53 protein-coding genes, 4 tRNA genes and 1 other RNA gene (2 of these 58 cut by a window edge) are annotated in these 56,657 nt (G+C 69.0%); 44 read left to right on the top strand and 14 right to left on the bottom strand.

The genetic code is table 11. The annotated features are described in order from the left end of the window. The 7 genes from ACFPQ9_RS08875 to ACFPQ9_RS08845 all read left to right on the top strand — a co-directional run. Positions 1-854, top strand: the 3' portion of a protein-coding gene (locus ACFPQ9_RS08875) for an ABC transporter substrate-binding protein (RefSeq protein ID WP_380849371.1). The gene continues 466 nt to the left of window position 1, outside the view; only the last 854 of its 1,320 coding nucleotides appear in the window; its start codon lies off the left edge, out of view; the stop codon is at positions 852-854. Positions 855-859: 5 nt separating this feature from the next. Then, positions 860-1,837 carry a carbohydrate ABC transporter permease gene (locus ACFPQ9_RS08870; RefSeq protein WP_380849368.1) on the top strand — a complete coding sequence of 326 codons (978 nt, stop codon included), beginning with the start codon at positions 860-862 and terminating at the stop codon, positions 1,835-1,837. Continuing rightward, complete coding sequence (locus tag ACFPQ9_RS08865) at positions 1,834-2,718, top strand: carbohydrate ABC transporter permease (RefSeq protein ID WP_380849365.1); 885 nt, start codon at positions 1,834-1,836, stop codon at positions 2,716-2,718. The genes ACFPQ9_RS08870 and ACFPQ9_RS08865 overlap by 4 nt, the downstream gene beginning before the upstream one ends. 26 nt (positions 2,719-2,744) lie before the next feature. Further along, positions 2,745-4,061 carry a glycoside hydrolase family 36 protein gene (locus ACFPQ9_RS08860; protein ID WP_380849362.1) on the top strand — a complete coding sequence of 439 codons (1,317 nt, stop codon included), beginning with the start codon at positions 2,745-2,747 and terminating at the stop codon, positions 4,059-4,061. After that, entirely contained in the window at positions 4,058-6,058 is a 2,001-nt protein-coding gene (locus tag ACFPQ9_RS08855; RefSeq protein ID WP_380849359.1) for a beta-galactosidase, read from the top strand. The genes ACFPQ9_RS08860 and ACFPQ9_RS08855 overlap by 4 nt, the downstream gene beginning before the upstream one ends. Before the next feature lie 70 nt (positions 6,059-6,128). Beyond that, a complete protein-coding gene (locus ACFPQ9_RS08850) occupies positions 6,129-7,424 on the top strand; it encodes a TerD family protein (RefSeq protein ID WP_380849356.1) in 1,296 nt (431 codons plus the stop codon). A gap of 306 nt (positions 7,425-7,730) precedes the next feature. Further along, entirely contained in the window at positions 7,731-9,077 is a 1,347-nt protein-coding gene (locus ACFPQ9_RS08845) for a phosphatase PAP2 family protein (RefSeq protein WP_380849353.1), read from the top strand. A gap of 415 nt (positions 9,078-9,492) precedes the next feature. On the opposite strand, the gene ACFPQ9_RS08840 is transcribed toward ACFPQ9_RS08845, so the two are convergent. After that, on the bottom strand, positions 9,493-9,714 hold the full coding sequence (locus ACFPQ9_RS08840) for a hypothetical protein (RefSeq protein WP_380849350.1): 222 nt from the start codon (positions 9,712-9,714) through the stop codon (positions 9,493-9,495). 192 nt (positions 9,715-9,906) lie between these two features. Between ACFPQ9_RS08840 and ACFPQ9_RS08835 the strand changes: the two genes are divergently transcribed. The 11 genes from ACFPQ9_RS08835 (at position 9,907) to ACFPQ9_RS08785 (ending at position 23,102) form a co-directional block, all read left to right on the top strand. Further along, a complete protein-coding gene (locus ACFPQ9_RS08835; protein ID WP_380849347.1) occupies positions 9,907-10,863 on the top strand; it encodes a GlxA family transcriptional regulator in 957 nt (318 codons plus the stop codon). A 110-nt stretch (positions 10,864-10,973) separates the two neighbouring features. After that, positions 10,974-11,972 carry a type I glyceraldehyde-3-phosphate dehydrogenase gene (gap, locus tag ACFPQ9_RS08830; RefSeq protein ID WP_380849344.1) on the top strand — a complete coding sequence of 333 codons (999 nt, stop codon included), beginning with the start codon at positions 10,974-10,976 and terminating at the stop codon, positions 11,970-11,972. Positions 11,973-12,378: 406 nt separating this feature from the next. Beyond that, on the top strand, positions 12,379-13,860 hold the full coding sequence (locus ACFPQ9_RS08825; protein ID WP_380849341.1) for a xanthine dehydrogenase small subunit: 1,482 nt from the start codon (positions 12,379-12,381) through the stop codon (positions 13,858-13,860). Next, a complete protein-coding gene (gene xdhB / locus ACFPQ9_RS08820) occupies positions 13,857-16,298 on the top strand; it encodes a xanthine dehydrogenase molybdopterin binding subunit (RefSeq protein WP_380849338.1) in 2,442 nt (813 codons plus the stop codon). The genes ACFPQ9_RS08825 and xdhB overlap by 4 nt, the downstream gene beginning before the upstream one ends. Position 16,299: 1 nt before the next feature. After that, positions 16,300-17,109, top strand: a complete 810-nt coding sequence (gene xdhC / locus ACFPQ9_RS08815; RefSeq protein WP_380849335.1) for a xanthine dehydrogenase accessory protein XdhC — start codon at positions 16,300-16,302, stop codon at positions 17,107-17,109. Positions 17,110-17,321: 212 nt separating this feature from the next. Continuing rightward, complete coding sequence (locus ACFPQ9_RS08810; RefSeq protein ID WP_380850045.1) at positions 17,322-17,774, top strand: nucleoside deaminase; 453 nt, start codon at positions 17,322-17,324, stop codon at positions 17,772-17,774. 263 nt (positions 17,775-18,037) lie between these two features. After that, a complete protein-coding gene (locus tag ACFPQ9_RS08805; protein ID WP_380849332.1) occupies positions 18,038-18,997 on the top strand; it encodes a cucumopine synthase-related protein in 960 nt (319 codons plus the stop codon). A gap of 2 nt (positions 18,998-18,999) precedes the next feature. Continuing rightward, positions 19,000-20,046, top strand: coding sequence for an NAD(P)/FAD-dependent oxidoreductase (locus tag ACFPQ9_RS08800; RefSeq protein ID WP_380849329.1), 1,047 nt, complete (start codon positions 19,000-19,002; stop codon positions 20,044-20,046). A 76-nt stretch (positions 20,047-20,122) separates the two neighbouring features. Beyond that, positions 20,123-21,886: a carbamoyltransferase family protein gene (locus ACFPQ9_RS08795; protein WP_380849326.1), complete on the top strand. Its 1,764-nt coding sequence runs from the start codon at positions 20,123-20,125 to the stop codon at positions 21,884-21,886. Next, positions 21,883-22,479, top strand: coding sequence for an SRPBCC family protein (locus ACFPQ9_RS08790; RefSeq protein ID WP_380849323.1), 597 nt, complete (start codon positions 21,883-21,885; stop codon positions 22,477-22,479). The genes ACFPQ9_RS08795 and ACFPQ9_RS08790 overlap by 4 nt, the downstream gene beginning before the upstream one ends. A 5-nt stretch (positions 22,480-22,484) precedes the next feature. Next, positions 22,485-23,102 (top strand): histidine phosphatase family protein, encoded by a 618-nt coding sequence (locus ACFPQ9_RS08785; protein ID WP_380849320.1) that lies wholly within the window; start codon positions 22,485-22,487, stop codon positions 23,100-23,102. A 78-nt stretch (positions 23,103-23,180) separates the two neighbouring features. On the opposite strand, the gene ACFPQ9_RS08780 is transcribed toward ACFPQ9_RS08785, so the two are convergent. Together ACFPQ9_RS08780 and ACFPQ9_RS08775 are read right to left on the bottom strand one after the other, a co-directional pair. Next, positions 23,181-23,603: a PIN domain nuclease gene (locus tag ACFPQ9_RS08780; protein WP_380849317.1), complete on the bottom strand. Its 423-nt coding sequence runs from the start codon at positions 23,601-23,603 to the stop codon at positions 23,181-23,183. Beyond that, positions 23,600-23,815, bottom strand: a complete 216-nt coding sequence (locus tag ACFPQ9_RS08775) for a type II toxin-antitoxin system VapB family antitoxin (protein ID WP_380849314.1) — start codon at positions 23,813-23,815, stop codon at positions 23,600-23,602. The genes ACFPQ9_RS08780 and ACFPQ9_RS08775 overlap by 4 nt, the downstream gene beginning before the upstream one ends. An 868-nt stretch (positions 23,816-24,683) precedes the next feature. Here ACFPQ9_RS08775 and ACFPQ9_RS08770 point away from each other — a divergent pair. The 3 genes from ACFPQ9_RS08770 to ACFPQ9_RS08760 all read left to right on the top strand — a co-directional run bounded on the left by ACFPQ9_RS08770 (position 24,684) and on the right by ACFPQ9_RS08760 (position 28,001). Continuing rightward, positions 24,684-25,352, top strand: coding sequence for a DUF4365 domain-containing protein (locus tag ACFPQ9_RS08770; protein ID WP_380849311.1), 669 nt, complete (start codon positions 24,684-24,686; stop codon positions 25,350-25,352). Continuing rightward, positions 25,345-26,598 carry a hypothetical protein gene (locus ACFPQ9_RS08765; RefSeq protein WP_380849308.1) on the top strand — a complete coding sequence of 418 codons (1,254 nt, stop codon included), beginning with the start codon at positions 25,345-25,347 and terminating at the stop codon, positions 26,596-26,598. Before ACFPQ9_RS08770 ends, ACFPQ9_RS08765 begins: the two co-directional genes overlap by 8 nt. 188 nt (positions 26,599-26,786) lie before the next feature. Continuing rightward, the gene (locus ACFPQ9_RS08760; RefSeq protein WP_380849305.1) at positions 26,787-28,001 is read left to right on the top strand and encodes an HNH endonuclease; all 1,215 of its coding nucleotides are present in this window, start codon (positions 26,787-26,789) and stop codon (positions 27,999-28,001) included. A gap of 777 nt (positions 28,002-28,778) precedes the next feature. Here ACFPQ9_RS08760 and ACFPQ9_RS08755 read toward each other — a convergent pair. Both ACFPQ9_RS08755 and ACFPQ9_RS08750 read right to left on the bottom strand, forming a co-directional pair. After that, positions 28,779-29,351 carry a GNAT family N-acetyltransferase gene (locus ACFPQ9_RS08755; RefSeq protein ID WP_380849302.1) on the bottom strand — a complete coding sequence of 191 codons (573 nt, stop codon included), beginning with the start codon at positions 29,349-29,351 and terminating at the stop codon, positions 28,779-28,781. Then, positions 29,348-30,115, bottom strand: a complete 768-nt coding sequence (locus ACFPQ9_RS08750; protein ID WP_380849299.1) for a GntR family transcriptional regulator — start codon at positions 30,113-30,115, stop codon at positions 29,348-29,350. Before ACFPQ9_RS08750 ends, ACFPQ9_RS08755 begins: the two co-directional genes overlap by 4 nt. A gap of 471 nt (positions 30,116-30,586) precedes the next feature. On the opposite strand from ACFPQ9_RS08750, the gene ACFPQ9_RS08745 reads away from it, so the two are divergent. From ACFPQ9_RS08745 to ACFPQ9_RS08680, 14 genes are all read left to right on the top strand, one after another. Continuing rightward, positions 30,587-30,853: a DUF6284 family protein gene (locus tag ACFPQ9_RS08745; RefSeq protein WP_380849296.1), complete on the top strand. Its 267-nt coding sequence runs from the start codon at positions 30,587-30,589 to the stop codon at positions 30,851-30,853. Further along, a complete protein-coding gene (locus tag ACFPQ9_RS08740; protein WP_380849293.1) occupies positions 30,850-31,044 on the top strand; it encodes a hypothetical protein in 195 nt (64 codons plus the stop codon). The genes ACFPQ9_RS08745 and ACFPQ9_RS08740 overlap by 4 nt, the downstream gene beginning before the upstream one ends. Beyond that, positions 31,041-32,144: a conjugal transfer protein gene (locus tag ACFPQ9_RS08735; RefSeq protein WP_380849290.1), complete on the top strand. Its 1,104-nt coding sequence runs from the start codon at positions 31,041-31,043 to the stop codon at positions 32,142-32,144. Before ACFPQ9_RS08740 ends, ACFPQ9_RS08735 begins: the two co-directional genes overlap by 4 nt. Further along, positions 32,144-32,521 carry an RRQRL motif-containing zinc-binding protein gene (locus ACFPQ9_RS08730; RefSeq protein WP_380849287.1) on the top strand — a complete coding sequence of 126 codons (378 nt, stop codon included), beginning with the start codon at positions 32,144-32,146 and terminating at the stop codon, positions 32,519-32,521. Before ACFPQ9_RS08735 ends, ACFPQ9_RS08730 begins: the two co-directional genes overlap by 1 nt. A gap of 27 nt (positions 32,522-32,548) precedes the next feature. After that, positions 32,549-32,866, top strand: a complete 318-nt coding sequence (locus ACFPQ9_RS08725) for a hypothetical protein (protein WP_380849284.1) — start codon at positions 32,549-32,551, stop codon at positions 32,864-32,866. A 105-nt stretch (positions 32,867-32,971) separates the two neighbouring features. Beyond that, positions 32,972-35,089: an ATP-binding protein gene (locus ACFPQ9_RS08720; RefSeq protein WP_380849281.1), complete on the top strand. Its 2,118-nt coding sequence runs from the start codon at positions 32,972-32,974 to the stop codon at positions 35,087-35,089. A gap of 203 nt (positions 35,090-35,292) precedes the next feature. Beyond that, the gene (locus tag ACFPQ9_RS08715; RefSeq protein WP_380849278.1) at positions 35,293-35,757 is read left to right on the top strand and encodes a hypothetical protein; all 465 of its coding nucleotides are present in this window, start codon (positions 35,293-35,295) and stop codon (positions 35,755-35,757) included. A 16-nt stretch (positions 35,758-35,773) separates the two neighbouring features. Next, the gene (locus tag ACFPQ9_RS08710) at positions 35,774-36,034 is read left to right on the top strand and encodes a hypothetical protein (protein ID WP_380849275.1); all 261 of its coding nucleotides are present in this window, start codon (positions 35,774-35,776) and stop codon (positions 36,032-36,034) included. 16 nt (positions 36,035-36,050) lie between these two features. Continuing rightward, positions 36,051-36,401, top strand: coding sequence for a hypothetical protein (locus tag ACFPQ9_RS08705; RefSeq protein WP_380849272.1), 351 nt, complete (start codon positions 36,051-36,053; stop codon positions 36,399-36,401). Positions 36,402-36,484: 83 nt separating this feature from the next. Further along, complete coding sequence (locus tag ACFPQ9_RS08700; protein WP_380849269.1) at positions 36,485-37,393, top strand: bifunctional DNA primase/polymerase; 909 nt, start codon at positions 36,485-36,487, stop codon at positions 37,391-37,393. Further along, positions 37,390-37,818: a hypothetical protein gene (locus tag ACFPQ9_RS08695; protein WP_380849266.1), complete on the top strand. Its 429-nt coding sequence runs from the start codon at positions 37,390-37,392 to the stop codon at positions 37,816-37,818. The genes ACFPQ9_RS08700 and ACFPQ9_RS08695 overlap by 4 nt, the downstream gene beginning before the upstream one ends. Continuing rightward, a complete protein-coding gene (locus tag ACFPQ9_RS08690; RefSeq protein ID WP_380849263.1) occupies positions 37,815-38,963 on the top strand; it encodes a DUF3631 domain-containing protein in 1,149 nt (382 codons plus the stop codon). The genes ACFPQ9_RS08695 and ACFPQ9_RS08690 overlap by 4 nt, the downstream gene beginning before the upstream one ends. A gap of 179 nt (positions 38,964-39,142) precedes the next feature. Continuing rightward, positions 39,143-39,376 (top strand): helix-turn-helix domain-containing protein, encoded by a 234-nt coding sequence (locus tag ACFPQ9_RS08685; RefSeq protein WP_380849260.1) that lies wholly within the window; start codon positions 39,143-39,145, stop codon positions 39,374-39,376. 80 nt (positions 39,377-39,456) lie between these two features. Continuing rightward, positions 39,457-40,740 carry a tyrosine-type recombinase/integrase gene (locus ACFPQ9_RS08680; protein WP_380849257.1) on the top strand — a complete coding sequence of 428 codons (1,284 nt, stop codon included), beginning with the start codon at positions 39,457-39,459 and terminating at the stop codon, positions 40,738-40,740. 62 nt (positions 40,741-40,802) lie between these two features. On the opposite strand, the gene ACFPQ9_RS08675 is transcribed toward ACFPQ9_RS08680, so the two are convergent. Beyond that, a tRNA-Ser gene (locus ACFPQ9_RS08675) sits at positions 40,803-40,890 on the bottom strand. A 73-nt stretch (positions 40,891-40,963) separates the two neighbouring features. On the opposite strand from ACFPQ9_RS08675, the gene ffs reads away from it, so the two are divergent. From ffs to ACFPQ9_RS08645, 6 genes are all read left to right on the top strand, one after another. Next, an RNA gene (ffs, locus tag ACFPQ9_RS08670) (signal recognition particle sRNA small type) lies at positions 40,964-41,060 on the top strand. A 159-nt stretch (positions 41,061-41,219) separates the two neighbouring features. Beyond that, positions 41,220-43,574 carry a DNA polymerase III subunit gamma and tau gene (locus tag ACFPQ9_RS08665; RefSeq protein ID WP_380849254.1) on the top strand — a complete coding sequence of 785 codons (2,355 nt, stop codon included), beginning with the start codon at positions 41,220-41,222 and terminating at the stop codon, positions 43,572-43,574. Positions 43,575-43,844: 270 nt separating this feature from the next. Beyond that, the gene (gene purD, locus ACFPQ9_RS08660) at positions 43,845-45,095 is read left to right on the top strand and encodes a phosphoribosylamine--glycine ligase (protein WP_380849251.1); all 1,251 of its coding nucleotides are present in this window, start codon (positions 43,845-43,847) and stop codon (positions 45,093-45,095) included. 422 nt (positions 45,096-45,517) lie between these two features. Next, positions 45,518-47,659, top strand: coding sequence for a hypothetical protein (locus ACFPQ9_RS08655; protein WP_380849248.1), 2,142 nt, complete (start codon positions 45,518-45,520; stop codon positions 47,657-47,659). Positions 47,660-48,033: 374 nt separating this feature from the next. Next, positions 48,034-49,524 carry a N,N-dimethylformamidase beta subunit family domain-containing protein gene (locus ACFPQ9_RS08650; RefSeq protein WP_380849245.1) on the top strand — a complete coding sequence of 497 codons (1,491 nt, stop codon included), beginning with the start codon at positions 48,034-48,036 and terminating at the stop codon, positions 49,522-49,524. Positions 49,525-49,663: 139 nt separating this feature from the next. Further along, entirely contained in the window at positions 49,664-50,563 is a 900-nt protein-coding gene (locus tag ACFPQ9_RS08645) for a phosphoribosylaminoimidazolesuccinocarboxamide synthase (protein ID WP_380849242.1), read from the top strand. Between the two features lie 42 nt (positions 50,564-50,605). On the opposite strand, the gene ACFPQ9_RS08640 is transcribed toward ACFPQ9_RS08645, so the two are convergent. From ACFPQ9_RS08640 to ACFPQ9_RS08605, 8 genes are all read right to left on the bottom strand, one after another. Then, a tRNA-Gly gene (locus ACFPQ9_RS08640) sits at positions 50,606-50,681 on the bottom strand. Between the two features lie 22 nt (positions 50,682-50,703). Further along, positions 50,704-51,318, bottom strand: a complete 615-nt coding sequence (locus tag ACFPQ9_RS08635) for a response regulator (protein WP_380849239.1) — start codon at positions 51,316-51,318, stop codon at positions 50,704-50,706. Further along, positions 51,315-52,541 carry a sensor histidine kinase gene (locus ACFPQ9_RS08630; protein ID WP_380849236.1) on the bottom strand — a complete coding sequence of 409 codons (1,227 nt, stop codon included), beginning with the start codon at positions 52,539-52,541 and terminating at the stop codon, positions 51,315-51,317. Before ACFPQ9_RS08630 ends, ACFPQ9_RS08635 begins: the two co-directional genes overlap by 4 nt. 18 nt (positions 52,542-52,559) lie before the next feature. Continuing rightward, entirely contained in the window at positions 52,560-53,336 is a 777-nt protein-coding gene (locus ACFPQ9_RS08625) for an ABC transporter permease (protein ID WP_380849233.1), read from the bottom strand. After that, positions 53,333-54,292, bottom strand: a complete 960-nt coding sequence (locus tag ACFPQ9_RS08620) for an ABC transporter ATP-binding protein (protein ID WP_380849230.1) — start codon at positions 54,290-54,292, stop codon at positions 53,333-53,335. The genes ACFPQ9_RS08625 and ACFPQ9_RS08620 overlap by 4 nt, the downstream gene beginning before the upstream one ends. Before the next feature lie 128 nt (positions 54,293-54,420). Continuing rightward, positions 54,421-54,493, bottom strand: a tRNA-Gly gene (locus tag ACFPQ9_RS08615). Between the two features lie 80 nt (positions 54,494-54,573). Further along, positions 54,574-54,645: transfer RNA gene (locus ACFPQ9_RS08610), tRNA-Gly, on the bottom strand. Positions 54,646-54,802: 157 nt separating this feature from the next. Then, entirely contained in the window at positions 54,803-55,120 is a 318-nt protein-coding gene (locus ACFPQ9_RS08605; RefSeq protein WP_030947653.1) for a histone-like nucleoid-structuring protein Lsr2, read from the bottom strand. A 309-nt stretch (positions 55,121-55,429) separates the two neighbouring features. Between ACFPQ9_RS08605 and purS the strand changes: the two genes are divergently transcribed. The 3 genes in view from purS to purL are tightly spaced (each overlapping or abutting the next) and all read left to right on the top strand, a layout consistent with a single transcriptional unit that may run on beyond the window. Further along, entirely contained in the window at positions 55,430-55,693 is a 264-nt protein-coding gene (gene purS / locus ACFPQ9_RS08600; RefSeq protein ID WP_015659417.1) for a phosphoribosylformylglycinamidine synthase subunit PurS, read from the top strand. Next, positions 55,690-56,370: a phosphoribosylformylglycinamidine synthase subunit PurQ gene (gene purQ, locus ACFPQ9_RS08595; protein ID WP_380849226.1), complete on the top strand. Its 681-nt coding sequence runs from the start codon at positions 55,690-55,692 to the stop codon at positions 56,368-56,370. The genes purS and purQ overlap by 4 nt, the downstream gene beginning before the upstream one ends. Then, positions 56,367-56,657: the 5' portion of a phosphoribosylformylglycinamidine synthase subunit PurL gene (purL, locus tag ACFPQ9_RS08590; protein ID WP_380849223.1), read on the top strand. Its footprint extends 1,968 nt past the window's final position; 291 of the gene's 2,259 nt are visible here — the first part of the coding sequence; its start codon is at positions 56,367-56,369; its stop codon lies off the right edge, out of view. Before purQ ends, purL begins: the two co-directional genes overlap by 4 nt.

The raw sequence follows: 56,657 nt of genomic DNA, 5'->3' as shown, positions 1-56,657 counted from the left end.
ACTTCGTGCCGCTGTACACCTACCCCTGGGCGATCTTCTACCGGAAGAGCGTCTTCCAAGAGCACGGGTACGAAGTGCCCACCACCTGGGACGACTTCGTCGCCCTGTGCAAGCGGATGCAGAAGGACAAGCTCGTCCCCATCGCCTTCGGCGACAAGGACGCCTGGCCCGCGCTCGGCACCTTCGACCAGATCAACTTCCGCCAGAACGGCTACGACTTCCATGTCGAGCTGATGGCGGGCAAGGCCTCCTGGACCGACGCCAAGGTGCGCAAGGTCTTCGACCTGTGGACCGAGATCCTCCCGTACCACCAGGAGGGCGCCATGGGCCGCACCTGGCAGGACGCGGCCCAGACGCTGGCCTCCAAGAAGGCGGGCATGTATCTGCTCGGCACCTTCGTCGCCCAGCAGTTCACCGACAAGGCCGCCCTGGACGACCTCGACTTCTTCGCCTTCCCGGAGATCGACCCGCAGTTCGGGCAGGACACCGTCGAGGCGCCGACCGACGGCTTCATGATGAGCAAGAGCCCGAAGAACAAGGCCGAGGCCGTCAAGCTGCTGGAGTACCTGGGCACTCCGGAGGCCGAGACCGTCTATCTCAAGTCCGACCCGAGCTCGGTCCACGCCTCCACCAAGGCCGACACGTCCTCGTACACCGCCCTGCAGAAGAAGGCGTACGACATGATCGCCGGCGCCAAGTCACTGACCCAGTTCATGGACCGTGACAGCCGGCCCGACTTCACCTCCACGGTGATGCAGCCCGCGCTGCAGAAGTTCGTCCGTGACCCCAAGGGCGTCGACAGCCTGCTGTCCTCGATCGAGCGGCAGAAGAAGACGATCTTCGCGTCCGGCTGATCGACATGACCACACAGACCACCAAGGAGAGCCCGGAGGCGGCCGCCGTGCCGCCTCCGGGTGCTGCCCCCGCGAAGAAGGTGTCCCAGGGGCACCGCCGTCTGCTGACCCGCCGCGACCGGCTCACGCTCGGTCTGATGGCGGGTCTGCCGACCGTTCTGCACATCGCCCTCGTGTGGGTGACGGCCCTCGCCTCCGTGGCGCTGGCCTTCACCACCTGGGACGGCATCGGCTTCGACTCCATCAAGTGGGTCGGCCTGGAGAACTTCAAGGAGCTGTTCAGCAACAACCCGCAGTTCTGGCCCGCCGTCCAGCACAACGTCATCTGGTTCGTCGTGCTCATCGTGATCCCGACGCCGCTCGGTCTGTTCCTGGCCGTGCAACTGGACAAGCGGATCCGCTTCAGCAGGGTGTACCAGACCGCGTTCTTCCTGCCGGTCGTGCTGTCGATGGCCGTGATCGGGTTTGTGTGGCAGCTGATCTACAACCCGGACACGGGCCTGATCAACAGCCTCATCGGGGCCAACGAGCCGGGCAAGTACATCGACTGGATCGGGGACCCGGACCTCAACCTCTGGGCGATCCTCGTCGCCGCGTCCTGGCGGCACACCGGCTACATGATGATCCTGTACCTGGCCGGTCTGAAGGGCGTCGACCCCTCGCTGCGGGAGGCCTCCGCGCTCGACGGGGCCAATGAGTGGCAGACGTTCAAGAACGTCATCTTCCCAACGCTGCGCCCCACCAACACCGTCGTCCTGGTCGTCACCGTCATCGAGGCCCTGCGCGCCTTCGACCTGGTCTTCGTCTTCAACAAGGGCGCCCAGGGCACCGAACTGCTCTCGATCCTGGTCACCAACAACATCATCGGCGAGTCCAGCCGTATCGGGTACGGCTCCGCGATCGCCGTCGTCCTGCTGCTGATCTCCCTCGTCGTGATCATCCCCTACCTCGTGGCCACCTTCCGGAAGGAGCGGCGCGCATGAGCTCAACCGCCATGACCAAGGCCCGTACGCCCGTCCGCCCCGCCCGGATCCTGCTGCACCTCTTCCTCGCCGGCGCGGCCCTCGCCTGGATCGCCCCGCCGGCCTGGGCGATCTACGCCGCGCTGCGGCCGTACGGCGAGACCAGCGAGAAGGGGTACGTGTCCTGGCCGGACACGCTGAGCCTCGACAACTTCACGAACGCGTATCAGCAGTCGGACATGAGCCACTACTTCGTCAACACGATGATCATCGCCGTGCCGGCGGTGCTGTTGACGCTGTTCCTGTCCTCGATGGTCGCGTTCTACGTCAGCCGCTTCGACTTCCGCCTCAACCTGGCGCTGCTGCTGGTCTTCACGGCCGGCAACCTGCTTCCGCAGCAGGTCATCATCACCCCGCTGTACCGGCTGTACCTGCTCATCGACCTGCCCGGCATCACCATGAGCGGCAAGCTGTACGACTCCGCGCTCGGGCTCGTCCTCATCCACGTCGCGTTCCAGTCGGGCTTCTGCGCCTTCGTGCTCAGCAACTACATGCGCACCCTGCCGCACGAGCTGACCGAGGCCGCGCTCGTCGACGGCGCCTCCGTCTGGCGGCAGTACTGGCAGATCGTGCTGCCGCTGTGCCGCCCGGCGATGGCGGCTCTGGCCACCCTGCTCTCCATCTGGATCTACAACGACTTCTTCTGGGCCCTCGTCCTGATCTCGACCGGCGAGAACATGCCGATCACCTCGGCGCTGAACAACCTCTCCGGCGCGTACTTCACCGACCCCAACCTGGTCGCGGCCGGCGCCCTGCTCACCGCGATCCCCACGCTGATCGTGTACTTCGTGCTCCAGCGGCAGTTCGTCAGCGGCCTGACGCTGGGCGCCAACAAGGGCTGACCGCCCTCGGCTTGAAAGAGACCTCCGTGCACAACCCCTTCACCCCGGTCGCCTCGGTGCCCGTGGACCCCCGCAAGGCCCGCGTCCATGAGGAGGGCTGGCAGTCCTGGAGCCCGAGCGGTGCCTACGCCCTCGGCGACAGCCCGTACCGACCGGCCAACGACAACTGGGCGACGGTCTGTTACCGCCCCGGCGTCACCGTCCCCGACGGTGTCTTCCAGGGCGAGGGCCTGCTGGCGCTCGACCCCGGCGACGGCTCACCGGTCCGTCTGTGGGCGGCGACGGATCCCCTCGGCGGGGTCCCGTCCGTCCGGCTGGCCATGACGGACGACGCCGTCGCCGAGGTCACCGCCGACGGCCCGGTGAAGGAGTGGACGGGGCCCGGCATCCAGTCGGTCCTCGGCACCTGGGCCGACAGTCTCCAGATCCCCACGCCCCGCCCGGCCCCCACCGTGTGGTGCTCCTGGTACGAGTACTTCACCGCCGTCACCGAGGACGACATCCACGAGAACCTCCGCGCGATGGACACCCTCGACCTGCCCGTCGACGTCGTCCAGATCGACGACGGCTATCAGAAGGCCCTCGGCGACTGGCTCACCCTCTCCGGCCGCTTCCGCTCCCGCGCCGGCATCGCCGACGCCATCCGTGCCCGCGGCCGCCGCGCCGGCATCTGGACGGCCCCCTTCCTGGTCGACCCGGCGAGCGACCTGGCCGCCGAGCACCCCGAGTGGCTGCTGCGCACAGCCGACGGCGACTTCACGCACGCCGGCCGCAACTGGGGCCACGACCTGCGCGTCCTGGACACCACTCACCCCGGGGCGGCGGCATATCTGACGGAGGTCTTCCGGACGCTGCGCGCCGAGGGCTACGACTACTTCAAGGTCGACTTCCTGTACGCGGGCGCCCTGGAGGGCGTACGGCACGAGCCGGTGGACGCGTTGACGGCGTACCGCTCGGGCATCGAGCTGATCCGTGAGGCGATCGGTGCGGACGCCTACCTGCTGGGCTGCGGAGCGCCCCTCCTCGCGTCGGTCGGTCTGTTCGACGCGATGCGGGTCAGTCCGGACACGGCCCCGCACCGCCGCCCCGAGGCCGACGACTTCAGCCAGCCCGGCCAGGACCCGGCCGAGTTCACCGGCGCCGGGCGCCAGTGGCAGCACGGCCGCCTCTGGATCAACGACCCCGACTGCCTGATGGCCCGCCCGGCCGTCGAGACCCGGGAGCGGTGGGCCGCGCACGTCGAGGCGACCGGCGGCCTCATGGCCTCCAGCGACCGTCTGCTGTCCCTGGACGAGTGGGGCGTGGCCACCACCCGCCGTCTCCTCGGGGGAGCCGCCCGGTGAAGCGCGAACTGTCCGTCCCCGGTATCGCCTACGGCGGCGACTACAACCCCGAGCAGTGGCCCGAGGAAGTCTGGGCCGAGGACATGCGCCTGATGCGCGAGGCCGGGGTGACCATGGTCAGCGTCGGCATCTTCTCCTGGGCGCTGCTGGAGCCGAGCGAGGGCGCCTACGACTTCTCCCTTCTGGACCGTGTCCTGGACCTGCTGCACACCCACGGCATCGCGGCCGACCTCGCGACCCCGACGGCGGCGCCCCCGGCGTGGTTCTTCCGCGCCCACCCCGAGGCACTGCCCGTCGACAAGGACGGCAGAGGACTGTCGTACGGCAGTCGTCAGACCTTCTGCCCGTCGAGCCCGGCGTACCGGAAGGCGGCGCTGCGGATGGCGCGGGCGCTCGCCGGGCGGTACGCGGAGCACCCGGCGCTGGCGATGTGGCACGTCCACAACGAGTACGGCTGCCACAACGCCGAGTGCTACTGCGACGAGAGCGCGGCGGCGTTCCGGCGCTGGCTGCGGGCGCGGTACGCGGACGACCTGGACGCCCTCAACGACGCCTGGGGCACCCGCTTCTGGAGCCAGTGGTACTACGACTGGGACGAGATCCTCCCGCCCCGCCCCACCGGCGCCGTCCCGAACCCCACCCACCAGCTGGACTGGCGCCGCTTCTGCAGCGACGAACTGCTCTCGCTGTACGAGGCGGAGCGCGAGGTGCTGCGGGAGGCGGCCCCGGCCGTCCCCGCCACCACCAACTTCATGGTGATGTACACCTTCGACGCCCTGGACTACTGGCGCTGGGCCCCGAAGCTGGACCTCGTCTCCAACGACCACTATCTCCAGTCCGCCGACCCCGAGTCCGAGATCGACATCGCGCTCAGCGGCGACCTGGTGCGTTCGCTCGCGGGCGGCCCGTGGCTGCTGATGGAGCACTCGACGGGCGCGGTGAACTGGCAGCCGGTGAACCGGGCGAAGGGGCCGGGGGAGCTGCGTCGCAACGCCCTGGCCCATGTCGCCCGGGGCGCCGACGGCATCGCCTACTTCCAGTGGCGGGCGGCGAAGGCGGGCGCCGAGCAGTGGCACTCGGCGATGCTGCCGCACGCGGGCACCGACAGCCGGATCTGGCGGGACGTGGTCCGGCTCGGCGCGGATCTGAAGGCGCTCGCGGAGGTGCGCGGCAGCGTCGGCACGGCCGAGGTGGCCATCGTGTGGGACTGGAACTCCCGCTGGGCGATGGAGCTCCCGTCCCAGCCGAGCGCGGAACTCCACTACCAGGACCTGATCCGCGCCTGGTACGAGCCGCTGTGGCGGTCCGGCGTGGCGGTGGACTTCGTCCGGCCGGACGCGGACCTGTCGCCGTACCGCCTGGTCCTGGCCCCGAGCCTGTACCTCGTGGACGAGGCGGGCGCGATGAATCTGACCCGGTTCGCCGAGGGCGGCGGCACGCTGGCCGTCGGCTTCCACAGCGGTGCGGTGGATGAGAACTGCCATGTCCGGCTGGGCGGTTACCCGGGTGCGTTCCGGGAGGCGCTCGGGGTGCGGACGGATGAGCTGTTTCCGTTGCTGCCGGGGGAGTCGGTGGGCCTGAGCGGGGGCGGCACGGGGTCGCTGTGGTCGGAGCGGGTGCGGCCGGCGGGCGCCGAGGCGGTGTCGTCGTACACGAGCGGGCCGTTGAGCGGAGTGCCTGCCGTGACGCGCAACAGCGTCGGCTCCGGGGTGAGTTGGTACGTGGCCACGCTTCCCGATCCGACGACTCTGGCCGGGCTCCTGGACCGTATCCGCACCGAGGCGGGCGTACGGCCCGTGCGCGAGACCGCTGCCGGTGTGGAGGCGGTGCTGCGGCGCGGTGAGGACGCCGACTATCTGTTCGTCATCAACCACACCGGCCGGCCCACCGAGGTCGCGGTGGCGCCGGACGCCATGGAGCTGCTGACCGGCAAGCCGGTGCCGGGCTCGGTGAGCGTTCCGGCGGGTGAGGTGGCGGTGGTGCGGGAGCCTCGCTGAGGGAACGGCTTTCGGATATGGCAGGGTGGCGAGAAAGGGGCGGGTGGGGACTGGTCGAGGGGTGGGCGGCATGCCGGAACTGAGCAAGGGCGGGAACATCGCGTTGGGCTCCGGGCCCGTCGTGGCCGAACTGCACGCGGTGGGCGCCGCGGTCGACCTCAGCGCGCTGCTGGTGGCGGCGGACGGCAGGGTCAGGTCCGACGACGACCTGGTCTTCTACAACCAGCCGTCCGCCGAGTCCGACGCGGTACGCCACCGCGCGGCCGATGCCGGGGGCGCCGAGCGCATCGAGGTGGACCCGGCCGCGCTGCCCGCGGACGTGGACCGGGTGGTCCTGGTCGGCAGCTGCGACCCCGACGACGCGAGCCGCACGTTCCGCGAGGTGAAGGACGTCCTCATCCGCGCCTCCCAACCGGGCGCCGACCCCGTCCACTTCCGCCCGCCGGCCCTCACCGACGGCGAGCGCGCCGTCCTGCTGGTGGAGCTCTACCGCAGGGGCGAGGGCTGGAAGCTGCGGGCCATCGGCCAGGGATACGCGAACGGGCTGGCCGGGCTGGCGACGGACTTCGGCATCGACGTGGCGGAGGAGCTCGTCGAGGAACCCGAGGAGCGCCGGGAGGCACCCGAAGCAGCGGCACCGGCGGCGGCCGCCGCGCCCCCGATGAGCCTGCGCAAGCCCCCGCTCGGCACCATCAGCCTCGACAAGGGCAGCCAGGTCGCGATGAGCCTGGACAAGGCGGACCGCGAGCTGGTGGTCACGGCGACCCTGGAGTGGGACGGCGGCAGCGACCAGCGCCGCCGACGGGGTGCCGACCTCGACCTCTACGCCCTGTTCGTGCCGGCGTCGAAGGCGGTCCGCGGCGAGCAGGCACCCGGCACCCTCCGAGCCCGGAAGAAGGGCTCGGCCCCCGCGCCGGACACGGGCACGGCGAAGAAGGGCGAGGGTGCGGACGTCGTCTACTACAAGCGCCTCGGCTCCAGGAAGAACCGGCCCTTCATCCACCTCGACGGCGACTCCCGGATCCCCGGCCGCGAGACACTCCGGATCGTGCGGCCCGACCAGCAGGGTTACGTCCTGCTCTGCGCCTACTCCGCGCTCAGCAACGGCTTCGGCTCCTTCCGCAGCTTCGGCGCGAAGGTCGTGGTCACCGACGACCGCGGCTCGACGGTCACGGTCCCGCTGTTCGAGAACACCAAGACGCGCTACTGGGTGGCCATCGCCCTCGTCGACTTCACCTCGCCGGACGGCGCGTCGATCCACCACATCGAGGCCTACAGCGCCCGGATGACCGAACGCCGCCCGGTCCTGCACACCGACGGCACGATCGAGATGAACGCGGGGCCGGTGGAGTTCAAGAGGCGCTGAGGGCCGAGGCCCCGAAATTCGGTTGGAGCCGTACGGGAGCCGGTTCCGGAATCGTGCGGTGTCTGCAGGTGCGTGTCGGGGCGGCCTCACAGCAGCGCCTGGGGGTCGGTCCCGGGGATGGCCGCGGCGGATCATCGCGGCCAGGGTGGCATGAACCGGCCTTTCACATGAATGGGGAATTTTCCTTGCCGTAACCGGGGAAACCCACTTGCGCAACTCGGATAGCATGATCGAACTGATTGACGAATCAATATCCTCATCTATCTGACAAATCGGCTAAAACACTTGATATCTATAGCGTCGCGGGTGTTCTCGCGAATAAGACGCAGGACTACGTTCACCGCGTGGCTCCGGCCGCGGGCGGTGCTGTGGGGCGCGGCGGTCGTGATCGGCCTCGGATTCCTCATCGCGCTGGAGATCGCCGCGCGACGCTACGGCGTACCGGGGCCGATCACCAATCAAATACGAGAGGTGATATTCCCGCCTAAATCAGGCTTCCTGCTGTATGCCGGAATGGCGTTGATGATGGTGGTCCTCACCTGGCGTCAACGATTCATCGCGGCCGGCACCGCGATCGGCATCGACCTCGTCGTCCTGCTGGTCCGCTGGGCGGCCGGCTACGGCATCAAGCCCCCCGAGGGCCACCCCTTCGGAAACGGCGCGCTGCTGGTCGTCCTGGGCTGCGCCGTCCTCGCCATCACCCACCGCACCGGCCGGGACCGCGTCCTGCTGCTGAAGGGCGTGGGACTCGCCCTGCTGCTCGTGGCCGGCCGCAAGACCGGCGACACCTGGCTGCTCATCACGTCGAAGACCCGCCCCACGGTGCTCGACCAGTACGTGGCGATCGCCGACCACGCCCTGGGCAACCCGTCCTGGCTGGTCGGCCGGATCGTCAGGGCCACCGGACCCGTCGGCGCCCATGTCCTGGACTGGGTCTACGTCCAGCTGGCGGTGGCCGCGGTGGTCGCCGCGCTCTACCAGCTGCGCCACGTGGCCACAGAGCGCCGCTTCCCGCGCCACCACCTGGTGCGCACCTTCCTGACGATCGGCCTCCTCGGCCCGGCCATCTACATGATCTTCCCGGTCGTCGGACCGGTCTTCGCCTACGGCGCCGACGGCGGCCCGTGGGCGGCGGTCAACCTGTGGCCGGAGACGGCACCGCCGCTGATCACCCCGCAGGCCATGCCGTTCGACGGGATCACCCCGCGCAACTGCATGCCCAGCCTGCACACGGCCTGGGCGACCGCGATCTTCGTCCACACCCGCACGGGCCCACGGTTCCTGCGCTTCGCCGGCACCTTCTGGCTGCTCGCCACCCTCGGCGCCACCCTGGGCTTCGGCTACCACTACGGCGTCGACCTGGTCGCCGGCGTGGTCTTCACCCTCACCATCGAGGCGGCTCTGCGCGCCCAGGCCCGCGGCTGGGACCGCCAGGCCACCCGACTCGTCGTCCACGGCACCGTGGTCTTCGCCGCACTCCTGACGTCCTACCGCTACCTGCCGACGCAGATGGCCGAACACGCCTGGCTCGCCGGCCCGCTCCTCATCCTGGCCATGACCTCGGTGATCGCCGCCTACATCCGCACCACGAACCAGTGGGACCCGAAGCCGGTCCTCGCTCCGCAGCCGAAGCCCCAACCCGAACTGGTCTGACACCACCCGGACACCCGCCGGAAGAACGCCAGAGGGCCGGACCGCTCACGTGGTCCGGCCCTCTGGCCGCGGCCGGCGCCGAAGCCACCGTCGCTCGGGGAGCTAGGGCCTGTCTGACAATTCCCGCCTGCCCCGCGGGCGGACGACGGGAATTGTCAGACGGGCCCTAGGCCGCCTTGGGCCCCGCCGCCCGCGGGTCCGAGGCGGGCTCCTCCACGTCCTCGGGCGGGAACGTCTCGTCCACCCCGAAGTCCGGGGCCTGGAAGGGGTTTGTCGTGGGAGGCGGCGATGCCGCGGCGGAACGGGCGGCTTGCCCTTCCGGAGCGGAGAACAGCGACGTCGGGTCGATGAGAGGTCTCTCTTTCGTTACAGGTCCCGCAAGGGGCCTGGGGTGCCGTGAGCGGGCACAACGGTCCTACAACTTGGTCATCTTGGAGTACGGGCTCAGCATCCGCCGCTGCGCCGAGCCGAAATCCACGAGGGCCGCGATTCCGTCCTCGATGCCGATCACTCGGCCGAGGCCGTACACGTCATGTGTGACCTGATCGCCCACCGCGAAGTGCTTGGGAGCCGGTGTGACCGGGGCCTTGAAGGGGCTGGTGGGCAGGTGACGCTTCGGTGCCGCAGGCTTTGTCATGGCTCAGTATGAGCCCACGTTTCACCCGCTCGCTGTGGCTGTCGGCACAGATCCTGAGATAACAACCGGGTCACGCCACTGACCTGGGGTTTTGTGACCTGCCTCGCAAGGTTGCCGGCAAACTTTACGGACGCGCTTCCGAAAGCCCCCGGCATGCGCCGCCCCCACGCTCTCCCTCGTACGCTGTTTCCCGTGCCGCCCTCCCGACTGCATCGCGTCGCCGTACTGGTGCTCGAGGGTGCGAAGCCGCTCGATGTCGGCATTCCCGCGCAGGTGTTCACGACCCGCGCGAGCATGCCGTACGAGGTGCGGGTGTGCGGCGCCGCACCCGGTCTCGTGACCGGCGGCGACGGTCTGTCGTACGACGTCGCCCACGGTCTCGACGCGCTCGCGTGGGCCGACATCGTCTTCATCCCCGGCTACCGCTTCCCGGATCGCGACGACCCGCCGCAGGCCGTCGTCGACGCGCTGCTGGCCGCCCACGCCCGCGGCACGCGGCTCGCCGCCATCTCGACGGGCGCGTTCGCGCTCGCCGCCACAGGTCTGCTCGACGGCAGACGCGCCACGACGCACTGGCACTACGCGCGGGCGCTCGCGGCGAAGCATCCACGGGTGAAGGTCGACGAGAACGTTCTGTTCGTCGACGAGGGCAGCGTGCTGACCTCGGCCGGAGCCGCCTCCGGCATCGACCTGTGCCTGCACATTCTGCGCGGCGACCTCGGGGTGGCCGTGTCGAACCACGCGGCCCGGCGCCTGGTCGCGGCCCCCTACCGCAGCGGCGGCCAGGCGCAGTACGTGCCGCGCAGCGTGCCCGAGCCGCTCGGCGAGCGGTTCACCGCCACCCGGGAGTGGGCGCTGCACCGGCTCGACGAGCCCCTCACCCTCGATGTGCTGGCGCGGCGGGCGGGGGTCTCGCCGCGCACGTTCTCCCGGCGCTTCGTGGAGGAGACCGGCTACACGCCGATGCAGTGGGTCATGCGCGCCCGCATCGACGCGGCCCGTGAGCTGCTGGAGCGCTCGCAACGCAGCGTCGAGCAGATCGCCGCCGACGTCGGTCTGGGCACCGGCGCGAATCTGCGGCTGCATTTCCAGCGCATTCTCGCGACGACGCCGAGCGAGTACCGGCGCACCTTCGCCCGGGGCGAATAGCCGCCGCCGGTGGCGGGATCCTTTTGAACCGTGGCGATCACGCCGCTGTCACGGGCGGATACCGCACGCGACGCTGGTGGCGAAGGCAAGGGACGAAAGGGAAACCACTCATGACCCGCATCGCGATCAACGGATTCGGCCGCATCGGACGCAATGTGCTGCGCGCACTGCTCGAACGCGACAGCGACCTCGAAATCGTCGCCGTGAACGACCTCACGGAGCCCGCCACCCTGGCCCGGCTGCTCGCCTACGACACGACGGCCGGCCGGCTCGGCCGTCCGGTGACCGCCGACGGTGACGCCCTCGTCGTCGACGGCCGCCGCATCACGGTCCTCGCCGAGCGCGAACCGGCGCGACTGCCCTGGGCCGAACTCGGCGTGGACATCGTCCTGGAGGCGACCGGCCGCTTCACCTCGGCGAAGGACGCGCGCGCCCACCTCGACGCCGGCGCGAAGAAGGTCCTCGTCAGCGCGCCGTCGGACGGCGCCGATGTCACGCTCGCGTACGGCGTCAACACCGACACCTACGACCCGCACACGCACACGATCGTCTCGAACGCCTCGTGCACGACCAACGCGCTCGCGCCGCTCGCCGCGGTGCTCGACGACCTGGCCGGCATCGAGCACGGCTTCATGACCACGGTGCACGCCTACACGCAGGAGCAGAACCTGCAGGACGGCCCCCACCGCGACGCCCGCCGCGCCCGCGCCGCCGGCGTCAACATCGTGCCGACCACGACGGGCGCCGCCAAGGCGATCGGCCTCGTGCTGCCGAACCTCGACGGCAAGCTGTCGGGCGACTCGATCCGCGTCCCCGTACCGGTGGGCTCGATCGTCGAACTCAACACGACCGTCGCCCGCGACGTGACGCGCGAGGACGTGCTGGCGGCGTACCGCGCCGCGGCGGAGGGACCGCTCGCCGGCGTCCTGGAGTACTCGGACGACCCCCTGGTGTCCTCCGACATCACGGGCAACCCGGCCTCCTCGATCTTCGACTCGGCCCTCACCCGCGTCGACGGCCGTCACATCAAGGTGGTCGCCTGGTACGACAACGAGTGGGGCTTCTCGAACCGAGTGATCGACACGCTGGAACTCCTCGCCAACGGCTGATCCACCCGCTGTGTTCCGGGTTGTGGAGACGGACGGGCCGGCTCTCGAGACGACGAGGCCGACCCCTTGACCTCGGTGGCACCGGCCACTATTTTGCGGTAGACGTCGACCCAAAATCACCGAAAGGAGGCGACCGGCAGATGAACACCAGCTCTGATCTCGGTCGCCTCGCCCAGCGCACGGTCTGGGTTCCGGGTCGCATCGCGCACGGCTGCTGAGCACGCCGTTCTGAAGTGCCCTTCCGCGGCACTTTCGGGGTTTCCCGTCACCACGTCTTTCCGGCACGTCGCTGCTGCGTGCCGTTTTGCGCCCGCTTCTCTGCTATGGCGCGCCTGAACACAGAAAGCTGCCTGAAATTGGCGAACATGATGAATCGACTGATCACGCACGGAAACGAAGGCCTGTCATGACAGAGGCGCGGATCACGGTCAACGGGAAAGAAACACCGATTTCGCCGGCTGCGCCCCACACGACAGTGCTGGATCTTCTGCGCGAGCGTGGCCTCACCGGTACCAAGGAGGGCTGCGCCGAGGGTGAATGCGGCGCCTGTTCGGTCCTGGTGGCCCGTCCCGGGGTGAACAAGCCCACCGACTGGGTGGCGGTCAACGCCTGCCTGGTCCCGGCCGCGGCACTCGACGGTCAGGAGATCATCACCTCCGAGGGCCTCGCCACCGTCGGCGCACCCGGCACGCCGCCCACCCTGCACCCGGTGCAGGAGGAGATGGCGGTCCGCGGCGGCTCCCAGTGCGGTTACTGCACACCGGGCTTCGTCTGCAGCATGGCCTCCGAGTACTACCGGCCCGACCGCTGCGCGCACTCGGACACGGAAGCGGACGCGGCCGCGGCCGGCGGCACCGGCCACGAGCACGGTCCGAACGGTTTCGACCTGCACGCGCTGAGCGGAAACCTGTGCCGATGTACCGGCTACCGCCCGATCCGCGATGCCGCGTTCGCCGTCGGTGAGCCCACGGACGAGGACCCGCTGGCACGGCGTCGCGAGCAGGCCCCGCCCGCACCCGTCGCCACCGAATACACCCGGGACGACAGCACGTTCCTGCGCAGGGAGACGCTCGCCGAGACGCTGCGGCTGCTGCGCGAGCGGCCCGACGCGATGGTGGTCGCCGGCTCCACCGACTACGGCGTCGAGGTGAACATCCGCTCCCGCCGCGAGGGTTGCGTGGTCGCCATCGACCGGCTGCCCGAACTGAGGGAGCTGCGCGTCGAGTCCGACCACATCGAGATCGGGGCGGCGCTGACGCTCACCGAGATCGAACGCCGCCTCGACGGCCAAGTCCCGCTGCTGGCCGAACTGTTCCCGCAGTTCGCCTCCCGGCTCATCCGCAACAGCGGGACCCTCGGCGGCAACCTGGGCACCGGCTCCCCCATCGGTGACAGCCCGCCGGTGCTGCTCGCCCTGGAGGCGTCGCTGGTGCTCGCCGACGCCGACGGTGAGCGCGTGGTCCCGCTGGCGGAGTACTTCACCGGCTACCGGCAGAGCGTGCGCCGTCCCGGCGAGCTGATCCGCGCGGTGCGCATCCCGCTGCCGCTGTCGCCGGTCACCGCCTTCCACAAGATCGCCAAGCGGCGCTTCGACGACATCTCCAGCGTGGCGGTCGCCTTCGCGCTGGACATCGAGGACGGGATCGTCCGCAAGGCGCGGATCGGCCTGGGCGGCGTGGCCGCCACCCCGATCCGCGCCCTCGCCACCGAGACCGCCCTGGAAGGCAGGCCCTGGTCGGCGGAGACCGTGGAGGCCGCGGCCCGGGTGTTGCGGGGTGAGGGCACGCCGATGGACGACCATCGCGCCAGCTCCCTCTACCGTTCCGCGATGCTCGGCCAGAGCCTCAAGAAGCTGCACGCACAGACCACCGAGGCGGTGTCGTCATGAGTCACCTGTCCGAGCGCCCCGAGAAGCCGGTCGTCGGCGTCTCCCTGCCGCACGAGAGTGCCTTCCAGCACGTCACCGGCACCGCGCTCTACACCGACGACCTGGTCCAGCGCACCAAGGACGTGCTGCACGCCTACCCGGTCCAGGTCATGAAGGCCCACGGCCGGATCACCGCGATCCGCACCGAGCCCGCGCTCGCCGTGCCGGGCGTGGTCCGCGTGCTGACCGGTGCCGACGTGCCCGGCGTCAACGACGCCGGCATGAAGCACGACGAGCCGCTCTTCCCCGACGAGGTCATGTTCCACGGCCACGCCGTCGCCTGGGTGCTCGGCGAGACCCTGGAGGCGGCCCGGCTCGGCGCGGCGGCCGTCGAGGTGGAACTCGACGAACTGCCCTCCCTGATCACGCTGCAGGACGCGATCGCGGCCGAGAGCTTCCACGGTGCCCGGCCGCTCATGACGCACGGCGACATCGACGCCGGCTTCGCCGACTCCGCGCACGTGATCACCGGCGAGTTCCAGTTCTCCGGCCAGGAGCACTTCTACCTGGAGACCCACGCGGCCCTCGCCCAGGTCGACGAGAACGGGCAGATCTTCATCCAGAGCAGCACCCAGCACCCCTCGGAGACCCAGGAGATCGTCTCCCATGTGCTCGGTGTGCCCGCCCACGAGGTGACCGTGCAGTGCCTGCGGATGGGCGGCGGCTTCGGCGGCAAGGAGATGCAGCCGCACGGGTTCGCGGCCATCGCCGCACTCGGCGCCAAGCTCACCGGCCGGCCGGTCCGGTTCCGGTTCAACCGGACCCAGGACCTGACCATGTCCGGCAAGCGGCACGGGTTCAACGCCACCTGGAAGATCGGCTTCGACGCCGAGGGCCGTATCCAGGCCCTGGACGCCACGCTGACAGCGGACGGCGGCTGGAGCCTGGACCTGTCCGAGCCGGTCCTCGCCCGCGCGCTGTGCCACATCGACAACACCTACTGGATCCCCAACGCGCGTGTCGCCGGACGCATCGCCAAGACCAACACGGTCTCCAACACCGCCTTCCGCGGCTTCGGCGGACCGCAGGGCATGCTGGTGATCGAGGACATCCTGGGCCGCTGCGCGCCGCAGCTGGGCCTGGACCCCATGGAGCTGCGGGAGCGCAACTTCTACCAGCCGGGCCAGGGCCAGACGACGCCGTACGGGCAGCCGGTCACCCAGGCCGAACGGATCTCCACCGTCTGGCAGCAGGTGCAGGACGACGCCGGCATCGCCGACCGGGGGCGCGAGATCGCAGCCTTCAACGCCGCGCACCCGCACACCAAGCGAGGCCTCGCGATCACCGGCATCAAGTTCGGCATCTCGTTCAACCTCACCGCCTTCAACCAGGGTGGCGCGCTGGTGCTGATCTACAAGGACGGCTCCGTCCTGATCAACCACGGCGGCACCGAGATGGGCCAGGGCCTGCACACCAAGATGATGCAGGTGGCCGCGACCACGCTGGGCATCCCGCTGCACAAGGTCCGCCTCGCCCCGACCCGTACCGACAAGGTGCCCAACACCTCGGCCACCGCCGCCAGTTCCGGCGCGGACCTCAACGGCGGTGCCATCAAGAACGCCTGCGAACAGCTGCGTGAGCGCCTGCTGCTGGTCGCCGCCACCCAGCTGGGGGCGAACGCCTCCGACGTACGCATCGTCGAGGGCGTCGCACGTGCCCTGGGCAGCGACAAGGAGCTGGCCTGGGACGACCTGGTGCACACCGCGTACTTCCAGCGGGTGCAGCTGTCGGCGGCCGGCTACTACCGGACCGAGGGGCTGCACTGGGACGCGAAGTCGTTCCGCGGCTCGCCGTTCAAGTACTTCGCCTACGGCGCCGCGGCGACCGAGGTCGAGGTCGACGGCTTCACCGGCGCGTACCGGATCCGGCGCGTGGACATCGTGCACGACGTCGGCGAGAGCCTCTCCCCGATGATCGACATCGGACAGGTCGAGGGCGGTTTCGTGCAGGGCGCGGGCTGGCTGACGCTGGAGGACCTGCGCTGGGACACCAGCGACGGCCCGCACCGCGGCCGGCTCCTGACCCAGGCGGCGAGCACCTACAAGCTGCCGAGCTTCTCGGAGATGCCCGAGGAGTTCAACGTCAGGCTGCTGGAGAACGCCACCGAGGAGGGCGCGGTCTACGGCTCCAAGGCGGTGGGTGAGCCTCCGCTGATGCTGGCGTTCTCGGTGCGCGAGGCGCTGCGGCAGGCCGCCGCCGCGTTCGGGCCGAGCGGGGTCAGCGTCGATCTGGCCTCGCCCGCGACGCCGGAGGCGGTGTACTGGGCGATCGAGGAGGCTCGCCGGGGCGATGCCTCGCGGCTCGGTCATGTCGTGAACGGGGTTGGCGCGGGTGGGCACGTCAACGGCCATGTGGACGGCGAGATCCGCACCGACGCAGAAGCGCTGAGCGGTGCCTGACATGACGTGGATCGCTGCGGTCGCACGGTTGCGAGCACGCCGGGAGCCCGGCGTGCTGGTGACCGTCGCGACCGTGCGCGGCCATGCCCCGCGTGACGCCGGAGCGAAGCTGGTCGTGGGGCGGAGTGAGACATGGGGCTCGATCGGCGGCGGCAATGTCGAGGCCGTCGCCATCGACCGGGCCCGGGAGATGATCGCAGCGTCCGAGCCGGAGCCCGAGCTGATGGATTTCGCGCTGAACGACAAGGTGACCAACCAGCACGGTGTGCAGTGCTGCGGCGGCACGGTCCAGGCGCTGCTCGAACCGCTGCCGGTGGTACGGGCGGTGGCGATCTTCGGCGTCGGCCACGTAGGTCTCGAACTGGCGCGCATCCTGGCGCGCCAGGACCTCGACCTCCATCTGATCGACACCCGCGCCGACATCCTCACCGAGGAGCGGCTCGAGGTGTTGTCGGACGCGGTGGCGCAGGTGCACACGCATCACACGCCGCTGCTGCCCGAGGAGGTGCTGGAGGAGCTGCCGCCCGGCACCCACATCCTGATCATGACCCACGATCACGCCGAGGACGCCGCCCTGTGCGACGCCGCCCTGCGCACCGCCCATCTCGGCTCGATCGGGCTGATCGGGTCGGCGGCCAAGTGGGTGCGGTTCCGTAAGCGCCTCGCCACCGAGGGTGGTCATGACGAAGCCGTCATCGACCGGATCAAGACCCCGATCGGGCTGGCCGACATCACCGGCAAGGAGCCCGCGACCATTGCGGTGAGCGTCGCCGCCGATCTGCTGCGCACCTTCGAAACCGCGGAGAACTGACTCCCGCCCTTCATGCGAATCTACGAGAGGGGCCCGGCGACCAGCCAACTCCTTCATGGTTTCGGTGACTGACCCTCGACGGGGCCCGGCGGGTGTACTTGCGCTATTCCGCACGAAACAGCAACGGGGAGTTCCCGCCGGCTGCACAAAGAGGAGTGACCGTGACCGCGTACACCCAAGAAGCGAGCATCCAGGAGATCGAGCGCGCCTGGATGGACGAGGCCATCGGCCTCGCCACCACGAGCGTGCAGAACGGCGGCGGGCCGTTCGGCGCGCTGATCGCCAAGGGCGGCGAGATCGTCGCGATCGGGAACAACAAGGTCACCTCGAACCTGGACCCGACGGCGCACGGCGAGGTGAGCGCGATCCGTGCCGCCTGTCAGAAGCTGGGCACCTTCTCGCTGGAGGGCTGCGTCCTGGTCACCTCCTGTGAGCCGTGCCCGATGTGTCTGTCCTCCGCGCTGTGGGCGCGGGTCGACCGGATCATCTTCGCCGCCGACCGGGACGACGCCGCGGTGGCCGGTTTCGACGACCGCAAGTTCTACGACCTGTTCGAGAAGAGGCCCGCGGAGCTGTGGCCGATGGTGATCGAGCGAGTGGAGATGCCGAACCGTACGGCGCCGTTCGACGCGTGGCTGGCCAAGTCCGACCGCGTCGACTACTGAGAGTCGACTACTGAGAGCGGGTTCGAACGAGGCCTCCGGGCCGCCGCGTTGAGAGGTCCGAGCCCTCAACGCGGCGACCTGGGGGCCTCGTCGGCGTTCCGCCATTGTGCACTCGGCCAAACCGGCCTGAGCTGCGGTTCCGTAGAAACGCACAAACCACGGCCCCTGGGCCGATCAAGGTTTCATGCTTTCAACGCCTGTCTGCGGCAGGCCAGTTGACGATGGACTTCTGGGACAAGCCGAACCAACGAACGGGGAAAGCCTTGTCCGAGAAGCTGCCTGGCCGCCAGATCGAGATTTCCTGGCCCGACCTTGGCATCACGGTCACCGCCGACCTTGACGACCGCAACCCGGCACTCGCCGACGCCCTGTGGGATTCCCTGCCCTACCGGAGCCTCCAGGGACACGCCCTCATCGCGGGAGAGCACCTCTACCACGTGGCGCCGATACCCACGCTGCTGCACACCCCCCACACCACCCGTATCCCCGACCGGCGCGAGGCCCCCGACGGCACCGTGTTCTGCTCCGGCCTGCAGCATCTGGGCATCAAGTACGGCACTCTGACCGAGCCGATGCCCGCCACTCCCGTCGGCCGGGTTCGTGAGGCGGACATGCCCGCCCTGCTGGAGGCCGGGGCCGCGATCTGGGACGCCGTCTACTCCACGAAGAAGCAGATCCTCGCCGAGGTCCGCCGCGCGGGCGAGCCGGGCGGCCATCGCATTCCGATGCTCCACGCCACCAACACGGCCGCCAGCCACCTGATCGCCGACATCGTCGCCGAGACCGAGAAGATCTGGCTCGCGCCCCCGGCCGAGCTGGACGACCTCCACCAGGGCATCATCCCCTCCCAGGCAGGCAACTTCGGCACCGTCCTGCCCACCCTGCTGTTCGTCAACGGCGAGACGCGGCCCCTGGGTTACGCCGCGTACGGCGGACTCGTCCGCGCCGCGGTCCAGGACATGCCCATGGCCTCCCTCGTCCAGATGACCCGCCTCCTGGTCGGAGTCCCCGCCGAGTTCCTGGGCTACTGCGGTCTGGAGAAGCTGTGGGCGTTCACCGAGCGCTTCCTCGCCGTCCTCGACCGTCTCGACCGAGCGGACTTCTACGCGGTCACCAGCCAGATGGCCCTCTACATCAACTGCCTCGGCGGCTGGAACCTCCAGCTGTACCCGTGGGAGACCGGAGACCATCTGCGGCAGCAGGACGCCAAGGCGGGCGTGTAGCCGTGAGCGCTTTGCCTGCCCACGCCGACGCCGTCGTCATCGGCGGGGGAGTGATCGGAACCTCCGCCGCCCACCACCTCGCCGAAGCCGGCGTGAACACCGTGCTGCTGGACCGCGGAGCCCTCGGCGGCGGGGCGTCCGCGCACACGGCGGGCATGGTCCGCACCTACTTCCCGGGCGACCCCCGCACCGGGCAGCGGGCCGTGCGCAGCCTGAAGGCCTATCACGACTTCGCCCGCGACATCGGGGCCCCGCTCGGCCTGCAGCGGCTCGGGTTCATGGTGCTGTTCACCGAAGAACAGCAGATCGCCGAATTCGAGGCCGATCACAGGGCCCAGCAGGCCGCCGGCGTGGACGTCGGTCTGATCAGTGCCCGTGCAGCGGCCGAGCTCAACCCGCTGATCAGCGAGAGTGCCGTGCTGGCCGCCGCCTGGTCCCCCGAGGCGTACCACGTGGACGGCCTCGACATCGTCCGCGGCTATGCCGCCGCCGCCCGCAACCACGGCGCCCGTCTGTTCACCCACACACCCGTCACCGGCATCGACGACGACAACACCGTCCACACCCCGCAGGGCAGCATCAAGGCGGCCAGCATCGTGTGTACGGCCGGGCCCTGGTCCGGCGAGGTGGCGTCCCTGGCATCGGTCGACCTGCCGATGAGACCCCACGCGATCGAGATGCTGTTCACCGACGTCCCGCCCGCCCCGCACGGCGAGATGCCCATGACGATGCACGCCACGTCCGGCCTGCGGATCCGCTCATGGAAGGACCGCATCCTCCTCGCCATGGGCGCACCCAAGGCCGGCGAATCGCGCGAAGCCTGGCTCGGCCGTATCACCGGCCATCTCGGCACCCTGTTCCCCGCCCTGGACGGCATCCGCCTGCACCGGGCGTGGACCGGCGACTTCGACGCCAGTCCCCGCAACACCGCCTTCATCGGCGCACACCCCACCCGCCGCTTCCTGTACGCGGCCGGATTCACCGGCGCGGGCCTGTGCCAGGCACCCGCGGCCGGGGAGCAGCTCCGCGACCTGCTGCTCGCCAAGTAGCCCCCATCGCGGGCCACCACCTTCCAGCACAGGAAAGACTGCCGTGATTGTTCTCGGAGTTAACGGTTTCAGCCGGGTGTCGGAGTTCTTCTCCGAACGCCTCGGTGCGACCGGCATCAACAAGCACTACCTCCTGGGCCACGACGCCGCCGCCGCACTCCTGATCGACGGCCGCCTGGTCGCCGCGGTGGAGGAGGAACGCCTCAACCGGGAGAAGAAGACCACCGACTTCCCCACGCACGCGATCGACTGGTGCCTCGCGGAAGCCGGGATCACCTACGACGACGTGGACCTGTTCGCCTTCCCCTGGAACTGGACTCCCCAGGTCCTGGACGAGATCCGGGACGGGATCCGCGCCTCGCCGCTGCCGCCGGCCGCGAAGACCGACCTCATGGGCGACATGGCCGACCTGTTCGCCCAGGTCGTCAGCCACGAGGCGATGCTCGCCGACTTCGCGGCCCGCACCGGCCACCGCCCCGACCCGGCCAGGGTCCGCTTCGTCCCGCACCACCTGGCCCACGCCACGACCGGCTACTACCTCGCCGGCCTCAAGGACGCCGCGTTCCTGGTCAGCGACGGCCGCGCCGAACGCTTCTCGACGCTGACGGGCGAGATCCGCGACGGCCGTATCACCGTCTTCGACGACACGGTCACCGGCGCCCAGCACTCCATGGGCACCCTCTTCTCCGCCATCACCCGCTTCCTCGGCTTCGTCCCCAACAACGACGAGTACAAGGTGATGGGCCTGGCGGGATACGCCGCCCCGCCGAAGCCGAACCCGTTCGTCACCGACCTCCTGACGCTGCACGACGACAGCCGCTACAGCTTCACCGAGCCCCTTCGGACCAACGACCTCCACAGCCACGACGCCCTGTTCGAGGAGTACTTCGGACCCTTCGAGGACACCCTGGCGTACACGTCCCGCGTGGCCGCCGCGGCGCAGGAGATGCTGAACGTCGCCACCGCACACCAGGTCCGCCACCTGGAGAAGACGTCGGATCTGGACCGGCTGTTGTTCGAAGGCGGCGTAGCCCTGAACTGCCTGAACAACACCCCGCTGTTCGAAGGCTCCCGCTTCGAGGACATGCAGGTCAGCTTCGGCGCCTCCGACACCGGCATCACCATCGGAGCCGCGGCCCACGCCTGGCTCCACCACCCCGACACCGCCCCCGCGGACATCCGCACCGCCGCCTCCACACCCGTCACGCCCTATCTGGGCCCGTCCTACGACGAGCCCGCGATCGAAGCGGCTCTCGCGGGCTTCACCGACCGCGTCGTCGTCTCACGCCTGGACGACGACGAGGTCGTCGAGCAGGTCGCGAAGCTGCTGACGGAGAAGGTCGTCATCGGCTGGTTCGAAGGCCGCGTCGAGCACGGGCCGCGCGCGCTGGGGCATCGCAGCATCCTCGCCAACCCCGGTTTCACCGACATCAAGGACATCATCAACACCCGGGTCAAGCACCGCGAACCCTTCCGCCCGTTCGCCCCCCTGGTCCTCGAAGAGCAGGCACCGGAGATCTTCGAGATGGGACGCAAGACGAACTCCCCCTACATGACGTTCGTCTTCCCCGTACGCGACGCGTACAAGGACCGCATCCCCGGCGCCGTACACGTGGACGGCACCTCCCGTATCCAGACCCTGACGGACGAGGGAACCCCACGGCTCACGGCGCTGCTGCGGAGATTCATCGAACTCACCGGCACCCCGTGCCTGATCAACACCTCGTTCAACGTCGCGGGCGAACCCATCGTCTGCACCCCCACCGACGCCCTGAACTGCTTCATGGGCACCGAGATCGACTACCTGATCCTCGGCAACCACCTCATCGCCAAACGATGACCGTCCACCCCACCGAGAAGGAGCACCCCGTGCCGACGATCCAGCGCAAGCACACCATGTACCACTCCACCGTCCTCGACGCCGACCCGGACACCGTGTGGGCGACCGTCCGCGACGCCATGCAGATCCTGGACATCGTGTCCCCGGGCGACCTGGACATCCACCGGGACGTCAGCTGGGTGGAGGGCGGCTCGGCCGACACGGTCCCGGCCCGCTACGACTTCAGGCTCACGCTCAACGGCCGCCTGGTCCAGCAGGAGATCGCCGCCCGCGACGAGATCAACAGGACCCAGTCCTACCGGGCCGTGGCCCCCACCAGCGGAGTCGCCAAGTACGAGGCCACCATCCGCGTCTTCCCCATCACCAACGACCCGGCTCGCAGCTTCTTCGACTGGTCGCGAGTCCTGGAGATCGCCGAGGACGCCGACCTGAACGTGGTCGAGCGCATCATCGAGGTGATGGAGAAGCAGACAGACGCAGTAAGGGACCACTTCACGAAAACTTCGAAGACCGCGGAGACGTCGAAGACGGCGGAGACCTCGAGGACGGCGGAGACCTTGAAGACGGCCGAGATCTTGAAGACCGCGAAGTGAGTGACGTGACGACGCTCGTGCTGCTGCGGCACGGCGAAACCCTGCTCACCCCGGAGCGGCGGCTCTCCGGCAGCGGAGGATCCAACCCGGGACTCTCACCGGCCGGACGCCGCCAAGCCGAAGCGACAGCCAAGGCTCTCGCCCACCGCGGCGACATCACGGCGGTCGTCACCTCACCGATGCGGCGCTGCGAGGAGACCGCTAGTCGCGTGGCCGCGCGCCTCGGCCTGAGCGTCCGGTTCGACCGGGACCTGCGGGAAGCGGACTTCGGCGCCTGGGAGGGCCTGACCTTCGCCGAAGTCCGCGAACGCTACCCGGACGACCTGAGCGCATGGTTCGCCTCACCCGAGAGCCCACCCTCGGGCGCGGGCGAGACCATGCACGAGGTCACCCGCCGGGTCGCCGCGGTACGAGACGGCCTGGTGTCCCAGTACGCCGGCACGACGGTCCTGGTCGTCTCCCACGTCGGCCCCCTCAGAACCCTGATCCGCCTCGCCCTCCAAGCCCCACCCCACACCTTGTTCCGTATGGAAGTCGCAGCGGCGTCCCTGTCGACACTGACATTCGACGAGACCGGCACCGCCACGGTGAGAGCACTCAACGACACCCACCACTTGAACTGAATCTGGGGGTACTGGGATGTGCGGGAGAGTTCTGACCTGCGGTGCAGCGGACTCGGGTGGAACTGCAGCCCGCCCGGCCTACTTGCCGTGTCTCGGGCCGTACCACTGAAGCGCCTGCCCGGTCACTGCGGCGATGCACTCGAAGTCGTGATCGCGATGGAGCAGGGTGAGCCCCTGCAGCTCAGCGGTCGCGGCCACGATTAGGTCGACAGGTCCGGCACTTCGGTGTTTACCCTGCTTGGTGAGGGCTTCCTGGACCTGCCATGCGCGGTCGTAGGCGCGGTCGTCGACGGGAACCCAGCCGAAGATCAGTCGCATGTCCTCGATGCCGCTCGTCCGGTCGGCAGCTGACCGTGCGCTGGAGAAGAACTCGAGCTCGGTGATCGGGCAGGTCGCGATGAGTCCAGCAGTGGCGGCCTGGTCCCAGCCGTACTGCTCCGCGTCCCCGTGCATGAACCGCGCGAGCGCGCTGGTGTCGATCAGGAACTGGGCCGCGTTCACCGGCGGTACTTCTCCTTGTTCTCGAACAGTTCCAGGTCGAAAGCGCCGTCGGCTGCGGCGGTCCGCAGCCGGGTGAGAGCCAGGGCGCGACGCCGGCTTTCCAACACCTCGCGAAGAGCAGTGTTGACGGTCTCCTTCTTGGTGTTCGTCCCAAGGGCTTTCGCCACGGCGGCGACCAGGTCGTCGTCCAGGTCGATAACCGTCCGACTCATGTGCGCCTCCTGATATCAAAAGTGGAGTCAAGTATATCTCGCGAGATGCCTTCGGCGGGGGCATCGGTAGGGAAGGTCGAGTTCCAGGTCCCCGAGGGCGCGTACGGCTCGGTTGCCCGAGGCGGTGGGCCTGACTGCGATGGCCGCAGCGGTGCCGATGGTGTGGGCGCCCTGGTGGATGTCTCTGTGCAACCGTGCCGGGCGCGATGAGCCGACAGCAGAAAGATCTGCCATCTCGCAGAACCCGACTGGTCTCCTTCACTCCGACTGCGCGCCGCTGCGGTGCAAGTTGTGGGTCCGTCGTCCACGCCATGGTCCAGGAACGCCAGAGGGCCGGACCACTTTCATGGTCCGGCCCTCTGAGCTGGCGGAGGATACGAGATTCGAACTCGTGAGGGGTTGCCCCCAACACGCTTTCCAACTGTCCGCGCGGCTGTCCACAGGCGTTCGCAAGGGTTCGCGGGGCAGGTCAGAGGAAGTGCGCGTACGGCGGTGAACAGCGGCGGCCGTAGGCGTACTGGACAAAGACCAGGACAACGATGCAACCGAGGCCCGCTATGCGAGCGAGGTGAGGCCAGTGTGGCGTTGACCTGCGGACCGCTGCTTGGACGCAGAGGGCATCAGCCACCCGTCGGCGACCGACGTTCCCCGTGGCTCCCCGCTGGATCTGGTACGGGGAACTCCTGATCTGTGGCGCTGTGCGGATTGGGTACCAGCGATCACGCATGCCCTAACTGCTGGTGATCAGTACATCAGCAGCGTTGCCGGCAGAGGTCATCGGCTGGCGGCCTTGTCGCCTACGGTCCGCTGTTTCGCCCGAGCCGGTCTAGCGGCGCCGCTGTCAGTGACTAGCGCTAGCGTTCGAGTCATGAGTATCGAGCTTCATCTACCACGAGGCCCCACGGTTGGCCTAACCTTGTCTCCTGATCGTTGGGGGACTGGGGAGACGTTGCCTGTGGTGGGGGCAGTCGAAGCCGCGGGCGGCAAGCGCCCTAGAGCGAGCCACATCGAGGCCGTCGACAAACGGCACGTCACGAAGATGATGGAGCAACTCCAGCAGGGGTATGTCACAAGTGTGGCAGCAACTGCGGGCTGCACCTTAGAGGTGGTCCAAGGCGACATCTGGGGCTACGACGTTCGATTTGTGCGTCCACCGCGAAGCCACCTCGACGAAGAGTCCATGCTGCTCGCGCAGCTTAAGTGCACGACGCAGATCACTCCTGATCCTGCGAAAGACTACTTCAGCTACCAGTTCACGAAACGTCAGTACTTCGATCACCTAGTGAAGCCGCGTAGTTACCCTAAAGCGATCCTCGTCGTTATGACTACGCCAACACGGCAGGCGGACTGGACGGACGTCTCTCATGAGGGACTAGTCACCAAGAGGTGTTGCTACTGGGCACACTTGGAAGGTATCCAGGCTGACCCTTCCGTCAAGAAGCCGAGCGTCCGGATTCCAACCAAGAACCGCCTAGATGCAGTAGCTCTGACGAAAATTATGGAGAAACTCGACAGGGGTGAACCGCTAAATGACTGATACGTCGGGCGTCACGCTTCCTGCACGAGTGGATCCAAGTAAGCTCAGTGCTGCTCTAGAAGAAGCTGGGTGGGTCGCAGTCGGCGGCAGGCGTGGCATCTATGCCCGCTACGCGCCACCGGAGAGTAGCCCAGTAATTTCAGCGTCGAGCCTAATGGTTCCGCTGGATGAGGGGGCTCCAGAGTTTTCAGAGTCGATGCAATCGGCCTTGCTCCAGATCTCGCAAGATAGAGACCTTTGGGTCCGCTCTATTTATCCTCGTCTCGTCGTTGAGGCGTCTGATGAGTTCAAGTTCCGCAAAGAGTCAGCTGCGCCATCAGGATTTATTGGATGGCGCAGCGGTGAGCGCTTGATTGAATCAGCGCGCAGAACTTTGCTTGCCGGTGCTAAATCCTATATGGGTACTGAGCGGCACTTTGTGAATAGGCATGGCCGCTTTGCTCACAGGTACCTGGATCAAGTTCTGATGGGACAAACAGCGCCTGGCAGTTATATCGTCACCGCCTATGCCCCTCCGACTGCGGGAGTTGAACTCTCATCCGCAGATGCTTCGTCATTCATTCCACACGTAGCGTCGGCCTCGGTGCGAGATGTGAATCAGTCCGTCGTTCGTGCAGTTGAGGCGACGGTTGAGGCTTTGGAGCACTACAGAATCAGTGGCTCACTGTCTGGTTTCGAAGCGGGCGTTAATCGGGGCATCTCGTATGAGATGGCAAACGCCTTGCTGGGAATGGCGGAGGAATCAGATGGTGCTGATATAAGCATTGAGTGGGACCCGGCGATTCCTGCTCCAACGTCGCTATCATCTCACTTCGAACTCAAGGGATCCGACGTCGAGCCGTTGAATAAAGCGGCGGTGAAGTTGGCGGAGGACACGTCATCACGGTTCGTCACTCTGATTGGACGAGTGCACCTTCTTGCCAAAAAGCGCGTTGGTAGTCCGGGTGTTTTCGGGATTGAGGCGCTGCAATCTGGGCCGGTGAAAAAGGTTCGAGTTCGCCTCTCTGATGACGAGGACTATCACGAGGCGATTCGTGCCCATGAGGGAGATCTGGCCTTGCAAGTGAGCGGGCGTTTGGAGAAAGAGGGAAATCTGAGCTGGCTATATGATGCTGTTGTAGTCCGAACTCTCGGATCGATTGATGAGTTCGCTAGGCCTACTAAACGGACGAATATTGCACAAGGTCAGGGTTCACTCTTTCAAGAATCTAATCGTGATTCCTCTAGTTCGCCTGATTCCGTCTGAACATGCGGTTAAACGGCTAGCTCGACTACTTGCCTAGCCCGCAAATCTCCCTAGTTTCCATCCCGTCCGCCGTCGACCCACACATCGTGGAGCGGGCGTGATTCATGGCGTCCAGGTGGAGCACGCCACTGTACGAACGACCTGGACGCCATGGCAGCGCTGTCAGTGGTGCCATCTAGGCTGCCGCCATGACTAGGGGTGAGATCAGCAGTGGAGCAGTGCTGAGGGCGTTGGCTGAGTACGACGAAGCGGGGCGGGACGCCTTCCTTGCTGATCACGATTTCGACCGAGCGAACCAGTTCTATCTACAGCACGACGAGAAGCTGTACGACGCTAAGGCCATCCTCAACGTGGCCCACAAGCACGAGCACGGGGATCTCCCAGATCCTGTCATCAGCGGCGGCCGCGACCACAGCAACCGCATGCTCGCCCGTCTGGGCTTCGTCATCGTTGATGGCCGACCGAAGTCGGTCGAAGGAGAGCGCGCCTGGCGCCTCGCCGTCTGGTCGCATCTCCGAGCGACGAACCCCGACCTGAGCAGGGTCCCTGCGGGTGCCCTCCGTGAGTACGGCGCCTACGGCGGTGGACAAGGCGTCTGGGCAGACGTAGCCAGAACTGAAGCCATCCACGCCGGCGGAATTGCTGTCGGCATCCTCCATACCGGTGCTCACTACTCAGACGACTTCACGGAGGACGGGGCGCTCTACCGTTACCCGCAGACCGCCCGGCCCGGCGGACGCGATGCCGCGGAGATCAACGCGATGAAGGCGGCAGCCGACCTGCGATTGCCGATCTTCACTTCAGCCAAGCCGACACCTAGATCCGAATGGCGTATCGCACGCCTTGCTTGGGTCGAGGGATGGGACGACCCGAGCAGTACGTTCCTGCTTTCGTACGGAGCGACACCCCCCGAGCAGGTACTCAGCGAGGATCACTCAGACGACGAGCCATTTGTCCTCACGGGGAGCGAAACCCGGCGAAACCGGCGAGACGTGACGGAGCGCCCGGGCCAGCCACGCTTCAAGCTACGTGTCTTCCAGCGCTACTCGCCGCGTTGCCCGCTGACCGGCATCGCAGTTCGGGAGATGCTCGATGCTGCCCACCTCCGTCCGGTCAGCGAGGACGGTACAAACGATCCCCGCAACGGCATCCCGCTCAATGCCGCACTACACCGTGCCTACGACGCGTATCTCTTCGCCTTCCACCCGGACACGCTCGACGTCGTAACCGTGCCCGGCGGTCCCACCCTTGACGACCTGCGCATCACGATGGCTCACCTGCGGGACCTGCCGAAGCGCCCGCACGCCGATGCTCTGCGCTGGCGGTACGAGGAGTGGCTGAGGAGGTCTGGGTTGGCAGCTCTGCCGTCTCCACAGTCGGCAGAGCTGAATCCAACCACCTGATCCGTAGGCGCGTGCCCCGTGCCGGCGGGCCCATCGAACCGCGAGATTTCCCTGAGCGGGCTGGTTACTCGCTAAGGGACCGGTGCGTCACTGTACGAGGCTGTACGCCTCTGTTGATGTCAGTCATTGATGTCAAGCAATGGGACCTGGACCTGCATCGCTTCGGCCCCTTCGGTTGCCTTCAGCGCCAACCACAGTGACGGCACTCGCGGCGAACCCGAGGGCGGCTGCGAGTTGCGGCGATGAGGCCGCAAGGAGGATCAGGATCACCACGACCAACCAACGGACGCGGGGATCACTTGACGGCAGAGGTAAGCAGTGGGCAACACTCATCGTGGCTCTCCTATGAGTCTGGCGTGCTGCCCCCGTCCTTCCTGGCAGTCGTGGCGGGGGTAGACGCTGCTATCTGAGCCGACAGAGTGGCCTACGGGACGCTGGCTGCGCATCTCCGACCCGTCGCCGAGTAATTGCAATTTTGCTATTGCGACGCCCTCGCCACAGTATCGCGACAAGCATTGCAATGCCATGCCACCTGCGGTTACTGCATCTGAAGATGCCATAGGGTGTTGCAGTAATTAAGGAATGCAGTGCAGGTGGCAGGGTTGTGTCCCCCGGGGACATGTAAGCCCCCCTGCGCGTCACACCAAGCGGACCAGTCGAGCCGTAAGCCTCAATGCGCGACAGAACAAACATGAGGCGCCGGCCAGCAGTTGCCTTCGCATCAACCACTCTTGTGACGAAGGTCTCACCTGGGTGGGAGATCGTCGCCGTTGCGACTCAGGCCGCGAATCGGATCCGCACGGGAGTGGGCGTGCGATCAGTAAAGCCGTGCCCGTCAGTTGGCCGTGCCGCGCGCTGTGCAAGCCACCCGGAAACCCTTGGACCACCGTTCACCGCCGTACCCTCGCGGACGGTACGAACGTGCGTGAAGCTCTGGGCGAGGTAGTACCGCTGGAGCGCCTCGTTCGAAGTCCACGCGTCCAGCCGCAGCCATCGAGCACCCGCGCGGTGCGCGCGGTCACCGGCCCAGTCGAGCAGCCGGCCCCCTAGGTTCTGCCCGGCGTACTCCCGGCCGACGGTGAGCTTGTTGACGAACATCGACGGTTCAGCCAGTTCCTCGTCAGTCCAAAGGCCCTCTTCCGCGTCCGGGGTGAGCGTGATCGTCCCGGCCGTCGTATGCCCGTCTCGAAGCATGAAGACGGTGCCCGCTTCGATCGTGGCCAGCAGCTTGTCAGCGGGATAAGGACGACTCCACTGATCGGATCCGAGACCGCGCAGCCAGGCTGCCGCTTCCTCACGGAACGACAGCAGCTTGGCTACGTCGTGGGGCTCTGCGAGAGAGATGATCACGAGTTCTCACTTCGGGCGGTCAACTCGCCGATTTCGTAGTTCATTCGGTTCAGGTCGCCTCGAAATGTCGTGACCGTGCATCGAATAGGCCTGTCCGGCGAGTATCCGGTTCTAGTCCAGAGCATCACCGGCACACCGGCTCCGATCTCAAGTAGGCGAGCTTCGTCGGGCGTGGGCATGCGAGCCGCGATCTCGTCGAAGTACCCGACCTGTTCGATACCTTGAGAGGTCAGGTACCGCGTGGTGCCTTCAGCAATGTCTCCAGGTTCAGCCAATCGCGGCGACGCATCGACCAGCCACGACGGATAGTAGGTCGCCTGTGTGGACCAAGGAACGTCGTCCACATAGCGATGACAGAACCGCAATACCGTCTTCGTACCGGGCTCGATTTTGAGCCGCTGAGCGATCTCCTGCGACGCCGGCAGCATCTCGACACGGAACGTTTGGTGGGGCCGACGCCCCGCGTTCGTCACGTCGGTGTTGTAGGCGTCGCCGTTCTGCGGGAACGACAGGTTCTCGAAGCGGGACGCATTGAGCTCGAACACCTCGTGGGACTTGACCTCGTAGCCGAGTCCCTGGCTCGACGAGATCAACCCCTCGCTGACCAGCAAGCTCAGGCCGTTACGGATGGTGTTCCGCGACGCGTCGAAACGCTGCTGGAGGTCGCTCTCTGAGGGCAGCCGCGCCCCTGGCGCGTGGGTGCCATCGGCGATCTCGCGGCGTAGGACATCGGCGACCTGCCGGTACTTCGGCTGCTTGTTCATGCCCTCATCATGACGCACTCGCGCAACTTGTTGGTACATGTAGGCCCCAATCCCTTGACGACTCACTGTCCGTGGGTGCAGCATCACCACATCAGCTTGTACCAACAAGCTGAGCAGGTGGTGCAACACCTTCAAGTGTGCCCTCCTGCGCTGACAGCGCCCGGAGGAAAGCCCGCAGGGGTGAGTACGAAGGAAGCGCCGGTTGATTGAGAACTCAACAGTGTGCCGAGGGAAGCCCGTCCCCCCTTCGCAAGCAAGAGGGCGGGCGCGCACGGGTTCTGTCCTGTGCGCGGTACAGCGCAATCCGACCTTTCCGCAGCTCAACGGCTGCGGCCGGTTGCCTCCGCCGCTCGTCTCGCACGAGCGGCGCTGAGGGGAGCCGGATCTACCGACTTCAACGGCGCACGGCCCCGGGTGGCTAGACCCGGGGCCGCAGTTCGGGCCGTTCCCTGTGGAAGGACACACGACCCTATGAGCCACATCGTCACTGTTCAGGACGCTGTTACCGCGTTCGCCGACTTCATCGAGCCGACGGATGCGGAGCTGGACGCGATCGAGCAGGAGATGCCCGTCATCCTGGCGGACGTCGACCTGCTCGACGCGCAGATCATCACTCTCGACCGCACCCCGACCGAGCTGGACCACCAGCGCATCCGCCGCGCCCGCCGCCGGGCGCTCGCCGCCCGGGTCGCGCTGATCAACCGTGAGAACGCGAGCATGCCGGGCGGTGCGGCATGAGGGCGAACACCTCCCCGACCGGCCTGGCCCTGCTGCTGATCGTGGTGGGCCTGCTGCTCTCCTTCACCAGCATCACGGCCGCGTTCGTCACCGACGAGCGTGTCTGGCGCTACCTGATCGCGGGCGGCTGCCTCGCGCAGTTCCTCGGCTGGGTGCGGCACGGCGCACGGAGCAGGGGCGGTGCCCGATGACGCACAAGCCCCTGACGAAGGTTCAGATCGGTGTCCTGACTGCCGCGTTCGTGCCCATGCTCGCCACGGGCGTGATCGGCGGTATCGGCACCTACAGCAACATCGGCCACTCCTACGGCAAGGGCACCGCCCTCGGTGCCCTCGGTGCCGGTGAAGGCGCCACGGCCGTACTCGCCCTGGTCCTGCTCGGTCTGACCATGCTGGGCCAGTCCTCCCCCCGCATCGTCCGCGCGGGCTTGTGGGCGCTGCCGGCCGCCGCCGCCGTCATGGGCGCCATGGCCGCACCCGACGCCGGCCGCACCGTCATCTACGCCCTGACCCCGATGGGCATGTCCGTGTCGGCGGAAGGCATGGCGTTCCTGGCCCGTCGGATCGTCGTCCACACCGACGGCCGCGACGCGGAGCACGAGCGGCGCACCGCCGATCTGGTGCAGGCGCTCGCCTACCACCGCGCCCGCGCCACCCAGCACCCGAGCAGCCGCGTCAGGAAGCGGTCCGATCGGACGTCGTGGCGACTCGCGCGCAGGGTCGGCGTCGGCGATGTCGCGCTCGGATCGAAGCTCCTGGACGTCCAGCGCAATCGAGTTACCGCGGGCGCGGATGCTGCGCTCGCGTCGATGTTCGGCGGTACCGCGCCTACCCCGGCCCTCGATCCCGCACAGTCCGCGAATGCGGAGGAATCTACCGAGACCACAATGAAGCGGTCTACGGCTGACCTCCCCGAATCGACCTCTGAGCCGATCACCGCGACGCTCGTGCGGCTGCCCGATCAGGGCCCGAACGACCACCTGAAGTCAGCTCCGGTGTTCAAGCCGATCCCGCAGGGCGCCGCCCTCCCGCTCGCCTCGATCGAGCGGCGTACGGTGCCTGCCGAGTCGACCCGATCCCGTCGGGCGACCGGTCGACTCCCCGACGCGGCAAAGTCGACCCGACCCAAGCGCACCCCCGATCAGTTGCTCGATGAGGCGCGCAAGGCGACCGCCGGATGGCCGGACGCGAAGGTGACTGCTGAGGGCATCCGCCGCGAGGTGCACACCTCGCCGGCGAACGCGCGGATGCTGCGCGACACCCTCCTTGCCGAGCGCGCCAAGGTCGCCTGATGTCGGCCGCGTGGGGCAAGTGCTTTGACCCGTCCGGCGCCCTGTACGGGGTGCCCACCTACCCGTGGCGTCTGGCGCCGGACGGTCTGGCCACGCGTCGGCAGTTACGGGCTGAGGGTCTGCGTCCGGGTGGTCAGCCGATAGCGGCGCAGGCCATGCGCATCAACCGCCGCACCGGCACCCCCAGGGTCGCCTACCTCTACCGCATCGACCGAGCGAAGCCGGTGCGGCCGATGACGTCGCGGAAGTGGGGCGCGCTGGCGCTGGCGATGCTCGCCCGCCGTACCTGCCCGGCCTGCCGTGTGGACGTCGGCTACTGCATCCCCCGCTCGCACGGCATCTGCGGGATGTGCCTTGCCGCACAAGACACCGCCTGACCTTCACCTACCACCGAGGAGTACGTGATGAGCAAGGCCGACATCCGCCGCCTGGACAAGGAGATCCAGCGGACCGAGAAGAAGTTGGAAGCCGTGCAGAACGGCGAGTGGTGGCCCCTGACCAGCCGCGAACGGCTCTCGATGAGCCGCGCGATGGCGAGCGGCGCCCGCAGCGTCTACCGCGACCGCGGCACCACCGGAGCGGAGAACCGCATGGACTCCATCGGTTCTTCCGTGGAGCGGCGGCTGAACGCGGAGCTGACCGCCCTGCACGGCGAGCGTCAGCGACTCATCACCGAGGCCGCCCGCGCCAAGGCGCAGAAGAAGTCTTCCGGCTGGTTCTGACCAGCCGAAACCGCCGGGGTGGCCGCCACCTGCCAGGGACACCGGCCACCCCGGCTCTCACCTCAACTCCCGCCCCGCCTCGGGGCAGTCAGGAGCACTCCCAGCATGACCGAGAACGTCGTCCACCTCCACAAGACACCCGAACCCATCGACCCTGACGCGCAGGTCACGACGCTGACCGTGGTGCCGGACGCACCGCCCGCACGGCCCCTCCCGCTGTGGGTGCGCTCCGGTCGCGCGGTGAAGACTGTCGCTACCGCCGACGGAACGAAAACGGTCGGCCGCGCGGTGGTCCGGCACGGTCTCTACACGTTCAACGGGGGCCGGATCGTGGCCCGTCGGACCTGGGACGGACGCACCGGCGCCCGCTATGAGCGCATGATCCGGGCCGCCGAAGCCGCGGGGAACAACGAGCTGGCAGAGGAATGGGAAGAGCGTCTCCAGCGCTTCCGCGACGCCCGCCACCGCCGCCGCATGGACCTGCTGCACTCCCCGATCGAGGTCGCCAAGGGCGCTGCGGTCGGCACCGGCATGGGCATAGGGGCGTTGGTCGCGCTCGGTGTCGTGATGGCCATCAGCAACGGTGACGTCAAGGACGTCATCACTCCGCTCGCAGCAACGATCGACTTCATTGCCCTGCTGATCCGGATCGTGCAGATCGTGTGGGGTCCGGCTCTGATCCTCGGTCCGCTGTTCGCCCTGCTCGCGCTGTGGGCCGTCGGCAGCAAGCAGCAGGCAGCCCCTCAGTGGGCCCTGCCCGCCAACGCCCGATCGAGTGAGGGTGAGCCCATCACGCCCTCGATTGTGGTCAAGGCCCTGCGTGACCTGGGCATCGCTCCGCTGAAGAGCGCCATCAAGGAGATGGGCGACGCCGGCGCTTCCATGCTCGGTCCGATCACGATCGCCGGGTGCGGGGTCGAGGTCGACGTCACCCTTCCTTCTGGGGTGTCGACGATCGAGGTGCAGAACAAGCGGCGCAAGCTCGCGGAGAACCTGACCCGGCACGAGCACGAGGTGTTCGTCACCATCCCGGTCGCCGCGCGCACGGTCCGCCTGTGGATCGCCGACTCTGGCGCGCTCGATGAGCCGATCGGTCCGTCGCCGCTGGTCACCGACGAGACGATGACCGCCGACTACAAGAAGGGCCGCGCCCCGTGGGGGCAGGACCTGCGCGGGGATGCGGCGAGCCTGAGCCTGTATCAGCGCCACCTCCTGATCACTGGCCTGTCCAACCAGGGCAAGACCGCCGCCCTGCGCGCACTCGCCCTGTGGCTTGCCCTTGACCGGTCCGTGGAGTTCTGGATGGGCGACCTCAAGGGTGTCGGCGACTGGGCCATGTTCGACGGAATCGCCACACGGCTCATTCAGGGCCCGACTGACGAGCACGTCATCGAGGTCACGGAGATGGTCGAGGACGCCGTGGGGGAGATGAACCGTCGTCTTCAGGAGCCTCCCGGCACCGACTTCCCGCTTCTGGTCGTCATCGTGGACGAGGCGCAGGTGGCGTTCATGTGCCCGGCCAAGGGTGAGGACAAGCGGCCCTACGGCGGATCCAGTGCCACCTCCCGCTACTACATGGGCGCCCGCAAGATTCACAACCAGGGCCGCGCTGTGAACGTGCTGCTGTGGCAGGGCACCCAGGACCCCACCAACGAGAACCTGCCCAAGCTGGTCCGTGAAGGGGCGCACACGCGAGCCTCACTCGCGCTGGGCACGGAGTCCCAGGCCCGCATGGCACTCGGGGACAAGGCCGTCAACGGCGGCGCCGCCCCCCACCTGCTGCGTCCCGGCCTGGACAAGGGAACCCTGGTCGTCGCCTCCGACGGGATCGAGATTCCTGCCGGCCAGTCGTCCATCACCGTGCGCACGCACTACATCAGCACCGACGACGCCAAGGCCATCGCCGCCCGTGCCAAGGCCCTGCGCGACGGAGTCACCACCCTGCACACGATCGAGCGTGGTGAGAAGCGCGACCCGCTTGCGGACATCGCGTCCGTGGTCGGTACCGCGTCGCGGGTGCTTACCCAGGACGTCCTCAAGCGGCTCGGGGCCCTGAGCGCGGAGTCCTACGGCAAGTGGTCGTTCCTCGACCTCAAGCGTGTTCTCGACGGCACCGGAGCCGAGCCGTACAAGTCCGACGGCCGCATGGTCGTCGGCCGTGACCGGCTCGCTCGCGCCCTCGCCGACCGCGACACCGATGGTTCCGCTTCCGCCTCCAAGTGACAGGGAGGTGACCCGCCTCGGGTCAGGGAGGCAGGGAGAACTCCCTGAACCCCTCCCTGACCCGCCTCCCTGGCCCTGACCTGCACAAATGATCAGTCAGGGAGGCAGGGAGGCACCCCAGGTCAGACCCCTCAAACCCCTCCACAGTGCACCCCGAAGGGGGTGTGTCTGCCTCCCTGGCCTACCGCCGGAAGGGATTCCGCATGTACCCCGAGCCTGCCCGCCACGCGCCCTACGAGCGGGCCGTGGAAGTCCACCAGCCCACCCCCATCACCCCCGCCGCCGTGACGCCGGCGCCACTCGTTCCCGTCCAGCCCGGCCACGTCCCGGCCGTGGCGAGCGTCGTCCTGCCCGACGGCCGCGTCGTCACCGGCTACGCCATCAGTCCCATGCAGCCCGAACCCGTCGCGGCCAAGCCGGTCGTCTCCCGCGCGGCGGTGAACGTCGCCCTGGGGGGCGTCGGGTTCCTCGCCGTGTGCGGCGGACTGCTGCTGCTCACCACGTTCATCACCGCACTCACCGCACTGATCACTCAGCTCATCACGCTCGCCGCCGTGATCTTCGGCGGATGGATCGCCGTGCAGGTGTTCAGCGCGAGCGGCCACAAGAGCGGGACCACGGTCAACATCCGCAAGGCCGTCATCAAGCGGAACAAGTTCTACGGCTAACAGGAGACCAACCCCCATGCTCCGACTCCGCATCCAGGTCATCGGCTGCCCCCGCCGGGCGCTGGCCCTGACCGACACGCCCCGTCCCGACTGCCCCGAATGCCAGGGCGTGGGCGGCATCGCCCACGACTACGGCCACCCCGACACCGGCGAGTGGTGGGGCGCCAACTACGAGTCCTGCGCCTGCTGGACCGCGTGGCGTCTGACCCTGCTGCCCCTGCCCCACTGGCTCCGGCGCACCCCGCCCGGCGGCTACAGCAACGAACCGCCCTTCTAACCCGAGAGGAACCCGCATGTTCGAGAGCCCTGCCACCGTCGGTCAGCGCACCGACCCGGAGTACTGGCCCACCCCGCAGCAGGCGTACGCGAACGCCCCCAGCATCCTCAGTGAGATCGGCTGGACGACCCGCACCCTGGCCGCCCTGGAGTGCTTCACCGAGCTGCACCGGGACTTCTACCTGCGCAAGGCGGCCCTGCTGGACCGCATCGCCCTGCTCGACGAACCCGACACCCCCGGCGACCTCACCGAGACCGCCATCGCGGCGGCCCTCTACTTACTCGACATGGACCAGCCCGGCGTGATCTGCGACCCGCGCGTCTACGTCCGCCAGCAGTACGCCCGCTCCCTCACCGACCACCAGTAGCTACGCCAAGGGCGGCCCCCTCTCGCCAAAGACCGGGCCGCCCTGACCTCTCAGCATCCGCCAAGGAACTGGAGACATCCAGCATGACGCATGACCCCCGATCCGCGATGCTCCGCGCCGCCTTAGACGCGGCCGAACACGGCTGGTACGTCTTCCCGCTGCGCCCCGGCGACAAGCGGCCCGCCCTGCACGGCGAGGCCACCTGCCGCTACACCAGCGACTGCGCGAACGGCCACCTGAAGTGGGAGCAGCGCGCCACCCGCGACCCCGAGCGCATCCGCACCACCTGGTGGCACGCCCCCTACAACGTCGGCATCGCCACCGGCCCCTCGAAGCTGCTCGTGGTCGACCTCGACATGCCGAAGGACAAAGGCAGTTCGGACGCGCCTAGCGGCGCGGCAACCTTTGGGGCGCTCTGCGAGCGCGCCGGACAGCCGGTCCCCGACACCTACCGGGTGCGGACCGCGAGCGGCGGGACGCACCTGTACTTCACCGCGCCCCACGGTCTCCGGCTGACCAACACAGCACGGACCATTGGGGAGTTGATCGACACCCGCGCGTGGGGTGGATACGTCGTCGCGGCGGGCAGCGTCACCCCCGCCGGAGACTACGAAGCCCTGAGCGGTCCTGTGGCGGCCCCTCTGCCCCTGTGGCTGCAAAGCATCCTGCAACCGGCCCCCAGGGCGCCTCAGGGCCCCTCAGTGGCCGTAGCGGGGCAATCGTGGCGATATGCGGATGTAGCACTCGCCAATGAGGCTCGGAACGTGGCCACGGCCCAACCCGGCGAGCGGGAAGGCAAGTTGTTCCGCGCCGCACGCGCCCTGGGACGCTTCGTCGCGTGGGGCGACCTCCCCCGGCACGTGGTCGAGCAGGCTCTTCAGGAGGCAGGCGAGCGGGCCGGACTGTCCGCCTCCGAGTGCCGCTCGACCCTGCGCAGCGCCCTCAACTGGTCCATCGCCCACAACCAGACCAGCAGGCGGGACACGGCATGAGCACCCCTCCCCGTCCCCCTCTGAAGAGCGTCACCCACACCCCCAGCGGGCCGCCGGTCGCTCCACAGCCTGTGGACATGTCGGCCGTGGGCGAGCCGAAAGGCGCCGCCCGCAAGGGCGTCGTAACTGCCCTTCGCTCTAAGGGATTCAGGCCCAGCGACATCCGCCCCGACGCCGACCCGACCCCGGAACAGCCCGGCATCCGCATCTACGCCCCACCCGTCTACCGGCACCACTACGACGGCGCCCGCTGGTCCAAGCGCCAGGGAGACACCCCCAACGCCGCCTACGCCTGCCGCTGTGGGCAGGCCGGCCGCGCCCGGGGTCGGGACTCCGTGGCTGCGCTGGTCTACGAGTACGCCGCCCACACATCCGGCTGCACCGGCACACCTGCTGCCTCCATGGAAGGGAGGGTCGCCGCATGACCGAGGTCATCGACGGGGCCGCGCTGCTCAACGAGGTGGAAGCCTTCCACCGCCGTTTCAACGTCTTCCCCCACGAAGCTGCCTACGTTGCGGTCACGCTGTGGGACGCGCACGCTCACCTGCTCGACGCTTTCGACTCCACCCCCCGTCTGGCGTTTCTGTCGCCGGAGCCGGGGTCGGGCAAGTCGCGTGCGCTGGAAGTCGTCGAGACGCTCGTGCCGCGCTCCATGGCGGCCGTGGACGCCTCCGCCGCCGCGCTGTTCCGGTCCGTCTCCGGCATCGACGGCGGACGGCCCACGATCCTTTTCGACGAGATCGACACCGTCTTCGGGCCGAAAGCCGGAGAGAACGAACAGCTCCGGGGGTTCATCAACGCCGGCCACACACGCGGCCGGGAGATGTACCGCTGCGTGGGAGACGGAGCCAACCAGCAGGTACAGGGCTTCCCCTCGTACTGCGCACTCGCCGTCGCCGGACTCGGCAACCTGCCCGACACGATCATGACCCGCGCGGTCATCATCCGGATGCGCCGCCGGGCCCGCAACGAACGCATCGAGCAGTTCCGCATCCGCATCCACGTGCGGGAGGGCAATCAGCTCCGCGACCGGCTCGCCAAGTGGGCCGAGACCGTGCAGGAGCAGGTCACGGACGTTTTCCCCGAGCTGCCGGACGGAGTCACCGACCGCCCGGCGGACGTGTGGGAACCCCTGATCGCCATCGCCGACGCAGCCGGCGGCGACTGGCCTGAGCGGGCACGGGAAGCGTGCGTGACGCTCGTGACCGCGTCCAAGGCCAACGACAAGGGCAGCATCGGCATCCGCCTACTGACCGACCTGCGCGACCACGTCATGGTCGGCATCGACCGCCTGCCCACCGTCGCCATCCTCGACCGGCTCAACGCCCTCGACGACGCACCGTGGGCCGACATGGGCGGCAAGCCGCTCGACAACCGGCGCCTGGGCCGGATGCTCGCGGAGTACATGACGGCCGACAACGAGCCCATCGCCTCCCGCAACATCAAGGCCGCCGGGAGTGTCCTCAAGGGCTACTACGCCGCCGATCTGCACGACGCGTGGGCCCGCTACTGCCCCCCACCCCCGGAAAGTCCGCTACCTCCGCTACCGGGCACCGAAAACCTGGCCTGACCAGCAACAACGCGGTAGCGGCAACCGTCTCGGTTTCCGCTACCGCGCCGCTACCCATCCGCTACCGCTACCCCTTCCCGCTACCTCGAACAGGCCCCTGACCTGCGAGGTAGCGGAGGTAGCGGAAGTAGCGGCCCTCAGAGGTACCCCCGCGAAGGACTGCCCCGAGGAGACTCCGCATGAGCATCGCCAGCGTTGAGACCGCCCAGCCCGTTGAGGTCGGCGGCCCCACCCCCGTTCTCCTGACCGTCAAAGAGGCTGCCCGCTGCCTCCGTATCGGCCGCACCACCTGTTTCGGCCTCATTCGCACCGGAGAACTGGAGTCCCTGACCATCGGCGGACTCCGACGCGTCCCCGCCGACGCTCCGGCCGCCTACCTCGCCCGCCGCCGCGCCGAGCAGCGCGCCGCCTGATTACCTCACGCCGGGACGCCGCCTCGCCACGAGGTGGCGTCCCGATCTGTTTCCACAGACCAACCTGAAGGAGTCCGCCCGTGGCGGAAGAAAAGAAGCGCACCCGCCGCGCCAACGGCGAATCCGCGATCTACTTCGGCAAGGACAGCCGTTGGCACGCCCGCGTGCCGATGGGCTACAAGGACAACGGGGAGCCGTACCGTCGACACCTGACGCGCAAGACGAGGGATGACCTGGTTGAAGAGGTCAAGAAGCTGGAGAAGCAGCGCGACGCGGGTTCGGCTCAGCAGCCCGGCAAGGCGTGGACGGTTGAGAAATGGCTTCAGCACTGGGTTGAGAACATCGCCAAGCCGACCGTCAGCGAGAACACGTACGACGGTTACGAGGTAGCCGTTCGCGTGCACCTCGTGCCCGGTGTCGGCAAGCACCGCCTTGACCGCTTGCAGCCCGAACACCTGGAGAGCCTGTACCGCCGCATGCAGGCGAACGGCGAGCGCAAGGCCGGTACGGCTCACCAGGCCCACCGCACCGCCCGGACCGCGCTGGGGGAGGCAGTACGGCGCGGCTACGCGGCGAAGAACGCCGCCGCGCTGGCGAAGCCGCCGCGGATGGAAGAGGACGAATCCGAGGTAGAGCCTTACTCCGTGGAAGAGGTCCAGTGCCTGCTACTCGAAGCCAACAAGCGCAGGAACAGTGCCCGCTGGATGCTGGCCCTGGCGCTCGGCCTGCGCCAGGGCGAGACGCTCGGACTGCGCTGGTCTGACGTCGACCTGGACAACGAGTACCTGAAGCTGCGCCGGAACCGTCTGCGCCCCAGATATGAGCACGGGTGCCCGGAAGCCACATCGTGCGGCCGGAAGGCGGGGTACTGCCCCGACAAAGTGCAGGTCCGCCGCGAGACCAAGAACACCAAGTCCCGAGCGGGCCGACGCGCCGTACCCCTGCCGGGCCCGCTGGTCGCCATGCTCCGTGCACACCGCGAGACGCAAGAGCGCGAGCGCAAGACGGCCGGCGACCTGTGGGCCGAGTCGGACTACGTGTTCACCAAGCCGATCGGTGGCCCTCTGAGCCCGAACACGGACTACCACGACTGGAAGCGGCTACTGGAAGACGCGGGGGTCCGGAACGCCCGGCTGCACGACGCCCGGCACACGGCCGCCACCGTGCTCATGCTGCTCGGTGTCCCTGCCCGCGTCATCGATCAGATCATGGGGTGGGAGCCGGGCGCCTCCGCGAGCATGCGGGCGCGATACCTGCATGTGCCAGACGCCATGCTCAAGGACGTAGCCCGGAAGATCGCCGAAGCCATCTGGGGACCCCCGGAAACACCCGCTGTGGACAAAAACCAGGACAACGAGGTCTGAGAAACGTCGAAGGGCCCCACCGCGAACGGTGGGGCCCTTCGACATCGTGCCCGGTGAGGCACTGGCGGAGGATACGAGATTCGAACTCGTGAGGGGTTGCCCCCAACACGCTTTCCAAGCGTGCGCCCTAGGCCTCTAGGCGAATCCTCCGCCGGAAACATTACATGACGCTGGAGGGTGCTAGCGAACTCGTTCGGCCCCCCTGCGATCAGGTACGCTGGGCCTCAGCCCCTCACGCGGCGCTATCTGACTGAACTCCCCCAGGGCCGGAAGGCAGCAAGGGTAGGTTGGCTCTGGCGGGTGCGTGGGGGGTCTTCTCGTATCCGAGGTCGTCCACGGCGCTATCGGCCCCGGCCCGGATCCCGCCCGGCCCGGATCCCGCCGGCCCGCAGCGCCGCCCGGATCCCGCCGACGTCGGCGGCGCAAGCCCCGCGACCGGGCGGTCCTCGTTGTCAGTGGGCGCCTATAACCTCGTATGCGTGTCGTCTCTCGCGCTGTACCGCCGCTATCGCCCGGAGTCGTTCGCCGAGGTCATCGGGCAGGAGCATGTCACCGACCCGTTGCAGCAGGCGCTGCGGAACAACCGGGTCAATCACGCGTACCTGTTCAGCGGTCCGCGCGGATGCGGCAAGACGACCAGCGCGCGGATCCTCGCGCGGTGTCTGAACTGCGAGCAGGGTCCCACTCCGACCCCCTGCGGGGAGTGCCAGTCCTGCCGAGACCTCGCGCGCAACGGTCCGGGTTCCATCGACGTCATCGAGATCGACGCCGCGTCTCACGGTGGTGTGGACGACGCCCGTGAGCTGCGCGAAAAGGCCTTCTTCGGCCCCGCGAGCAGCCGCTACAAGATCTACATCATCGACGAGGCCCACATGGTCACGTCGGCCGGCTTCAACGCGCTGCTGAAGGTCGTCGAGGAGCCGCCGGAGCATCTGAAGTTCATCTTCGCCACCACCGAGCCCGAGAAGGTCATCGGGACCATCCGGTCGCGGACCCACCACTACCCCTTCCGGCTCGTCCCGCCGGGCACCCTGCGCGAGTACCTCGGCGAGGTGTGCGGCCGCGAGAACATGGCCGTCGAGGAAGGCGTACTGCCGCTCGTCGTGCGCGCGGGCGCCGGCTCGGTGCGTGACTCCATGTCCGTCATGGACCAGCTCCTCGCCGGAGCGGGGGAGGAGGGTGTGACGTATGCCATGGCCACCTCTCTCCTCGGCTACACCGACGGCTCGCTCCTCGACTCCGTCGTGGAGGCCTTCGCGACCGGTGACGGCGCCGCCGCCTTCGAGGTCGTGGACCGGATCATCGAGGGCGGCAACGACCCCCGCCGCTTCGTCGCCGACCTGCTGGAGCGGCTGCGGGACCTGGTGATCCTGGCCGCCGTGCCGGACGCCACCGAGAAGGGCCTCTTCGACGCCCCCGCCGACGTCCTGGAGCGCATGCGGGCCCAGGCCGGCACCTTCGGCGCGGCCGAGCTCAGCCGCGCCGCCGACCTCGTCAACGAGGGGCTGACCGAGATGCGCGGCGCCACCTCGCCCCGTCTCCAACTCGAACTGATCTGTGCGCGCGTGCTCCTGCCGGCCGCGTACGGCGACGAGCGTTCGGTCATGGCCCGCCTCGACCGTCTGGAGCGGGGCGTGAACTTCTCCGGGGGCGGCGGGATGCCCGCGCTGGGGTACGCCCCCGGTCCCGAGGCACATGGCGCGCCGCCCGCTGCCGCCCCCGCTGCTGCTCCACAGGCCCCGCCGGTCGCCCCGGGCGGCGGTCCCGCCGCTGCCCGCGCAGCCGTACGCGCTTCGGGCCCGTCCGCCCCAGGCCCCGGCCCAGGCACCGGTCCCGGTCCCGGCCCGGCTCCGGCAGGACAGCAGGGCCCACCCATGCAGCAGGCCCCGACTCAACCTCAAGCCCCGGTTCAACCACAGGCCCCGGCTCAGCCCCAAGCCCCAGCCACCCCGCCGTCGCCCGCGCCGGCCGAACCCCCTCAGACACCACCGGCCGCCCCTACCCCTGCCCCTGCCTCCGCCCCCGGCGCTTGGCCCACCGCCGCCCCCGCAGGCGGTGGACGTCGCCCCGGCGGCTGGCCCACGGCAGCCCCGGCAGGCGGCGGCGCCCAGTCGACCCCGCCCCCGGCCGGGCCGGGCAGCACCCCAGCGCCCACCCCACCGTCGGCGGCCCCCGCACCCGCCCCGGCCGCGGGCGCGGCACCCACCTACGCCCCGCCGAGCGGCGGCCTCGACCCCCGCATGCTCTGGCCGAACATCCTGGAGGCGGTCAAGAACCGCCGCCGCTTCACCTGGATCCTGCTCAGCCAGAACGCCCAGGTGACAGGCTTCGACGGCACCACCCTCCAGCTCGGCTTCGTCAACGCCGGAGCGCGCGACAACTTCGCGAGCAGCGGCAGCGAGGACGTGCTGAAGCAGGCGCTGGCCGAGCAGTTCAACGTCCAGTGGAAGATCGAGGCGATCATCGACCCGTCGGGCGGCGGCTCGGCTCCCCCACCGACCGGCGGCGCCGGTGGCTACGGCGGTGGCGGCAACAGCGGCGGGTACGGCGGCGGACACGGCGCCGGTACGAGCGCCCCGCGCCCGCCCGCTCCCCAGCCGACGCCCTCGACCCCCACCCCGCCTCCGTCAGCCCCCTCGGCGTCCTCCGCCGCTCCGGCCCCGGCTCCTCAGCAGCCCAGACCGTCCGCTCCCGAGCCGCCGCCCCCGGTCGCCCCCGAGGACGACATCCCCGAGGACGACGACCCGGACCTCAACGAGTCGGCGCTCTCCGGCCACGACCTGATCGTGCGGGAGCTCGGGGCGACGGTGGTGGAGGAGTTCATGAACGAGTGACTGGCACAGCCACCGGCACAAACACCGGCACAACCGCACCTGAGCCGTACTTCGGCCCGTCCGGCGTTTGAGGGGCGAGAGGGGCGAGGCCCGTTCAGGGCCGCAGCGGCGGTCCGGGCAAGGCCCGTTCAGGCCCGCAGCGGGAGCCGGGCGCGGCAGCCCCCGATGAACGGCAACGACGATCGCCGGGGCGGCCTTTGGAGGAACGTCCAGCCCGGCCAGGACGGCCCCTTCAGATGCCCGCACAAGAACCCCGTTAGGCTGACCCCCGTGAAGGTCCTCGTCATCGGTAGCGGCGCCCGCGAACACGCCCTGTGCCGCTCCCTGTCCCTCGACCCCGACGTCACCGCGCTGCACTGCGCCCCCGGCAACGCCGGTATCGCCGAGGTCGCCGAGCTGCACCAGGTCGACGCCCTGGACGGCGCGGCCGTAACCGCGCTCGCCGAACGGCTCGGCGCCGACCTCGTGGTCGTAGGCCCGGAGGCACCCCTGGTCGCCGGGGTCGCCGACGCCGTGCGCGAGGCGGGCATCCCGGTCTTCGGCCCCTCCGGGGAAGCCGCGCAGATCGAGGGCTCCAAGGCGTTCGCGAAGGACGTGATGGCGGGAGCCGGCGTCCCGACGGCCCGCTCCTACGTCTGCACCACGCCCGCCGAGATCGACGAGGCCCTCGACGCCTTCGGCGCCCCGTACGTGGTCAAGGACGACGGGCTCGCCGCCGGCAAGGGCGTCGTCGTCACCGCCGACATCGACGTGGCCAGGGAACACGCCACCTCCTGCGAGCGCGTCGTCATCGAGGAGTACCTCGACGGCCCCGAGGTCTCCCTCTTCGCCATCACCGACGGCGAGACGGTGCTCCCGCTCCAGCCCGCCCAGGACTTCAAGCGGGCGCTCGACGGCGACGAGGGCCCCAACACCGGTGGCATGGGCGCGTACTCGCCGCTCCCGTGGGCCGACCCGAAGCTCGTCGGGGAGGTCCTGGAGACGGTCCTCCAGCCGACCGTCGACGAGATGCGCCGCCGCGGCACCCCGTTCTCCGGGCTGCTCTACGCCGGTCTCGCGATCACCTCGCGGGGGGTACGGGTCATCGAGTTCAACGCCCGCTTCGGCGACCCCGAGACGCAGGTCGTCCTGGCCCGGCTGAAGACCCCGCTGGCCGGTGTCCTGCTGGCCGCGGCCAAGGGTGACCTGGCCGACCTGGAGCCGCTGCGCTGGAGCGAGGACGCCGCGGTCACCGTCGTCGTCGCCTCGCACAACTACCCCGGCACCCCGCGCACCGGCGACCCGATCACCGGCCTCGACGAGGTGGCCGCCGAGGACGCCCCGCACGCCTACGTCCTGCACGCCGGCACCAAGCAGGACGGTGACGCGATCGTCAGCGCCGGCGGCCGCGTCCTGTCGGTGACGGCCACGGGCAAGGACCTCACCAAGGCCCGCGACCGCGCGTACAAGGCGGTAGCCCGCATCAAGCTCGACGGCTCCCAGCACCGCACGGACATCGCGGCGAAGGCGGCGGGCGAATAAACCCGCACTCCCGGTAAACCGGACAGGCCCCGATCCCGTCTCAGGAATCGGGGCCTGACCCTTTTCGAAGCCCGAAGCCCGAAGCCCGAAGCCCGAAGCCCGAAGCCCGAAGCCCGAAGCCCGAAGCCCGAAGCCTCAAGCACGGAGCGCCTCGGTCCGGAAGACCGGCGACTGGACTTTGGTCAGGATCAGGGGCCTGATCCTCGCTTTCCGTCATCCACCTCTCCCCAAAGCCATTCCATCGAGTGACCGATGCCCCATCCGGCTGACGTGGGTCGACGCCCCAACTAGGGTGCGGCGCAAGCGTTCCGGCACTTGGCCCACCGGCATTGCGATGTCAGTGGTGGGTGCCACAGTGGGGGAGTGAGCAAAGCCAGGACAGTACGGACAGCCAGGGCACCGCGGAGGGGGTGAGGTCCGGCGTGACCGGTATGGGTGTGGAGGCGGGTGCGCAGGCCGCGCGCGCCAGGGCCCTCGCGGTGCTGCGCATCCGCAGCCGCGCGCTGGCCGTCGCCCTGCTGCCCGCGGCGTTCGCCGTGGTGCTGCTCGCCGGCCCGTCGACCGGCCACCTCGTCGGCCCCGGCTGGCACACCGCCCGCTGGGTGCTCACCCCGTTCGCCGTCCTCGTCCTCCTCGCCGCAGCGGTCGTCGCACTGGTCGTCGCCCGCGCCCAACCCGCCGTCACCCCCACGGTCCCGATCGCCGAGGAACAGGCCCCGGACCTCTACCGGCTGGTGCGCGACCTCGCCGACCGCCTCGACGTCCCCGCCCCGTCCGCCATAGCGCTCACCCCGGACTGCGACAGCTGGCTGGAGGACCGCACCCACCCGGCGCACGGCCCGCCCCCGGCAGAGCACCGTGCGGACGACGGGCTCAACGGCCTGCACGGCGGAAGCGCGCACGGCCCCCATCGCCGTACGCCCGCCGCCCCCGTCCTCGTCATCGGCTCCCCGTTCCTGTGGTGGATGCGCGTGGGTGAACTGCGCGCGGTGCTCGCCCCGGTCGTCGCCGGTACGGGACCCTCGGCGCACCCGGACATAGCGCAGGCCCGGCGCTTCGTCCGGGGTCTGGACGCCGCCGTGGCCGTGGCCTCGACGCGCGGGCGCTGCCCGGGCACGCGGGCGGTGTGCGCGGGGATCGGCTGGATCGCACGGCTGCTGCTGCGCAGTTGCCGGGAGCATGCCGCCGAGATGGAGCGGGGTGTGGCCGCGGCGGCCGCCGAGCGTGCACAAGCTGTGGATTACGGACTGCGGATCGTCGCCCAGGAACAGGTCGGGCTGGCGTACGCGGGCTGGGACCGGCTGCTCACCCGGGTCGCGCTGCCCGCCTGGCGGATGGGCCGCTGGCCCTCCCGGCTGGACGCGGGCGTCGTCTCCGCGCTGACCGAACTGTCCCGCCGGGACCGGCTGGCCGAGGGTTTCGCCTCCCGGCTGGGCGAGCGCCCCGCCTGTGACCTGCTCGAAGAGCCCGGCCTGATCGACGAGGCCGCCTCGCTCCTGGCCGCCCGCCTCTTCCACGGCGGCCCCGCCGAACCGGGCCCGGACTGGTCCCCGGTCGACTGGCAGGCGTATCCGGAGGAGGTCGTCGACCGCAAGTGGCGCACCGACGCGGCGCGCCTCCACCGCGTCCTCGACGCCCTGGGCGTCCGCCGCACCACCCACGACACGTCCCCGGAGGCCGAAGGCCCGACCCTGGCCCGCATCCTGGACCACCTGTCGACACCCCCGGACGGCACGGCCACCCGGCCCGCCGACGAGCAAGCGTTCGCCCCACCCACCACGAACGGCATCCACCCCACACGGCTCCCCAACGCGCCCGAGACCGCCGAGAACACCGAGGCCGCCGGGAGCAACGAGAACACCACGGCCGCCGAGAACACCGAGGCTGCCGGGAGCACCAGGGCCGCCGAGAGCGCCGAGGCCCCCCACGCGCGGAAGCTCCCCGACGCCCCCAACACGCCCGAGGCACCCGAGACCTCAGAGGCACACGCGACCTCAGAGGCACACGCGACCTCAGAGGCACACGCGACCTCAGAGGCACACGCGACCTCAGAGACACACGCGACCTCAGAGACACACGCGACCCCAGAGACACACGCGACCCCAGAAGCACACACGACCCCGGAGGCACCCGAGACCCCAGAGGCTCCCGGCGACGTCGATCAGGAAACCGAGCGCAGTTCCGCCCTCGCCGCCGGCCTGACCGCGGAGATAGCCCGAGAGGAGGCCGCGACCCCCGCGGAGCCCTCGACGCCCCCCGCGCCCGGCACCACCCTCCTGGACATAGGCGCGCTCCCCCTGTTCCCGCTCCAGCCGCCGCGCACCTCACGCGAGTTGCTCACCGACCATGTGACGGCGATGGTCTGCTGTGCCGCGATGGACACCGCGGGCGCGACCCCCGGCCTGGACTGGCTGGACGGCCCCACTCTCCTGATCAACGGCGCACGGGCCGCCGATCTGACCCCCCGCGTCCTCAGCCTCATCGAGGAGGGCGACCCGGGACCTCTGCGCGCCTGGCTCGTGGAGTCGGGGATACGCCCCGAGAAGCCGGTGCGCCTGGTCTGACGGGCCGCACCCGCCCAGGCCTGACGGGCCGTACAAGCCCAGGCCAGACGGCTGTGGACGCCGTACGCGGCCGGAGCCCCCGGTTCCACTTTCGGCCAATTCGCAACGAATAGTGACAGGATGCGTGCGCAATGTGATGTGCTGGGACCGATAGCGCATATGGCAAGGGCTTACGACATACGACAGCTGTCACGAAAGCTCACGCCATAGGACCGAAACCCCAAGCACGCGCACCACGCCAAGCACGCGCACCACGCCAGACACGCGCACCACGCCCGACACACGCAGGGCACGCACGCCACCACACACCACCACGCACACACCACACACCACGCCGGACGCACCACCACGGGGGAACGAGGGAGGGGTACGCCATGGGGTCGGAGCAGATCCGCCGCTGGGAGTCGGGAGCACTCGCACACGCCGTGACGGACCCCTTCGGCCAGGGCCCCGTCCCGTGGCTGCGCGGAAACGTCACGTACTTCGACGACACCGGCCAGGTCGTCCCCTGGTACGTAGACGGCCAGGCGCACCCCCCGACGTCGGGCGCCCCCAGGGTCCCGGCCCCCCGAAGCGCCGGCCCGCGCTCCGCGGACGACGTCCACCGGCAGATCAAGGGCTTCATCTCCACCGGCGCGGTCGCCCCCGGCGAGGCGGTCGACTTCCACATCACCGTGGACCCGCCCCAGGAGTTCGCCGTCGACATCTACCGCATCGGCCACTACGGCGGCGACGGCGCGGCCAAGATCACCACCAGCCCCCGACTGTCCGGCATCGTCCAGCCCGCGCCGCTCACCGCCGACCGCACGGTCTCCTGTCACCACTGGTGGCTGTCCTGGCGGCTCCAGATCCCCTCGTACTGGAGCATCGGCGCGTATGTCGCCGTCCTGACCACCGTCGACGGCTACCGCTCCCACATCCCCTTCACCGTCCGCGACAACCACCCCGCGGATCTGCTCCTGCTGCTGCCCGACGTGACATGGCAGGCCTACAACCTCTACCCCGAGGACGGCCGCACCGGCGCCAGCCTCTACCACGCCTGGGACGAGGAGGGCCGGCTGCTCGGCGAGGCCGACGCCGCCACCACCGTCTCCTTCGACCGCCCGTACGCCGGCGCGGGCCTGCCCATGCACGTGGGCCACGCCTACGACTTCATCCGCTGGGCCGAGCGCTACGGCTACGACATCGCCTACGCCGACGCCCGCGACCTGCACGGCGGCCACATCGACCCCACCCGCTACCGCGGCCTGGTCTTCCCCGGCCACGACGAGTACTGGTCGACCAACATGCGCCGCACGGTGGAGCTCGCCCGCGAGAACGGCACCTCTCTCGTCTTCCTCTCCGCCAACTCCATGTACTGGCAGGTCGAGTTGGCCCCCTCCCCGTCAGGTGTGCCGGACCGCCTGCTCACCTGCCGCAAGCGCAAGGGCCCCGGCCGCCCGGTCCTGTGGCGGGAGATCGACCGCCCCGAGCAGGAGGTGATCGGCATCCAGTACGCGGGCCAGGTCCCCGAGCCGCAGCCCCTGATCGTCCGCAACGCCGACCACTGGCTGTGGGAGGCGACCGGCGCCCATGAGGGCGACGGGATCGAGGGCCTGGTCGCGGGCGAGGCCGACCGCTACTTCCCGCGCGCCCCGCTGCCCGAGCACGAGGAGCGCATCCTGCTCGCCCACTCCCCCTACCCCGACCGCGAAGGCGCCCTGCGTCACCAGGAGACGTCCCTGTACCGCGCCCCCTCCGGCGCCCTGGTCTTCGCCTCCGGAACCTTCGCCTGGTCCCCGGCGCTGGACCGCCCGGGCCATGTCGACGCCCGTGTCCAGCGCGCCACGGCCAACCTCCTGGACCGCATCTGCAAACGTGACTGAGCTCAACCAGGGCAACCCCAGCGAAACCCCGAGCAGAACCCCAGCGCACCCCCAGCGCACGCCCAGCACACCCCCAGTCCAAGGTCAGAGCCCTCATACGGGACAATCGACCCGTTGGACAGAACCACGGGGAGGAACCGTGTCCGGATTCGTAGAAAAGCCCGAGCCGATCGAGGTTCCGGGCCTGGTGCACCTGCACACCGGCAAGGTGCGGGACCTGTACCAGAACGAGGCCGGCGACCTCGTGATGGTCGCCAGCGACCGCATGTCCGCCTACGACTGGGTGCTGCCGACCGAGATCCCCGAGAAGGGCCGCGTCCTCACCCAGCTCTCGCTGTGGTGGTTCGACCAGCTCGCCGACCTGGTCCCCAACCATGTGCTGAGCACCGACGTGCCGGCCGGCGCCCCCGCCGACTGGGCGGGCCGCACCCTGGTGTGCAAGTCGCTGAAGATGATCCCGGTGGAGGCCGTGGCCCGCGGCTACCTCACCGGCTCGGGCCTCACCGAGTACAACGACTCCCGCACCGTCTGTGGCCTCGCCCTCCCGGAGGGCCTGGTCGACGGCAGCGAGCTGCCCGCCCCGATCTTCACCCCGGCCACCAAGGCCGCGGTCGGCGAGCACGACGAGAACGTCTCCTACGAGGAGGTCGCCCGCCAGGTCGGCGCCGACACCGCGGCCCGGCTGCGCCAGGCGACCCTCGCCGTCTACTCCCGCGGCCGGGACATCGCCCGCGAGCGGGGCATCATCCTCGCCGACACCAAGTTCGAGTTCGGCTTCGAGGGGGAGACGCTGGTCCTCGCCGACGAGGTGCTCACCCCGGACTCCTCCCGCTTCTGGCCGGCCGACCAGTGGGAGCCGGGCCGGGCGCAGCCGTCGTACGACAAGCAGTTCGTCCGCGACTGGCTGACCTCACCGGCCTCGGGCTGGGACCGCAAGAGCGAGCAGCCCCCGCCGCCGCTGCCGCCGGAGGTCGTGGACGCGACCCGCGCGAAGTACGTGGAGGCGTACGAGCGCCTGACGGGCACGAGCTGGAGCTGAGCCCATGACAAAGGCCCCGGTCGATGACCGGGGCCTTTGATCTGGAGCGAACGACGAGGTTCGAACTCGCGACCTCAACCTTGGCAAGGTTGCGCTCTACCAACTGAGCTACGTTCGCATGCGCCGTGGCGCGGGACCCACTATACCCAACCTCGCTCCCGCGCGAGACGCACCGCCGCGTGCCGGTTCTCCGCGCCGAGTTTCGAGGCGGCGGACGACAGATAGTTCCGTACGGTCCCCTGAGACAGCGCGGCCCGCTCCGCGATCTCCGCGACAGGCGCCCCGTCGGCGGCGAGTTCCAGTACCTCCGCCTCCCGCGCGGTCAGCGGAGAGTCCCCGGCGGCGATGGCGTCGGCGGCCAACTCCGGGTCGACGTAACGGTTACCTGCGTGCACGGTGCGGATGATCTCGGCGAGCCGCTGCGCGCTGACGGTCTTCGGGACGAACCCGCGCACCCCCGCCGCGAGGGCCCGCTTCAGATGCCCGGGCCGCCCGTGACTGGTCACGATCAGCACCCGGCAGCCGGGAAGTTCGGCACGCAGGGATGTGGCGACCTTCACACCGTCCGCGCCCGGCATCTGAAGATCCAGTACGGCGACGTCGGGCCGGTGCGCGCGGGCCATCGCCAGCGCCTCGGGCCCGGTGGCCGCCTCGGCGACGATCACGAGGTCGTCCTCCAGGGAGAGCAGCGTGGCGAGCGCGCCCCGGATCAGATGCTCGTCGTCGGCCAGCAGCAGCCGCACCGACCCGGTCATACGGTGACCTCCCGCACACCCGCACCCGTCAACGGCACCTCGGCCACCAGCCGGAACACCCCGTCGCCGACCCGGCCGGCCTCCAGCGTGCCGTCCACCGCGGCCAGCCGCTCGCGCAGCCCGGCGAGGCCGGAGCCTCCACCCCCGTCGGAGGCTCCGGCAGCTCCGTCGTTCTCCACCTTCAGCACCACACGTCCCTCACGCACCCCTACATTCACCGCACACCGCTCGGCGTTCCCGTGCCGCAGTACATTCGTGGTCGCCTCCCGCACCACCCAGGCCAGCGCCGACTGCACCTCGACGGGCAGCCCGGCCGCCTCCCCGGTCACCTCGCACGCGATCCCGGCCGCCGTCAGCACGCCCTGCGCACCGACGAGTTCGACCTCCAGATCTGCCTCCCGGTACCCGCGTACGACGTCCCGCACCTCGCGCTGCGACTCCTGCGCGATCCGCTGCACCTCGATCATCTGCTCCACGGCCTCGGGCCGTCCGCGCCGCGCCAGCTGCACGGCGAGCTCGCTCTTGAGGGCGATGACCGCGAGGTTGCGCCCCATGACGTCGTGCAGATCCCGCCCGAACCGCAGCCGCTCCTCGGCGACGGCGAGCCGGGCGCGGGTCTCGCGGGCCTCGTCGAGTTCGTAGACGGACTTCAGCAGCCAGACGGAGAAGACGGCCGTGAAGGTGAGGAATCCGCAGCTGACCAGCACGAGCAGCGCGATGACCAGCGCGCCGAGAACGGGCATGCCGGTCAGGACCGCGACGATTCCCGCACCGCCGGCGAAGCCCGCCAGCATGGTGTACACATGCCTCCGGCTGTCCAGGCCGAGCGCGATGATGCCCACCCCGAAGACGAGCACGACGCCGATGACGCTGCCCGCCGCGGACTCGGCGTCCTCATCGCCCGGGCCGTACAGGGCGAAGGCGAGAGCCGCGACGGCGACCACCGCGGTGACGACGCCGAGCGTCCACATCGTCCGTACGGGCTGTTCCTGCCGCCCGCACACCCAGTTCACCGCCCGTGACACCGTCAGGGCGCAGCTCGCCGCGTGGATGCACACCAGGGGCAACAGCACGGCACCCGGCCCGCCCCCGATCTGGCCGATGACCGGGACCCCGGCCACGGCGACCTCCATCACCGCGAAGAAGTGGAACGAACCCCGCGTGTACGTCTCCACCTTCGCCGGGGTGCTCTTGCCCCGCCACCACGTTCCCGGCCCGCGCATCCGCTGCTCTTTCCTAGGTCAACGCCGAGGTTCCCAGCGGAACCGTCGCCGTACAGCAAACACGCCCGCGACCGTCCAGACCAGCGCGACCAGTACCGCGCCCAGCGTCTCGGACACCGGCAGCTCACCGGTCCAGCCGCCGCGCACCAGGGTGATCACCGGGGTCAGCGGCAGCAGTTCGCACACCGACGCCACCCGGTCGGGAAGGATCTCCAGGGGCACGAACATCCCGGAGAAGATCATGGAGAGGAACACGACCGGCAGTGTCGTGACCTGCGCACTTTCGACGCTGCGGGTGAAGGAGGAGGTCACCGCGGCGAGCGCCGCGCACAGCAGGAACCCCAACAGCAGTCCCAGCACGGCGAGATGGGGAGCGCGGGGCGCGCCCACGTCGAGCAGGACGGTGCAGCCGATCGCCAGCACCACGCTCTGTGCGAGGCCCGTGGCCACGGCCGGCAGCGCGGCCCCGGCGAGGATCTCGCTGTCCCGCAGCTCGCCGGTGCGCAGCCGCTTGAGGACGAGTTCCTCGCGGCGGGCGGTGTAGACGCTGACGAGCGTCGCGTACACCGCGTAGAGCAGCGAGAAGCCGATGGAGGCGGGCAGGATCACCGTGCCGAGGGTGAGGCCCACCTCCGCCAGGTCCATCTGCTTCGCCGCCTCGCGTGCGCTCAGGGGCAGAATCAGCGGCACGATCAGCGCCGCGAAGAGGGTGCCCCTGCTGCGTCCGAGCAGGGTCAGCTCGGCCCGGGCCAATGACGTCATGCGCCCCACCGGGGTCGTGATGGCCGTACTCATGCCGCGTACTCCTTCGTCCCGGCGGCCTCCGCCGCCTCCCGCGCGATGCCGAGGAACGCCTCCTCCAGCGACGCCGACCGCACATCCAGCCGCCGCAGCTCCACTCCGGCCTGCTCGGCCCACACCAGCAGCCGGGTCGCCGCCCACTGGAGCCGGTGGGTGCGCAGCCGTACGACCCGTCCCTCGACCTCGTGCCCGCTCACGCCCAGCTCGCCGAGCGGCGGCAGGTCCCCCAGGAAATAGCCGTCGGGCAGCTCGAAGGTGATCCGCGACGGCTGGGCCGCGGTCACCTCGGCGGGTGTACCGGCCGCCGCGATCCGCCCCTGGTGCAGGATCGCGAGCCGGTCGGCGAGGCCCTCGGCCTCCTCCAGGTAGTGCGTGGTCAGCAGCACGGTCGTGCCGTTGTCGCGCAGGGCCCGCACCAACTCCCAGGTGTCGCGGCGCCCTTCGGCGTCGAGCCCGGTCGTCGGCTCGTCGAGGAACAGGACTTCGGGATCCCCGAGCAGCGCCAGCGCCAGGTCCAGCCGCCGCCGCTCACCGCCGGAGAGCTGCTTGACCCGTACGCCGGTCTTCCCGGCCAGCCCGACGAGGTCCAGCACCTCCAGCGGCGACCGTGCCCCGCTCACGCACCCCGCCCACATCCGCGCGGTCTCGGCGACGGTCAGCTCGGACGGGAAGCCGCCCTCCTGCAACATCACTCCGGTACGCGGCCGTACGACGGCCCGCTCGGCGTAGGGGTCGTGCCCCAGCACCCGCACCTGCCCTCCGGCGGGCTCGGCGAGCCCCTCGAGCAGTTCGACGGTCGACGTCTTGCCGGCGCCATTGGTGCCGAGCAGCGCGAAGACCTCTCCGCGGTCCACGGAGAAGGTGATGCCGCGCACCGCCTCGAACCCGCCCCCGTAGACACGTCGTAGGTCGGTGACCTCAATCACGTGTTCGTGTTCGTTGATGTCCATGTCATCAGCGTCCCCGCCGCCGGAACCCGGCAGCAGTGCGCGCTGTCACCACTCGGCATGACAAATGTCAGGCGAACGGCCAGGGCACAGAAAAAGCCCCGGTTCATTGAACCGGGGCTTCTCTCAAGAGCGGACGACGAGGCTCGAACTCGCGACCTCAACCTTGGCAAGGTTGCGCTCTACCAACTGAGCTACGTCCGCATTGCTCCCGACCGGCTCTCACCGATCGGTGCGAGCACCAGCCTACCTGATCCACAGGATGGATCGGACCGGCGGTGCAGAGCGGGTGACAGGAATTGCACACTGCGCCTTCCCCCTGGAAGGGGGATGTTCTACTACTGAACTACACCCGCATGCTCGGCGAGCTGGACTTTTTCGGTCCCGCCCGGCGGCGTGCTCCAGACATTAGCTGATCAGCGGGGGGGTAGCGCAAGTCGGTTGTCGCACCGGCCCAAGTCGGCTGCCCTCAGAGCCCGCTGACGGAGCCTGAGGGCACGTGCCCCGGGTGCCTCACTGTGCGGAGGCGAACGCCTCGTAGACCTTCTTGGGAATGCGGCCGCGGGCCGGCACCTCCATCTTGTTGGCCTGTGCCCAGGCCCGGACGGCCGCCGGGTCCGGGGCGACCTCGGTCTGCTTGTACGCCTTGCCGGACTTCGACCGCTTGCGGCCGGCTTCCACGTAGGGCGCGAGCGCCTTACGCAGTTTCTTGGCATTGGCTTCATTCAGGTCGATCTCGTACGACTTGCCGTCGAGTCCGAAGGCGATCGTTTCCGCCGCTTCCGAGCCGTCGATGTCGTCAAAGAGAGTGACCACGACCTTCTGCGCCACGAATATCGGTCCCTTCAGGCGGCACCTCATACAGCTCAGCTGCTACGACGTGCCGAGTCTCGGCTTTTGCCAATTCATTTGTACAGTGCCCGGCAATGCAATGTGAAGCCCGACTAAATCTCTCCGCGTGTCCCAGCGCAATAGCTATCCGCGGCTGATCGGGGATCTTTCCCGTAACTTTTCGTGAACGTCCCCCTTCGATGCCGGATCGTGACGGCTGTCACGTAGCTTCCTACAACTCTACCCGCGTAGAAATTTTGTACGGGTAGTCTGAAGGAACCTGCTCAGCACCACACACCGGGAGTGCCAGTGGCACGCGTCGTAGTCGACGTCATGCTCAAGCCGGAGATCCTCGACCCCCAGGGCCAGGCGGTGCAGCGCGCACTGCCGCGACTGGGTTTCGAAGGCATCTCCGACGTACGTCAGGGAAAGCGATTCGAACTGGAAGTTGACGGGCCGGTCGACGAGGCCGCGCTCGCCCGCATCCATGATCTTGCGGAATCCTTCCTCGCCAACACCGTGATCGAGGACTTCACCGTCAAGGTTGAGGAAGTCGCGGAGGCCGCGAAGTGACCGCTCGTATTGGCGTCGTCACTTTCCCGGGGAGTCTCGATGACCGGGACACCCAGCGCGCGATCCGCCTCGCGGGCGCCGAACCGGTCGCCCTGTGGCACAAGGACAAGAACCTCCACCAGGTCGACGCGGTCGTCCTCCCCGGCGGTTTCTCCTACGGCGACTATCTGCGGGCCGGCGCCATCTCCCGCTTCTCGCCGGTGATGGAGACGGTCATCGAGCAGGCGAAGGCCGGACTTCCGGTCCTCGGTATCTGCAATGGCTTCCAGGTCCTCACCGAGGCCCACCTCCTCCCGGGCGGGATGCTCGGCAACGACCACCTCCACTTCATCTGCCGCGACCAGAAGCTGCGGGTGGAGAACGCGGAGACCGCCTGGACGAGCGACTACAACGCCGGCCAGGAGATCCACATCCCGCTGAAGAACATGGACGGCCGGTACGTCGCCGACCAGTACACGCTGGACAAGCTGGAGGCGGAGGGCCGCGTCGTCTTCCGCTATCTGGACTTCAACCCGAACGGCTCGCTCAACGACATCGCCGGCATCACCAACGAGGCCGGCAACGTCGTGGGCCTGATGCCGCACCCGGAGCACGCCGTGGAGCCGCTCGTCGGCAGCGGCCGCACCGACGGCCTCCCCTTCTTCACCTCGATCCTCAAGAAGCTGGTCAACGCATGAGCCGGACGCCTCTGGACACGGTCGAGCACGCGGCCGCGACCCCCGACGTCGAGCTGCCCTGGGCCGAACTCGGCCTGAAGAAGGACGAGTACGAGCGGGTCGTGGAGATCCTGGGCCGCCGCCCGACCGGCGCCGAGCTCGCCATGTACTCCGTCATGTGGTCCGAGCACTGCTCGTACAAGTCCTCGAAGGTGCACTTGCGCCAGTTCGGCGAGAAGGCGCCCGAGTCGGACGCCCTGCTCGTCGGCATCGGTGAGAACGCCGGTGTCGTGGACGTCGGCCAGGGC

The sequence above is a fragment of the Streptomyces coerulescens genome, assembly GCF_042657965.1.
GTDB lineage: Bacteria > Actinomycetota > Actinomycetes > Streptomycetales > Streptomycetaceae > Streptomyces > Streptomyces coerulescens.
The sequence above is the reverse complement of the archived record's forward strand: the minus strand, read 5'-3'. Positions and strand labels throughout refer to the sequence as shown.

Excerpts from the sequence above, each read along its gene's own strand:
- ACFPQ9_RS08870 (WP_380849368.1), top strand. The coding sequence starts at position 860 with ATGACCACACAGACCACCAAGGAGAGCCCGGAGGCGGCCGCCGTGCCG.
- ACFPQ9_RS08865 (WP_380849365.1), top strand. The coding sequence starts at position 1,834 with ATGAGCTCAACCGCCATGACCAAGGCCCGTACGCCCGTCCGCCCCGCC.
- ACFPQ9_RS08850 (WP_380849356.1), top strand. The coding sequence starts at position 6,129 with ATGCCGGAACTGAGCAAGGGCGGGAACATCGCGTTGGGCTCCGGGCCC.
- ACFPQ9_RS08840 (WP_380849350.1), bottom strand. The coding sequence starts at position 9,714 with ATGACAAAGCCTGCGGCACCGAAGCGTCACCTGCCCACCAGCCCCTTC.
- gap (WP_380849344.1), top strand. The coding sequence starts at position 10,974 with ATGACCCGCATCGCGATCAACGGATTCGGCCGCATCGGACGCAATGTG.
- ACFPQ9_RS08825 (WP_380849341.1), top strand. The coding sequence starts at position 12,379 with ATGACAGAGGCGCGGATCACGGTCAACGGGAAAGAAACACCGATTTCG.
- xdhB (WP_380849338.1), top strand. The coding sequence starts at position 13,857 with ATGAGTCACCTGTCCGAGCGCCCCGAGAAGCCGGTCGTCGGCGTCTCC.
- xdhC (WP_380849335.1), top strand. The coding sequence starts at position 16,300 with ATGACGTGGATCGCTGCGGTCGCACGGTTGCGAGCACGCCGGGAGCCC.
- ACFPQ9_RS08810 (WP_380850045.1), top strand. The coding sequence starts at position 17,322 with ATGGACGAGGCCATCGGCCTCGCCACCACGAGCGTGCAGAACGGCGGC.
- ACFPQ9_RS08790 (WP_380849323.1), top strand. The coding sequence starts at position 21,883 with ATGACCGTCCACCCCACCGAGAAGGAGCACCCCGTGCCGACGATCCAG.
- ACFPQ9_RS08775 (WP_380849314.1), bottom strand. The coding sequence starts at position 23,815 with ATGAGTCGGACGGTTATCGACCTGGACGACGACCTGGTCGCCGCCGTG.
- ACFPQ9_RS08770 (WP_380849311.1), top strand. The coding sequence starts at position 24,684 with ATGAGTATCGAGCTTCATCTACCACGAGGCCCCACGGTTGGCCTAACC.
- ACFPQ9_RS08765 (WP_380849308.1), top strand. The coding sequence starts at position 25,345 with ATGACTGATACGTCGGGCGTCACGCTTCCTGCACGAGTGGATCCAAGT.
- ACFPQ9_RS08760 (WP_380849305.1), top strand. The coding sequence starts at position 26,787 with ATGACTAGGGGTGAGATCAGCAGTGGAGCAGTGCTGAGGGCGTTGGCT.
- ACFPQ9_RS08750 (WP_380849299.1), bottom strand. The coding sequence starts at position 30,115 with ATGAACAAGCAGCCGAAGTACCGGCAGGTCGCCGATGTCCTACGCCGC.
- ACFPQ9_RS08745 (WP_380849296.1), top strand. The coding sequence starts at position 30,587 with ATGAGCCACATCGTCACTGTTCAGGACGCTGTTACCGCGTTCGCCGAC.
- ACFPQ9_RS08740 (WP_380849293.1), top strand. The coding sequence starts at position 30,850 with ATGAGGGCGAACACCTCCCCGACCGGCCTGGCCCTGCTGCTGATCGTG.
- ACFPQ9_RS08735 (WP_380849290.1), top strand. The coding sequence starts at position 31,041 with ATGACGCACAAGCCCCTGACGAAGGTTCAGATCGGTGTCCTGACTGCC.
- ACFPQ9_RS08730 (WP_380849287.1), top strand. The coding sequence starts at position 32,144 with ATGTCGGCCGCGTGGGGCAAGTGCTTTGACCCGTCCGGCGCCCTGTAC.
- ACFPQ9_RS08725 (WP_380849284.1), top strand. The coding sequence starts at position 32,549 with ATGAGCAAGGCCGACATCCGCCGCCTGGACAAGGAGATCCAGCGGACC.
- ACFPQ9_RS08720 (WP_380849281.1), top strand. The coding sequence starts at position 32,972 with ATGACCGAGAACGTCGTCCACCTCCACAAGACACCCGAACCCATCGAC.
- ACFPQ9_RS08715 (WP_380849278.1), top strand. The coding sequence starts at position 35,293 with ATGTACCCCGAGCCTGCCCGCCACGCGCCCTACGAGCGGGCCGTGGAA.
- ACFPQ9_RS08710 (WP_380849275.1), top strand. The coding sequence starts at position 35,774 with ATGCTCCGACTCCGCATCCAGGTCATCGGCTGCCCCCGCCGGGCGCTG.
- ACFPQ9_RS08705 (WP_380849272.1), top strand. The coding sequence starts at position 36,051 with ATGTTCGAGAGCCCTGCCACCGTCGGTCAGCGCACCGACCCGGAGTAC.
- ACFPQ9_RS08700 (WP_380849269.1), top strand. The coding sequence starts at position 36,485 with ATGACGCATGACCCCCGATCCGCGATGCTCCGCGCCGCCTTAGACGCG.
- ACFPQ9_RS08695 (WP_380849266.1), top strand. The coding sequence starts at position 37,390 with ATGAGCACCCCTCCCCGTCCCCCTCTGAAGAGCGTCACCCACACCCCC.
- ACFPQ9_RS08690 (WP_380849263.1), top strand. The coding sequence starts at position 37,815 with ATGACCGAGGTCATCGACGGGGCCGCGCTGCTCAACGAGGTGGAAGCC.
- ACFPQ9_RS08685 (WP_380849260.1), top strand. The coding sequence starts at position 39,143 with ATGAGCATCGCCAGCGTTGAGACCGCCCAGCCCGTTGAGGTCGGCGGC.
- ACFPQ9_RS08650 (WP_380849245.1), top strand. The coding sequence starts at position 48,034 with ATGGGGTCGGAGCAGATCCGCCGCTGGGAGTCGGGAGCACTCGCACAC.
- ACFPQ9_RS08635 (WP_380849239.1), bottom strand. The coding sequence starts at position 51,318 with ATGACCGGGTCGGTGCGGCTGCTGCTGGCCGACGACGAGCATCTGATC.
- ACFPQ9_RS08630 (WP_380849236.1), bottom strand. The coding sequence starts at position 52,541 with ATGCGCGGGCCGGGAACGTGGTGGCGGGGCAAGAGCACCCCGGCGAAG.
- ACFPQ9_RS08625 (WP_380849233.1), bottom strand. The coding sequence starts at position 53,336 with ATGAGTACGGCCATCACGACCCCGGTGGGGCGCATGACGTCATTGGCC.
- ACFPQ9_RS08620 (WP_380849230.1), bottom strand. The coding sequence starts at position 54,292 with ATGGACATCAACGAACACGAACACGTGATTGAGGTCACCGACCTACGA.